The organism is Colwellia sp. BRX10-3 (genome assembly GCF_014077505.1).
Taxonomy (GTDB): domain Bacteria; phylum Pseudomonadota; class Gammaproteobacteria; order Enterobacterales; family Alteromonadaceae; genus Cognaticolwellia.
Map to the genome: position 1 here is coordinate 1 of NZ_JACGWA010000009.1, position 57,671 is coordinate 57,671.

General features: G+C 37.8%; 54 protein-coding genes (1 of these 54 running past the window's edge). 15 read left to right on the forward strand and 39 right to left on the reverse strand.

Annotated features, from left to right (window positions below; translation table 11 throughout):
* Positions 1 to 549: 549 nt before the first annotated feature.
* On the reverse strand, positions 550 to 1,392 hold the full coding sequence (pssA, locus tag H4J38_RS12760) for a CDP-diacylglycerol--serine O-phosphatidyltransferase (RefSeq protein WP_182132208.1): 843 nt from the start codon (positions 1,390 to 1,392) through the stop codon (positions 550 to 552).
* A 236-nt stretch (positions 1,393 to 1,628) separates the two neighbouring features.
* Between pssA and H4J38_RS12765 the strand changes: the two genes are divergently transcribed.
* On the forward strand, positions 1,629 to 2,072 hold the full coding sequence (locus H4J38_RS12765; RefSeq protein ID WP_182132209.1) for a DUF4124 domain-containing protein: 444 nt from the start codon (positions 1,629 to 1,631) through the stop codon (positions 2,070 to 2,072).
* 52 nt (positions 2,073 to 2,124) lie between these two features.
* On the opposite strand, the gene clpB is transcribed toward H4J38_RS12765, so the two are convergent.
* From clpB to rluD, 3 genes are all read right to left on the reverse strand, one after another.
* Positions 2,125 to 4,713 (reverse strand): ATP-dependent chaperone ClpB, encoded by a 2,589-nt coding sequence (gene clpB / locus H4J38_RS12770; protein ID WP_182132210.1) that lies wholly within the window; start codon positions 4,711 to 4,713, stop codon positions 2,125 to 2,127.
* Positions 4,714 to 4,859: 146 nt separating this feature from the next.
* On the reverse strand, positions 4,860 to 5,633 hold the full coding sequence (pgeF, locus tag H4J38_RS12775) for a peptidoglycan editing factor PgeF (protein ID WP_404842617.1): 774 nt from the start codon (positions 5,631 to 5,633) through the stop codon (positions 4,860 to 4,862).
* 43 nt (positions 5,634 to 5,676) lie between these two features.
* Positions 5,677 to 6,654 (reverse strand): 23S rRNA pseudouridine(1911/1915/1917) synthase RluD, encoded by a 978-nt coding sequence (gene rluD, locus H4J38_RS12780; protein ID WP_182132212.1) that lies wholly within the window; start codon positions 6,652 to 6,654, stop codon positions 5,677 to 5,679.
* A 152-nt stretch (positions 6,655 to 6,806) separates the two neighbouring features.
* Between rluD and H4J38_RS12785 the strand changes: the two genes are divergently transcribed.
* Entirely contained in the window at positions 6,807 to 7,571 is a 765-nt protein-coding gene (locus H4J38_RS12785) for an outer membrane protein assembly factor BamD (protein WP_182132213.1), read from the forward strand.
* Between the two features lie 107 nt (positions 7,572 to 7,678).
* On the opposite strand, the gene glnB is transcribed toward H4J38_RS12785, so the two are convergent.
* Positions 7,679 to 8,017 carry a nitrogen regulatory protein P-II gene (gene glnB / locus H4J38_RS12790; RefSeq protein WP_077287161.1) on the reverse strand — a complete coding sequence of 113 codons (339 nt, stop codon included), beginning with the start codon at positions 8,015 to 8,017 and terminating at the stop codon, positions 7,679 to 7,681.
* Between the two features lie 210 nt (positions 8,018 to 8,227).
* Here glnB and nadE point away from each other — a divergent pair, with 210 nt between their 5' ends.
* The 3 genes from nadE to H4J38_RS12805 all read left to right on the forward strand — a co-directional run bounded on the left by nadE (position 8,228) and on the right by H4J38_RS12805 (position 10,641).
* Positions 8,228 to 9,064: an ammonia-dependent NAD(+) synthetase gene (nadE, locus tag H4J38_RS12795; RefSeq protein ID WP_182132214.1), complete on the forward strand. Its 837-nt coding sequence runs from the start codon at positions 8,228 to 8,230 to the stop codon at positions 9,062 to 9,064.
* 85 nt (positions 9,065 to 9,149) lie between these two features.
* On the forward strand, positions 9,150 to 9,716 hold the full coding sequence (locus H4J38_RS12800) for a GspH/FimT family pseudopilin (RefSeq protein ID WP_182132215.1): 567 nt from the start codon (positions 9,150 to 9,152) through the stop codon (positions 9,714 to 9,716).
* Positions 9,717 to 10,062: 346 nt separating this feature from the next.
* Positions 10,063 to 10,641 (forward strand): GspH/FimT family pseudopilin, encoded by a 579-nt coding sequence (locus tag H4J38_RS12805; protein ID WP_220465547.1) that lies wholly within the window; start codon positions 10,063 to 10,065, stop codon positions 10,639 to 10,641.
* Positions 10,642 to 10,700: 59 nt separating this feature from the next.
* Here H4J38_RS12805 and H4J38_RS12810 read toward each other — a convergent pair whose 3' ends face one another.
* The 12 genes from H4J38_RS12810 to murJ form a co-directional block, all read right to left on the reverse strand.
* The gene (locus tag H4J38_RS12810; RefSeq protein ID WP_182132217.1) at positions 10,701 to 11,024 is read right to left on the reverse strand and encodes a TapY2 family type IVa secretion system protein; all 324 of its coding nucleotides are present in this window, start codon (positions 11,022 to 11,024) and stop codon (positions 10,701 to 10,703) included.
* Between the two features lies 1 nt (position 11,025).
* Complete coding sequence (locus H4J38_RS12815) at positions 11,026 to 11,433, reverse strand: type IV pilin protein (RefSeq protein WP_220465548.1); 408 nt, start codon at positions 11,431 to 11,433, stop codon at positions 11,026 to 11,028.
* The gene (locus H4J38_RS12820) at positions 11,433 to 14,984 is read right to left on the reverse strand and encodes a pilus assembly protein (protein WP_182132218.1); all 3,552 of its coding nucleotides are present in this window, start codon (positions 14,982 to 14,984) and stop codon (positions 11,433 to 11,435) included. The genes H4J38_RS12815 and H4J38_RS12820 overlap by 1 nt, the downstream gene beginning before the upstream one ends.
* Before the next feature lie 36 nt (positions 14,985 to 15,020).
* The gene (locus tag H4J38_RS12825; protein ID WP_182132219.1) at positions 15,021 to 15,557 is read right to left on the reverse strand and encodes a PilX N-terminal domain-containing pilus assembly protein; all 537 of its coding nucleotides are present in this window, start codon (positions 15,555 to 15,557) and stop codon (positions 15,021 to 15,023) included.
* Complete coding sequence (locus tag H4J38_RS12830) at positions 15,551 to 16,507, reverse strand: PilW family protein (RefSeq protein ID WP_182132220.1); 957 nt, start codon at positions 16,505 to 16,507, stop codon at positions 15,551 to 15,553. Before H4J38_RS12830 ends, H4J38_RS12825 begins: the two co-directional genes overlap by 7 nt.
* Position 16,508: 1 nt before the next feature.
* The gene (gene pilV / locus H4J38_RS12835) at positions 16,509 to 17,060 is read right to left on the reverse strand and encodes a type IV pilus modification protein PilV (RefSeq protein ID WP_182132221.1); all 552 of its coding nucleotides are present in this window, start codon (positions 17,058 to 17,060) and stop codon (positions 16,509 to 16,511) included.
* A 319-nt stretch (positions 17,061 to 17,379) separates the two neighbouring features.
* The gene (gene ispH, locus H4J38_RS12840; protein WP_182132222.1) at positions 17,380 to 18,309 is read right to left on the reverse strand and encodes a 4-hydroxy-3-methylbut-2-enyl diphosphate reductase; all 930 of its coding nucleotides are present in this window, start codon (positions 18,307 to 18,309) and stop codon (positions 17,380 to 17,382) included.
* A 57-nt stretch (positions 18,310 to 18,366) separates the two neighbouring features.
* Entirely contained in the window at positions 18,367 to 18,798 is a 432-nt protein-coding gene (gene fkpB / locus H4J38_RS12845; RefSeq protein ID WP_182132223.1) for an FKBP-type peptidyl-prolyl cis-trans isomerase, read from the reverse strand.
* 10 nt (positions 18,799 to 18,808) lie between these two features.
* Positions 18,809 to 19,321 carry a signal peptidase II gene (lspA, locus tag H4J38_RS12850; protein ID WP_182132224.1) on the reverse strand — a complete coding sequence of 171 codons (513 nt, stop codon included), beginning with the start codon at positions 19,319 to 19,321 and terminating at the stop codon, positions 18,809 to 18,811.
* A gap of 136 nt (positions 19,322 to 19,457) precedes the next feature.
* Positions 19,458 to 22,295: an isoleucine--tRNA ligase gene (gene ileS, locus H4J38_RS12855; protein ID WP_182132225.1), complete on the reverse strand. Its 2,838-nt coding sequence runs from the start codon at positions 22,293 to 22,295 to the stop codon at positions 19,458 to 19,460.
* A gap of 108 nt (positions 22,296 to 22,403) precedes the next feature.
* Entirely contained in the window at positions 22,404 to 23,351 is a 948-nt protein-coding gene (gene ribF, locus H4J38_RS12860; RefSeq protein ID WP_182132226.1) for a bifunctional riboflavin kinase/FAD synthetase, read from the reverse strand.
* Positions 23,352 to 23,485: 134 nt separating this feature from the next.
* Positions 23,486 to 25,066, reverse strand: a complete 1,581-nt coding sequence (gene murJ / locus H4J38_RS12865; RefSeq protein WP_182132227.1) for a murein biosynthesis integral membrane protein MurJ — start codon at positions 25,064 to 25,066, stop codon at positions 23,486 to 23,488.
* 482 nt (positions 25,067 to 25,548) lie between these two features.
* On the opposite strand from murJ, the gene rpsT reads away from it, so the two are divergent.
* The 4 genes from rpsT (at position 25,549) to H4J38_RS12885 (ending at position 28,708) form a co-directional block, all read left to right on the forward strand.
* A complete protein-coding gene (gene rpsT, locus H4J38_RS12870) occupies positions 25,549 to 25,809 on the forward strand; it encodes a 30S ribosomal protein S20 (protein ID WP_182132228.1) in 261 nt (86 codons plus the stop codon).
* Positions 25,810 to 25,953: 144 nt separating this feature from the next.
* Entirely contained in the window at positions 25,954 to 27,612 is a 1,659-nt protein-coding gene (locus tag H4J38_RS12875; protein ID WP_182132229.1) for a dipeptidyl-peptidase 3 family protein, read from the forward strand.
* A gap of 269 nt (positions 27,613 to 27,881) precedes the next feature.
* Positions 27,882 to 28,028, forward strand: coding sequence for a hypothetical protein (locus H4J38_RS12880; protein WP_182132230.1), 147 nt, complete (start codon positions 27,882 to 27,884; stop codon positions 28,026 to 28,028).
* 167 nt (positions 28,029 to 28,195) lie between these two features.
* On the forward strand, positions 28,196 to 28,708 hold the full coding sequence (locus H4J38_RS12885; RefSeq protein WP_220465549.1) for a TlpA disulfide reductase family protein: 513 nt from the start codon (positions 28,196 to 28,198) through the stop codon (positions 28,706 to 28,708).
* Positions 28,709 to 28,846: 138 nt separating this feature from the next.
* Here H4J38_RS12885 and H4J38_RS12890 read toward each other — a convergent pair whose 3' ends face one another.
* On the reverse strand, positions 28,847 to 29,905 hold the full coding sequence (locus H4J38_RS12890) for a lipopolysaccharide assembly protein LapB (RefSeq protein ID WP_182132231.1): 1,059 nt from the start codon (positions 29,903 to 29,905) through the stop codon (positions 28,847 to 28,849).
* Positions 29,906 to 30,320: 415 nt separating this feature from the next.
* Between H4J38_RS12890 and H4J38_RS12895 the strand changes: the two genes are divergently transcribed.
* Positions 30,321 to 32,471, forward strand: a complete 2,151-nt coding sequence (locus H4J38_RS12895) for a M3 family metallopeptidase (protein WP_182132232.1) — start codon at positions 30,321 to 30,323, stop codon at positions 32,469 to 32,471.
* A gap of 90 nt (positions 32,472 to 32,561) precedes the next feature.
* Here the strand turns inward: H4J38_RS12895 and H4J38_RS12900 are convergent, their stop codons facing one another.
* From H4J38_RS12900 to H4J38_RS12925, 6 genes are all read right to left on the reverse strand, one after another.
* Positions 32,562 to 32,999, reverse strand: a complete 438-nt coding sequence (locus H4J38_RS12900) for a DUF3010 family protein (protein WP_182132233.1) — start codon at positions 32,997 to 32,999, stop codon at positions 32,562 to 32,564.
* Between the two features lie 100 nt (positions 33,000 to 33,099).
* The gene (locus H4J38_RS12905) at positions 33,100 to 33,870 is read right to left on the reverse strand and encodes a tRNA-uridine aminocarboxypropyltransferase (protein ID WP_182132234.1); all 771 of its coding nucleotides are present in this window, start codon (positions 33,868 to 33,870) and stop codon (positions 33,100 to 33,102) included.
* A gap of 138 nt (positions 33,871 to 34,008) precedes the next feature.
* Positions 34,009 to 34,812 carry a DUF2884 family protein gene (locus tag H4J38_RS12910; RefSeq protein ID WP_182132235.1) on the reverse strand — a complete coding sequence of 268 codons (804 nt, stop codon included), beginning with the start codon at positions 34,810 to 34,812 and terminating at the stop codon, positions 34,009 to 34,011.
* A gap of 226 nt (positions 34,813 to 35,038) precedes the next feature.
* Positions 35,039 to 36,193 (reverse strand): cell division protein ZapE, encoded by a 1,155-nt coding sequence (gene zapE, locus H4J38_RS12915; RefSeq protein ID WP_182132236.1) that lies wholly within the window; start codon positions 36,191 to 36,193, stop codon positions 35,039 to 35,041.
* Positions 36,194 to 36,291: 98 nt separating this feature from the next.
* Positions 36,292 to 36,501 (reverse strand): cold-shock protein, encoded by a 210-nt coding sequence (locus H4J38_RS12920; protein WP_077287100.1) that lies wholly within the window; start codon positions 36,499 to 36,501, stop codon positions 36,292 to 36,294.
* 286 nt (positions 36,502 to 36,787) lie between these two features.
* Positions 36,788 to 37,306, reverse strand: coding sequence for an RNA methyltransferase (locus H4J38_RS12925; protein ID WP_182132237.1), 519 nt, complete (start codon positions 37,304 to 37,306; stop codon positions 36,788 to 36,790).
* 261 nt (positions 37,307 to 37,567) lie between these two features.
* Here H4J38_RS12925 and H4J38_RS12930 point away from each other — a divergent pair, with 261 nt between their 5' ends.
* The 3 genes from H4J38_RS12930 to H4J38_RS12940 all read left to right on the forward strand — a co-directional run bounded on the left by H4J38_RS12930 (position 37,568) and on the right by H4J38_RS12940 (position 39,963).
* A complete protein-coding gene (locus tag H4J38_RS12930) occupies positions 37,568 to 38,113 on the forward strand; it encodes a hypothetical protein (RefSeq protein WP_404842618.1) in 546 nt (181 codons plus the stop codon).
* Between the two features lie 189 nt (positions 38,114 to 38,302).
* Positions 38,303 to 38,968, forward strand: a complete 666-nt coding sequence (gene lepB, locus H4J38_RS12935) for a signal peptidase I (protein ID WP_182132239.1) — start codon at positions 38,303 to 38,305, stop codon at positions 38,966 to 38,968.
* Positions 38,969 to 39,192: 224 nt separating this feature from the next.
* On the forward strand, positions 39,193 to 39,963 hold the full coding sequence (locus H4J38_RS12940; RefSeq protein WP_182132240.1) for a peptidylprolyl isomerase: 771 nt from the start codon (positions 39,193 to 39,195) through the stop codon (positions 39,961 to 39,963).
* A gap of 92 nt (positions 39,964 to 40,055) precedes the next feature.
* Here the strand turns inward: H4J38_RS12940 and nudC are convergent, their stop codons facing one another.
* The 4 genes from nudC to H4J38_RS12960 form a co-directional block, all read right to left on the reverse strand.
* A complete protein-coding gene (nudC, locus tag H4J38_RS12945) occupies positions 40,056 to 41,075 on the reverse strand; it encodes an NAD(+) diphosphatase (RefSeq protein ID WP_182132241.1) in 1,020 nt (339 codons plus the stop codon).
* 399 nt (positions 41,076 to 41,474) lie between these two features.
* A complete protein-coding gene (arfB, locus tag H4J38_RS12950) occupies positions 41,475 to 41,888 on the reverse strand; it encodes an alternative ribosome rescue aminoacyl-tRNA hydrolase ArfB (protein ID WP_182132242.1) in 414 nt (137 codons plus the stop codon).
* Between the two features lie 285 nt (positions 41,889 to 42,173).
* Positions 42,174 to 42,530, reverse strand: coding sequence for a ribosome hibernation-promoting factor, HPF/YfiA family (gene hpf, locus H4J38_RS12955; RefSeq protein ID WP_182132243.1), 357 nt, complete (start codon positions 42,528 to 42,530; stop codon positions 42,174 to 42,176).
* Positions 42,531 to 42,674: 144 nt separating this feature from the next.
* Positions 42,675 to 43,184: a GNAT family N-acetyltransferase gene (locus tag H4J38_RS12960; RefSeq protein WP_182132244.1), complete on the reverse strand. Its 510-nt coding sequence runs from the start codon at positions 43,182 to 43,184 to the stop codon at positions 42,675 to 42,677.
* A gap of 266 nt (positions 43,185 to 43,450) precedes the next feature.
* Here H4J38_RS12960 and H4J38_RS12965 point away from each other — a divergent pair, with 266 nt between their 5' ends.
* The gene (locus H4J38_RS12965) at positions 43,451 to 44,554 is read left to right on the forward strand and encodes a 1-acyl-sn-glycerol-3-phosphate acyltransferase (RefSeq protein ID WP_182132245.1); all 1,104 of its coding nucleotides are present in this window, start codon (positions 43,451 to 43,453) and stop codon (positions 44,552 to 44,554) included.
* 137 nt (positions 44,555 to 44,691) lie between these two features.
* Here H4J38_RS12965 and H4J38_RS12970 read toward each other — a convergent pair whose 3' ends face one another.
* The 8 genes from H4J38_RS12970 to H4J38_RS13005 form a co-directional block, all read right to left on the reverse strand.
* Positions 44,692 to 46,200, reverse strand: a complete 1,509-nt coding sequence (locus H4J38_RS12970; RefSeq protein ID WP_220465550.1) for a hypothetical protein — start codon at positions 46,198 to 46,200, stop codon at positions 44,692 to 44,694.
* Between the two features lie 171 nt (positions 46,201 to 46,371).
* Positions 46,372 to 46,689 (reverse strand): AzlD domain-containing protein, encoded by a 318-nt coding sequence (locus H4J38_RS12975; protein ID WP_182132246.1) that lies wholly within the window; start codon positions 46,687 to 46,689, stop codon positions 46,372 to 46,374.
* The gene (locus H4J38_RS12980) at positions 46,686 to 47,444 is read right to left on the reverse strand and encodes an AzlC family ABC transporter permease (protein ID WP_182132247.1); all 759 of its coding nucleotides are present in this window, start codon (positions 47,442 to 47,444) and stop codon (positions 46,686 to 46,688) included. The genes H4J38_RS12975 and H4J38_RS12980 overlap by 4 nt, the downstream gene beginning before the upstream one ends.
* 157 nt (positions 47,445 to 47,601) lie before the next feature.
* Positions 47,602 to 48,366, reverse strand: coding sequence for a 3-deoxy-manno-octulosonate cytidylyltransferase (gene kdsB, locus H4J38_RS12985; RefSeq protein ID WP_182132248.1), 765 nt, complete (start codon positions 48,364 to 48,366; stop codon positions 47,602 to 47,604).
* A 57-nt stretch (positions 48,367 to 48,423) separates the two neighbouring features.
* The gene (locus H4J38_RS12990; protein ID WP_182132249.1) at positions 48,424 to 48,606 is read right to left on the reverse strand and encodes a Trm112 family protein; all 183 of its coding nucleotides are present in this window, start codon (positions 48,604 to 48,606) and stop codon (positions 48,424 to 48,426) included.
* Positions 48,607 to 48,731: 125 nt separating this feature from the next.
* Positions 48,732 to 49,790 (reverse strand): tetraacyldisaccharide 4'-kinase, encoded by a 1,059-nt coding sequence (gene lpxK / locus H4J38_RS12995; protein WP_182132250.1) that lies wholly within the window; start codon positions 49,788 to 49,790, stop codon positions 48,732 to 48,734.
* A 38-nt stretch (positions 49,791 to 49,828) separates the two neighbouring features.
* A complete protein-coding gene (gene msbA, locus H4J38_RS13000; RefSeq protein ID WP_182132251.1) occupies positions 49,829 to 51,592 on the reverse strand; it encodes a lipid A export permease/ATP-binding protein MsbA in 1,764 nt (587 codons plus the stop codon).
* A 167-nt stretch (positions 51,593 to 51,759) separates the two neighbouring features.
* Positions 51,760 to 54,252, reverse strand: a complete 2,493-nt coding sequence (locus H4J38_RS13005; RefSeq protein WP_182132252.1) for a DNA internalization-related competence protein ComEC/Rec2 — start codon at positions 54,250 to 54,252, stop codon at positions 51,760 to 51,762.
* A gap of 42 nt (positions 54,253 to 54,294) precedes the next feature.
* Here H4J38_RS13005 and H4J38_RS13010 point away from each other — a divergent pair, with 42 nt between their 5' ends.
* Positions 54,295 to 54,810: a DUF2062 domain-containing protein gene (locus H4J38_RS13010; protein ID WP_182132253.1), complete on the forward strand. Its 516-nt coding sequence runs from the start codon at positions 54,295 to 54,297 to the stop codon at positions 54,808 to 54,810.
* Between the two features lie 144 nt (positions 54,811 to 54,954).
* On the opposite strand, the gene lolE is transcribed toward H4J38_RS13010, so the two are convergent.
* The 3 genes in view from lolE to H4J38_RS13025 are tightly spaced (each overlapping or abutting the next) and all read right to left on the reverse strand, a layout consistent with a single transcriptional unit that may run on beyond the window.
* Positions 54,955 to 56,220, reverse strand: a complete 1,266-nt coding sequence (gene lolE, locus H4J38_RS13015; protein WP_182132254.1) for a lipoprotein-releasing ABC transporter permease subunit LolE — start codon at positions 56,218 to 56,220, stop codon at positions 54,955 to 54,957.
* Positions 56,221 to 57,027, reverse strand: a complete 807-nt coding sequence (gene lolD / locus H4J38_RS13020; RefSeq protein WP_259365516.1) for a lipoprotein-releasing ABC transporter ATP-binding protein LolD — start codon at positions 57,025 to 57,027, stop codon at positions 56,221 to 56,223.
* Positions 57,020 to 57,671, reverse strand: the 3' portion of a protein-coding gene (locus H4J38_RS13025; protein ID WP_182132255.1) for a lipoprotein-releasing ABC transporter permease subunit. It continues 569 nt past the right edge of the window; the window shows 652 of its 1,221 coding nt (coding positions 570-1,221); its start codon lies off the right edge, out of view; it ends in the stop codon at positions 57,020 to 57,022. The genes lolD and H4J38_RS13025 overlap by 8 nt, the downstream gene beginning before the upstream one ends.

Here is a 57,671-nt window from a genome sequence, read left to right on the forward strand (position 1 = left end):
GTAAAATCAACATCAATGTGAGTGTCCACACAAATTGCATGATAACTAATTGTTAAAGAACGTTAGTTGATACTCGAAGTAATTAACTAACCGAAACAAAATCTCATTCGCTTTGCTTCGTTGCTACAGGCCTTGCCTGAAGCGAGATGCGCATTCTACGCACCTGAGTTTTAATGTCAACGCTTTATTTCGTTTTTTTAAACTTTCTTTTCAGAAGATTCAAAACCCTACTTTAAAACCTTACGTTAACCAATTTGGCCTTAACCGCGTTAGATAACTTATTAAAACAGCTCGTTGGGGTTACCCCTTGGAACTGGAGCGCATTTTAGAGATTTTTGGCTTCACGTCAACACCTAAAATGCATTTAATTACGAATAAAGGTTTGTTTGCTTTTTAATTAAACAAGACGTTGCATTTTCGTTCTAATAAGACAAAAGAAGCGCTTAATAGCGCTTCTTATTATGAATGTTTTACACGTGCTTTATAGAACAAGTGCTAAAGCTAGTAAGAGAAAATTATTAGTACTAGTTTATATATGAGTAATTTACCCTATTTAGGGGTGTCAGATTTTGACTTTGTATCTGTCTGTTCGGTTTCTGAAGCTTTACTTTCAGGATAACGGTGGAAGTCTGCATCTTGATCGTCACCTACTACATGCTCTAATTTCAATTTTTTTACTGATCGGATAGTAGTAAATGGCCCAGAACAAGCATATAAACCAAAAATAATAAGTAGAATGTTTTCCGGACTAGAAGCAATGACAACAAAGGCTAACACTATCAATAATACAACAACAAAATTTACCTTACCTTTCCAATCGACTTCTTTAAAACTGTTGTATCTAAAGTTACTGACCATCAATAAACCAAGAACGATGGTAATAAGGCCAATAATATACCCATAATCCTGTCCGTTAATTTTATATTCACTACCCACCCAGACGATACTGGCAATTACAGCAGCGGCAGCCGGACTTGCTAAGCCTTGAAAGTATCGTTTATCAGCAACTCCAACTTGGGTATTAAAACGTGCAAGTCGCAAGGCAGCACAAGCAACATAAACGAATGCAGCTAACCAACCAAACTTACCAAAACTTGAAAGTGCCCAATTATATGCCACTATCCCTGGCGCTATACCAAACGACAACATATCAGCCATACTATCATATTCTGCGCCAAACTCACTTTGGGTATTAGTCATTCGAGCAACCCTGCCATCTAAGCCATCGAAAATCATGGCAATAAAGATAGCAACCGCAGCGCTAATAAAGTGGCCATTCATTGAAGATACAACGGCGTAAAATCCTGAAAAAAGCCCTGCAGTAGTCAATAAGTTAGGTAATAGATAAATACCACGCGTTGGCAACGGATCATCATTATTTGTGTTTGGCATAAATAAAACCGATATAAGTTAAAGTGAATAATTAAGTGATAATCTAGCATAAGTTTAATTATTAACGGTAGCTGTAGTACAAATGAATGATTAATAAAAAGATAAAAATTTGTAAACTGGTCTTTGTGTTGTTATAAAACACTATGGATATTAAATTTTAGTCGCCAATAAGTATTACTCACACTATTTATGTAATAATTAAGGCAGTTAGTATTAATTTATGGATAGGTACCGTTATGAACATTAAAGCATTATCACTATTTTTAGTCATATTGGTGTATTTCGATGTTTCTGCAGCTGAACAACTTACGGTTTATCGTTGGGTCGACAAAGAGAACGTAGTTCATTTTAGTCAACATCAGCCAGACCATGATGACTATATTGAAATTAGCATGGCAAACAATAAGAAATCTTCCACTATAATAGATAAAGCAAATGCGCCTGAGTCGTATAAGATAAGTAATAACAATTTTAGCGATGGTAATGCTAAAACTGATCTTGATAATGAACTTAATGATGGCAAATGTGTTACTGCACGTGAAAACATAAATACATTACAAAACTTTGATAACATTCAATACAAAGATGAAAAGGGTAATGTAAGGATATTGACTGCGTTAGATAAGCAACAACAATTAGAGATGAATAACAAACAGGCCGAAGTTTATTGTACTAATTAGTTCAATAAATTTTTCGACCTGCTTGCGAAGTCATATAGCTTAAAAGATAATATTAGTCCTCATGAGCTTTGACGATAAATTTCAATTCATTATCACCGAGTTCTACTAATATATGGTCACCGGCTGAGAATTCGTTAGCAAGTAATTTATGTGCTAATGGATTTTCTATTTCTTGTTGAATAGAACGTTTTAAAGGTCTAGCACCAAAAATTGGGTCAAACCCTGCCGCTGCAACAAAAGATAATGCCTCTTCTGATAATGTCATGGTTATATCTCTTTCTTCTAATCGCTTAGTTAAAGCCGAGATTTGAATACTAGCGATACTTTTAATTTGCTCAGCAAGTAATGGGTGAAACACTACCGTTTCATCAACCCTATTTATAAACTCAGGTTTAAAGTGATTGCCTAGTTCCGCTATCACTCGAGCTTTCATCTGCTGATATTGACTGTCATCACCATATTCTTGAATAATATCTGAGCCAATATTTGAGGTCATAATTATTACGGTATTTTTAAAGTCTACTGTGCGCCCTTGCCCGTCAGTTAAACGTCCGTCGTCTAAAACTTGCAGTAAAATATTAAAAACATCAGGGTGCGCTTTTTCAATTTCATCAAGTAAAATAACAGAATAAGGTTTACGCCTTACTGCCTCAGTTAAGTAACCACCTTCTTCATATCCAACATAGCCTGGAGGTGCTCCTACTAAACGCGCGACTGAGTGCTTCTCCATAAACTCTGACATGTCGACTCGTACCAGCGAGTTTTCACTATCAAATAGAAAATGCGCCAGTGCTTTAGTCAATTCTGTTTTACCAACACCAGTAGGCCCAAGAAATAGGAATGATCCTATGGGTTGATCTGGATCGGCCAAACCCGCTCTTGAGCGACGAATAGCATTAGATACTGAAACCACTGCCTCTGATTGTCCAATAACCCGTTTGTGAAGGTTATCTTCCATATGTAATAATTTATCACTCTCACCTTCGAGCATTTTTGCTACCGGAATTCCCGTTGCTCGGCTTAATACGTCTGCTATTTCAACATCAGTAACTTTGTTACGTAGTAAGGTCATTTCTTGCATTTCTGCTTGGCTAGCCAGATCTAGCTGTTTTTCAAGATCTGGAATGCGACTATATTGTAATTCGGCCATGGTATTAAGATCGCCAACACGTCGAGCCGCTTCGAGTTCAATACGTGCGTGCTCTAAATCAGTTTTAATAGCTTGTGTACCGTGCAATGCCGCTTTTTCAGTTTTCCATATTTCATCTAATTCGTCATAACTGGCTTGGCAGGTAGCGATATCATCTGAGATTAAATCCAAACGCTTTTTAGAGGCAGGATCTGAATCTTTCGACAAGGCGCGTTGTTCTAGTTTTAATTGAATTAAGCGGCGCTCTAATCTATCTAAATTTTCTGGCTTAGAGTCCATTTGCATTCGAATACTAGAAGCCGCTTCATCGATAAGATCAATGGCTTTATCTGGCAGTTGACGGTCACTAACATATCGATGCGACAATGTGGCCGCAGCAACAATAGCAGGATCGGTTATTTCAACATTATGATGGAGTTCGTAGCGTTCCTTCAGACCACGTAATATAGCAATGGTGTCTTCTACACTCGGCTCGTCTACCAATACCTTTTGAAAACGTCGCTCTAATGCGGCATCTTTTTCAATATATTGGCGATATTCATCTAACGTTGTTGCACCAACACAATGTAAGTCACCACGAGCAAGCGCAGGTTTTAACATATTACCTGCGTCCATAGCACCGTCGCTTTTACCCGCTCCAACCATAGTATGCAGTTCATCAATAAATAAAATAACTTGCCCTTCGAGTTGGCTTAACTCGCTCAGTACGGCTTTAAGGCGTTCTTCAAATTCTCCACGATATTTAGCGCCGGCAACAAGTGCGCCCATATCAAGTGATAAAACCCGTTTATTTCGAATACCTTCTGGTACTTCATGATCAACAATACGTTGGGCTAGGCCTTCAACAATCGCCGTTTTACCTACACCTGGTTGGCCAATTAATACCGGGTTATTTTTAGTGCGGCGTTGTAATACCTGAATGGTTCGCCTAATTTCATCATCGCGACCAATAACTGGGTCCAACTTGCCTTGCTCTGCTCGCTCGGTTAAATCAACTGTATATTTATCAAGTGCTTGACGTACTTCTTCAGCATTAGCATCATCAACATTTTTACCACCTCTAATATGTACTATTGCGTCTTGTACACGTTGTTCACTGGCACCTAAGCTCTTTAAAATTTGGCCTAGTTTGCCTTTATCTTGTAACGCCGCCAGAATAAATATTTCTGAGGAGATAAATTTATCGCCATGCTTTTGGGCAAATTTATCGCAAAGATTTAGAATATTCCCCATTGCAGAAGACAACTGTACTTCACCGCCCGTACCAGAAACTTGCGCTAGCTCTGCTATAGCAGCTTCAACTTGCGTTCTTAACGTTCGTACATTAATACCGGCACTTTTTAATAATGGAATAATACTGCTAGCGTTTTGGTTTAATAACGCCAGCATTAAATGAATTGGCTCGATAAATTGATGGTCTTTACCTAATGCGATGGATTGTGCATCAGATATTGCTACTTGAAAAGTCTGGGTAAATCGTTCTAAACGCATTAACGTTCTCCTAATGCCATATTACTGGGCTTACACTATAGTTACCTATGACATATAGACAGTCAGGAGCATTTTCAAGCAAAGAACAACGAAAAACTTTGATATAGGTCAATTGATAGGCTTTATAAAAATAGAGAGGATAACGATTAATTTAAACAGATTACGCTAGCCATGCGTCCGGTTTTTCCATCTCTTCGATAAGAATAATATTTATCGCTATGCTCAAAAGTACACTCCGCAAGTTCGGCCACACTTTTCACACCTAATACAGATAGTTGTAATTCGGCAATTAACTGCAAATTAGCAAGATACTTTAACGGTTCTATATCATCATTTACTCGCGCTATAGGTTGAAAAGCAGCATTGAACTTTGACGATATTTGGCAGAACACCTGTTTTACATCTTCACCAACTTCAAAAGCTGCTGGACCAATACAAGGTCCCAACCACGCAAAAATTTCATCTGCAGGGCTATGCATTGTTGAGATTGTTCGCTCAATTATATTTGCGGCTAGTGGTCGCCAACCAGCATGAATTGCAGCAATTTCGCTACCATTTTGGTTTGATAACAAAATAGGTAAACAATCGGCTGTCATTATGGCTAAAGCAATATGTCTATGACGTGTTATCGCTGCATCTGCAACAATAGGCGTATTATCATGTTTTTCAAGCACCACAACATTATTACCATGAACTTGTTCTAACCATTGAATTTTTGTCTTGTTAGGAAGGTATTTAAGTAGTGACTTTCTGTTTTGAGCAACCACATCAGCACAATCACCAACATGGTCACCTAAATTAAAAGCATTAAATTCTGGTGGGTTGTTTTTTGTACTGGCTATATTTACTAGTGAATACTCAGCATTGCTAGATTTTGGTGGGCTATTGGCTGGTAAACGGGTAGTAGTAATGGCCAACACATTGCTTGTTGGCCATTTAATATATACTAAATTATCAGGTAACTTAGTAATCACTATCGATGAGGTGAATTTTAGTATCTTTTCGCAACATATCAGCTAACGCTACCATATCTTCAGGTACATCCGCGTGCCAGGTCATTTGCTCACCTGTTATTGGGTGATACAAAGATAACATTGCCGCATGTAAAGCTTGGCGCTTAAATTGTCGTAGCATTTCACGTAACTCTTCCGATGCATTTTTTGGTGGACGAGGACGCCCGCCATAAACAGGATCACCCACCAGTGGATGAGTAATATGCGCCATATGAACACGAATTTGATGGGTTCGGCCAGTCTCCAAACGTAAACGTAAACGGGTATGTAACCTGAACTTTTCCATTACACGATAATGCGTTACTGAAGGGCGACCTGAATGAGTTACCGCCATATGAGTACGTTTAGTCGCGTGACGGCCAATTGGCTCATCAACCAAACCACCGGCGGTCATAATACCACTGGCAATAGCTTCGTATTCACGGGTAATTTCACGCGCTTGCAATGATTCAACTAGGTTTGTTTGAGCAGCAATCGTTTTTGCCACCACCATTAACCCGGTAGTATCTTTATCTAAACGATGAACAATACCAGCACGAGGCACAACATCTAGTTGTGGACAATGATGTAGCAAAGCATTTAGAACGGTTCCATCAGGGTTGCCGGCACCTGGGTGCACCACAAAACCTGCAGGTTTGTTGATAACTAAAATATCATCATCTTCATAAATTATGTTTAAAGGTAAATCTTGTGCCTGAAAGCGCACTTCTGACTCAACTTCAGTGTCAATGGCAATAAGTTCACCACCGAACATTTTTTCTCGGGCTTTGTCGATAACGACGCCATCAACCGTAACATGACCGGCTAAAATCCACTCTTTTAAACGTGAACGTGAATAATCAGGGAACATTTCGGCCAATGTCTGGTCGAAACGTTTACCTAAGCATGATTCGGGAACCGTGTCCCGGTGTTGAATTATCTCAGCCATTAAACTCTCTATTAATTAGCACTGTGCAAGGCAGGATTGCTAGGTTAGAATGCCAGTGCTTATTTTACCTCTTTGCTAAAGCAATTACATTAAGTAATTATAGTGAGGAAGATATTTATTTTAACTAAAACAAAGTAGTGATATCAAAGTCTATGGAAAAAGTGACAATAAAAATAATGTGCCTTGCATTAGTGTTAGCATTAGCTGGCTGTTCAGGTACAAGCGAAAAAGATATTAAAAAGGTGCCGGACAAATCAGCTCAAGCATTATTTGCTGACGCTAGAGGGTCACTTGATAATGGATTATATAAAAAAGCGATCCAAATTTTATCGGCGATAGATTCTCGATTTCCTTATGGGCCAATCTCTCATCAAGTGCAATTAGATTTAATCTATGCATATTACAAAAGTGGCAATGCAGCACAAGGATTGGCACTTACCGATAGATTTTTGCGACTCAACCCTGCACATACAAACTTAGACTATGTCTACTATATGCGTGCGCTAATAAACGTTGCTACCCAAGACAATTTATTTCAGAACTTAGCAGGCATAGATCGTTCAGACCGAGATCCTACTGCCGCGCGTGATGCCTTCAAAGATTTAAAAATCGTATTAGAGAAGTACCCTAACAGTAAATATGCTGCCGACTCTCGCCAACGTATGATTGGCATAAAATCACGCTTAGCAAAATATGAATTGTCTGTTGCGCGTTATTATTTAAAGCGTGAAGCATATGTTTCTTCTGCTAACCGAGGAAAGTATATTGTTGAATATTTCTCACCTAGCCCAGAAACTGAAGACGCATTAGAAATAATGATTGTTTGTTACGAAAAGTTAGGCTTAACTGACTTACAGATTAATGCTAAACAAGTATTAGCAGCAAATTACCCTAATAATCCGTTAGTGGCTAAGTAAACTGTTTAATCACTGAGTTAGATAATTCAGTGCAAATACTTTAGTACAACATTGATCAAAAATACCAGCATTTGCTGGTATTTTTTTTACTAAAGTCGCACTACAATTTAAATCGCTTCTTCGTCTTCTTCGCCGGTACGAATACGAATGACACGTTCAACATCAGTTATAAAAATCTTACCATCGCCAATTTTTCCTGTTTGTGCCGTTTCTAAAATTGTATTTACACAGCGTTCAACATTTTCTTTTTTCACCACAATTTCCAATTTCACTTTTGGCAAAAAATCCACCATATATTCTGCGCCGCGATAAAGCTCTGTATGCCCCTTTTGACGTCCAAAGCCTTTTACTTCAGATACTGTCATTCCTGTCACACCAATTTCGCCCAGTGCCTCACGTACATCATCCATTTTAAATGGTTTAATTATCGCTTCTATCTTTTTCATCTTTGCAGCCTATTGGTTGATTCACGCTTCAGCATATTACTGATAATTATTATTATCTACATCGCAGTTTAATATCAAGCAATTGTACACAGAATTAGCTTATAGCTATAGTGCAAAAATTCTAATCGAAGATAGACTTTGTTACACTAGGTCCTGCTGTAATAAATCAGCTTTGAAGTTATAAGTCACATATTACCCAAAGGAAATATCATGAACGCCCAGGCAATAATCAATGAAATGAAAGTATTACCTGAAATTGATGCTATGTTTGAAATTGAACGTCGAGTTAATTTTATCAAAAATAAGTTAATACAATCGGGGCTTAAGTCCCTTGTTTTAGGTATAAGTGGCGGCGTTGATTCCTCTACCTGTGGGCGTTTAGCCCAACTCGCCATCGACGCTTTAAATAGTGAAAGCGCTGAAAAAAAGCCTATTTATAAATTTATTGCCGTAAGACTTCCGTTTAATATTCAAGCAGACGAAGATGACGCACAACTCGCACTTGAGTTTATAAAACCTAGCCACAGCTTAACCACTAATATCTTCGCTGGCGCTGAAGGCATTCATAACGAAACCCTAAATGCATTGCAAAGAGCTGATATTTTAACCGCTACTGTTGAGCAAATAGATTTCTCTAAAGGTAATGTAAAAGCTCGTTCTCGCATGGTAATGCAATATCATATTGCAGGGATTATGGGGGGATTAGTACTAGGCACAGATCACTCGGCAGAAAATATTACCGGATTTTTTACTAAATGGGGTGACGGAGCCTGCGATTTAGCGCCTTTATTTGGTTTATCAAAACGCCAAGTAAAGCAACTCGCCAGTACTTTAGGAGCTCCAATTCAATTAATTGATAAAGCCCCAACTGCTGATTTAGAAGAATTAACGCCAAGCAAAAAAGATGAAGATGCATTAGGGTTGAGTTACGACCAATTAGATGATTTCTTAGAAGGTAAGAATAAGGATAAATTAGTTGAAGAAAAAATTATTGCTATCTATATGAAAACTCAACATAAGCGCTCTGCAATTCCAACAATATATTAAAATTAGCTAATTAAATTTGGAAAATTTCGATATTTTTGACTATAACTAGCACTGCAAAGTTTATTCAACTAAAGGAATGGTTGTTATGTCAAAGTATAATGGATTTACAATTATCGAAACAATGGTTGCGCTAGCTATATTGCTAAGTTTAATTTCCATTGGTGTTCCTAGTCTAAATAATTTCATTGTTTATACTCGTGTAGACAATGAAATATCAACCCTGCATCGTCTCATTTTAATTACACGAAATAGTGCCTTATCCAATAATACTAGCGTTACGCTATGCCCGTTAAATAGCCAAGGTAAATGCAAAAATTTATGGCACCAAGAGCTGAGTGTATTTACTGATAATAACAATAATAAAATATATGAACCTGAGTTAAATGAGCAGCTTGTCGCTAATAAACCGGCAATAAAAGCCGGAGATAAACTACAATACGGCAAAACACGTATTAGTTTAACTTATGCTTCAACAGGTCATTTAGCTGGGTGGGGGCAGAATGCTACTTTTAGCTATTGCCCCGAATACCATAATGATAAAAACCGAGGCATTGTAGTGGCGAGCTCAGGAAGAGCATATGCTAGCGCAGCGAATAAAACTAACAGTAAAGATACTAGGCGAACCGGCGCTAAAATAAAGTGCTATAACTAATTTATTATTGTTTAAATATTAATATTCAATTGCAATTGTTTTAATGTAACTTATTTAAATTTTATAGTTTTAACACACAGTTATTTTTAGCTTGTTATCTGTGTGGATATTCGTCAGTTTACAATTGCGCGAAAAGTTTTCATATAGCGATAACTTACTCACAAGCTAATAGCCCTGCAGTAATCAGTCACCTTCAAAGTTGACGTAAAGTGAATACCTATTTTCTCGTGAAAATACACTTATTTGTCTCTATCAATCATGCAAAATTTGCTAGCTGAGCTTAAGCAACAATGTTATAACTAAGGCATCAATCTTAACTGTAGCTGTAGTTATGTCTAAGTTATATATGAATAAACCTCAAAATAAAAAGCTAATTAAAGGCTTCACCATAGTCGAGTTACTTGTTGGTATTGCTATTATTGGTATATTAACAGCAATTGCTAGCCCTAGTTTAAGTCAGTTTATGGTGCAATCAAGAGTAGATAATGAAGTAAGTGAAATTCATCGTTTAATTTTAGCGGCCAGAAGTAGTGCCATTAATAGTGGTAGAAATGTTACCCTCTGCCCATTAAGTGGTACAACTTGCAGTGCTAACTGGCAAAATGAACTTAGTGTTTTTATCAATAGTGACAACACTCTAGCTAACAATAATAGTTTTGTCAGTGCAAACGAAGAATTAATTAAAGTTAAAGGAAAAATTAATACTGGTGATAAATTGCAGTTCAGCCAAAACCTTATTATTTTTGCACCAACGGGCCGCTTAATCTCTGGTGGCAATGGTAATTTTAGTTATTGTCCAAAAGGTAATAATGATTTATCACGTGGTGTTGAAATATCTCTATCAGGTCGGATTTATGCGACTTCTGACACAGATAATGATGGCAAAGATGAAAATAGAAATGGCACTGAAGTTAATTGTAGTTGATATATATGCCCAGTAAAGGCTACTGGGCAGAAACTAAGTTAATGATCAGAAGGGGATAATTAACGAGGTTGTTTATCAAATAATTGATTCGCTTGCGCAGAGTTAAATTTAGCATCTAACAAGACGCACTCAAAAGCCCGTTTAACTTGCTGTTTTTTCGAAGTAAAAGGTGTTGGTATTTTCCTATTCACTAATGTATCAATAAGTTTGTTAATACGATTTTCCTTCACCGTAGCAAAATAAATAACTTGTTTACCATCCGCTAATTCAACATGACACTTAGCATCAACCTTATGCTTTTTTTCCACTTTATTTGCTGCAGAAGCATTGAAGCTAGTGTTAATAAGCACGATTAAAGTAATAAAAAATATTTTGTTTTTCATATTATTTCTCCCAACAGGCACTTGCCGGTAATTTTTTTCCTGTTTCACTAACAGATAGCGTCTGACAACTACTGTCATTTGATTTTTGTGGTTCTAGTGCTGTTGCTGTTAACACAAAGCCGCCATTGGCAAGTTCTGCATCTATACTGTAATAAGAATTTTCAGTAATAAAAGGGTCTTTACCTAGTCCTAACTTTGTCATATCAGCCGTATAGGCCCTTGTGTCAACATAAAACTGCTCTTGCATATTAGCTATTCTTAACAACTCTCTCTGAGCCTCTGTACGGTTTGAACGCGAAACAAAATCAGTATATGAAGGAAAGGCTACAGCAGCTAAAATTCCTACGATAGCAACCGCGATCAATAGCTCTACTAATGTAAAGCCATTGAATACTTTGATTTTTGACATTATTGCTCCTCTTTAATGTACAGATATGTACGCATGGTTTGCAGGGTAAAAGGAGTATTAACTACCTTTCTGCCAACAATAATATTGCCAATAGTTTCACCACTATCATCAGGTACAACAATTAACGTTGGTGCACCTAAAAATTGTTCACTAATTATTATACTTCTTTTGGCATCATCAGGTGGGCCATCATCAGTGCCGTCGCCAGTGCCGTCATTTTTCTTCCAATTATAAACTGCAGTACCTAAAGCTAAATCGACTGCATATAATAATCCTGTTCCGTTAGGTTGTTCGCATCGAACAATGGTTGGATCTAAGTTAGGCGGAATAAATGTGGTAAAAAAAGCGACGCCATTAATAACAATGGCCTCTGCAGTACTTTTTTCACCTGAGCCTGCAAGGTTTATATACCAGCCCGATTTTTTGCTAACCGCAATTGCTAATGTATCTCGTTCTTTCGGTGTAAGCGTTTTACCAAAAGGATTATCTGTATAGTTATACAAATCACTTTTTAACAGAGCTGTAGGTGCTTTTGGCTCTACTGCACTATAAAAAGACTTTGTCTTAATATGTTCATCTTTAATCATAAAGAATGTATCACTAGTATCGGTACCTAATGGATTTGATCTGTCTCCACTACCAATAAGTACTGCGTCATAAGGTTTTTCTTGATGACTCACAATAGTGGTTGTTAGCCCGTCGATATCAGTTACGTTTGTTTCAATAGTTTCACTGATAAAGGTACGTACAATAGATGGCTCATTAAAAAAGCGTAAATCAGTCTCATTTGTTGTGCCGCCTAGTTCAGCTAATTTAAAGACGGTCCATGGATCTTCCGTGTCAATCGGATTAGCGCCTGGCATATCGACACGCCAGACATTACCGCCGGTATCGCCAGTGTAAAGCCGGTCAGTTAAGCCATCACCGTCACTGTCTAGTATGCCAATGCTTGATGGAATACTATCAGTGCCACTAAAAGTGGTGCTAGAATTTTCTGGTGCTAAACTCCATTTTAGTGTGCCGCTTTCAGCATCTACCATATAAATAGCACGACCTGTTACATCAGCAGTTCCAGGTGAATTTGAGTCTTTTGCGGCATCATAACCACCGCCGAAGAATAATACGGGTGCAGCAACTGCACTATCGCCAGAGCCTGTAATATTGACTTTAGAATAACCCAGTTTTGGTTGAGACCAAGATTGCCCTAACTCACCAAACCCTGTTGATAAAGCATCAATATGCCAGAGTTTACTGGGTGCACTTGGATCACTAATATCTAGTGCGTAATAAGATGTGCCACCGCGGCGTAAGCCAAAGAATATCCAAACTTTATCGGTACCATTGATGATACCGTCGCCATTTTTATCTTGTGTATACGAGGTAATATTACCATCTATCCCATAAATTTTTTCAGCTGCAGAGTAATTCTCTCTTAAAGGCTTAATGTTTTTAAAAAACTCTTTCGGCATAAAAGCCCAGTTTTCATCAACAGTGTCACCTTTGTCTTCAAACATATGAAGCACACCGGCATTTGTACCTATGACAATGCGAATGCTATCTCCATAATTAACCACTAATGGTTTAGAGTGGAGTGGATCAGCAAAGACATCAGGTCGCATTTTAGGCTTAGTGCCATCGGGTAATTTAACATTATCAACATTTTCACCCTTTGCCCAATCTAAATAAGTATTAACATCATCCTCATGAACATCTAATTCTGTTGCTAGCTCTGCGCTACCACCAAGCGATGTTTCAGCTTGGGTTTTGGTTAATAATGCCAGTGCACCGTTAGCACCTATATCACTATAAATGACTCTGTTGTTTTTTTTACGTAACATATCAGCAACGCCGCCTTCTGGTACTTCATTACCATCTTTAGCGTTATCTGGCGACCAAAAACTGGTTACCTCTGGCGAAAAGTGACCACTATTTGCATCAAGTGCTAACTTGTCATGTTTACCGATTTGATTACCACTGACCACCTTGTATTTTTTAAGATTACCTTGCCAGCGCGGTCCATTTTCAGGCTGAAACATAGCATAATAAACAGAGTTTAAGGTTTCAGTGCGATCAAAATTATTAGCAGCAACAGATGCTGACGTTAAGCTGTCATTACTTGGCTCTAAACTTTCTAATGCGTTTAATAAAGCAGATGTAAGCTGTGCACTATCTGAAGCAGGATAATAATCACCCCCACCTAATCTAGCTGTTTCTTTTAATAATGGCGCCGCATCAAGTGCACCTTCACTAAAGCCAATGGTATAGGTTGAGACCGTTTGCTTACCGGGTAAACTGGTATTAATATCATTTAAATTCATCCACTCAGCAACGCCAGCTAAATAATTACCAGCAAACTTACTACCGCTAAAAGTTACTGTTTCGCCTTCTTCAATGGTTGTAAGTGCTTCAATTTTACTGTCAGCACCATTATCAAAAGTTGGTGCACCGTCAGTAATTAATATGACAAAAGCTTTACTGCTACAATTTGAAAAAGGCGTAATGTATTTCCCTGAAGATTCAATTGAAAGATCCCTCGGAGGTACATTTGCCGTATATGCAAGAGCACCGTCCTCGAAATAAAGATCAACATCATCATCACCAAAATCTACATTTTTACCGGCAAAATACTGTTGGGCTTCGTAAAGCGATTCACACAGCGGCGTCCAGGTTCTTGAAGAGACTTTATTATTAACTATATCTAGAAATTCAGCCTCACTGGCATCTGTCATTTTTTGGATACCAAAAGCTACGCGCCCACCATTGGGGTGATTTGCATCATCACCATAATTGTAGTTAAACACTTGTAAACCAAAGTCGATAGAAGGAGCTGCTTTGACAACATTGGCAATACTCTTTTTTGCAATTTCCATGCGTGTTGTCAGTGTTTGTGCAATTGCCTCACCATGGTGCCAGCGTAAATAGTTATCAGTGTATAGTGTTACATATTGGCCCGACCAATCAACGTTCGAAACAAGAGGAGTCGCGGTATGGTAAATAGGGGCTGCTTTAGTCCCAACATAATTAATTGGGTAACCTTGGGGTAAGCTTTCAATATTTGTAGGGTCAGACTTTAAGACATCATCTTCACAATCAATAACTTCAATGTTAGCCCCGTTATTATCAGGAATTTCATTCCAACTGCCTGATGTGCCTTTAAAACTATATTCGCGTATATGGCCTGAATAAAAGCCAGTTTCAGCTAATATTTTTCTCGCTGTTTCACAGCTATTAATGCCATCTAAAAAACGACGTGACTCATTATTTTTATCGGGTACAGGTAGGCCTCCACCGCCATCAGAGCCGCCTTTTGTGAAATAAATAAAACGCTCATCTAATGAGTTATCGTTGCCAATAGCTGGATAAGGTTCAGTAGGGTCATAATCTTCATTTACAGAAAGCGCGGTTCCCATACTGCCAGAGTTATCAAAAATAATAAGTACTTGGGTTTTATTGCCAGCCTGCTTTACGGCATTGCTAACGTATAACTCGATATCTTCACTAAAAGATACGCTTGATATTAATAATAGGCTTGTGGCCAGAATTCTTTTCATTTTTAACTCCAGTATTTAGCGGAAACACCTGAAATATTAGCGTAAAAGTTGCTGAGCAACCCCTGTATTTACTTCAACTTCATTGGTGTTTTTTCGTCCGTACTTTCGGACCACTTGCACGCGTAGCACATTACAAGTGAATACTTGTGCTGATGAAGCAGATCTGGAGTGGGGGCAATCCGGTTCTAGCTCAAGGTCATTGTTGGCAATATTAATATTTGCCGTGGTATCAATACCGGTGTTTGTAATATCTAAACTACCAGTAACATTTCGAAAGTTTTCGTCTTTAAAGCGAACTACAGGCGATGCAAACCTGTTATTACCGACAGCTGCGTTCACTTGTCGAAAAATTACCTCATCGCTAGCACTTATTGCTTCTTGTGTAGCAACGACTTTTTCTTCACTAGCGCCTGACATTTTCATGTCTGAGGTGGAGTTTTGCATTAAAGCCGCGGCAACAGCGGTTAAGGCAATAAGAAATACCAGTGCTACGATCAGTACCACACCTCTTTGTCGGCTAAAAGAACGGCTATTGCTAATCAAATAGTATGGATAAATCGTTCTAGTTACCATGAGTCAACTCCTGCATTATATAAAGTTACCGTAGAGTTGAATAATAATCGACGATAATTGTCATTAAAAGTAACCGGCAAATCACCTAAATTATAAGTATTAGTATTAGTATATTTGTTATCTGGCAGAATGCTACGTGACAGTACATAAATACGTACAGATAAAACTCTATTGTTATTACCATTATCCCATTGAGTTAGAGTCATGTTATCTGCTGAAAGAAAAGTATTAACAATACCATAACCAGCAGTACCGGGAGCGTCGGTGTCTATGCCATACATAAAGCGAATCCTTTCAATACCATCAATAATAGGATCAAAAGTCATATTGGTTGTTAAGCGCCCTTGCATTAAAACAGGTACCGTGTTGTTGCCCTGTGCTTCTTCTCTAACATAGTAAATATGATGTTGATACTCCCAAAGCTGGCTATTCGACACCGTGGGTACCGCAGCACCTGTAAATATTTCTGCTTCATTTATATTTGAAATTATATAGTAGTTGTTGCTTGTGCTTGTTGCTAAAGGATCAGATATTGCCCGTTTTAATTGAATAATATCAGAATCTTTTTTTGCATCGTCAATACAGCCCATAATAGAGCTACTAGTTACCTTTTGGCCCCAAATCGTTCTAAAGTGCCCAATGGCATTAGGAAAAGTGCCATTATTTAAGCCTTCTCCTAAGCATTCATTACCAGGTGCTCCGGGTACTGCATTTAACATTGAAACATCTAAAGTGCCGGTATAATCCCCCCAAAAGTTTTGCCTTAATAAATCATCACTAAGTACACTTAAGGCAAACCGACCATTTTCCTGTAACTCGCCATAAGTTGCGGTTTCTTGAGTGGTGGTTTTCATGCCAACAAAAACGCTGAGTATGCCCGCAAAAAGTGCTAAACCAATAGCAAGGGAAATAAATATTTCTATTAAGGTATAACCACGTTGATTTTTCATATTAATTTATAAACGCCTTAACAATAACTTGTCGTCTTTTGGAACCAGCAGTACCACAACTATCTTTATTACCATCGGCTATTTCTGTGCGCCCTTCCCAGCTTACCACTACAGTTACCGCATTCAAAGCCTGACTAATACAACCTCTGACACCAGTTAAACCCGCGCGATTGTTACCGTCATTCACAACATCAGCGCCCATAAGCGACACTTCCCACTCATATTGATCATTGGTGACCATTTCTGTTGGCGTGCATAATCCAGCAAGTGTATTACAGCGTTTATCTGGCGGAGTATTGAGAGTTTCGCCGTAGTCTGTAGCAGCATAAGCTGCTAATGCATTCGGATTATTACTGCGCATGCGCTCGACAATATCTTGCGCAAGTGCAGATGCAACAGAGCGTTGCATGGCATCAAAGCTACCTTTTTTAGCTGAAGCTTGCATTGCTACTGCACCTAAAATACCAGTAACTAAAATAAAAACGGCAACCAACACTTCAATAAATGTCATGCCTTTGCTTAAATGTGAGGAACGGTAAAATGAATTATTCAATATTTAATCTCCCTTTAAATAAGAATAAGTGAAAAAAAGATGCTATTACTATAGCTGAAAAATTAAATAGATTGAAATAGGTATTTTGAGGCACAACAAAGGGAGAGTAGTGATTTGAAAAACCGCTACTTGAAATAAATCTATATGTGTTAAAAATCACATTGGTGAACTGCATTAACCCATACCTTAAATTATTATGACGAGTAATTTTCCTTATATTCAGCCTTTACTACTCGAAAATGCTAATTGGCAGCTATAATTGATTTCTTATGTTTACAAAACCAATACAGGCTATAACTGCAAATAATATCTCTTAAGACTAGCGTAATTCTATCGGCACCGCAAATACAGTATTTTCTGCTCTGCCTGGGTATTCAATAACCTCTTGACCACCAAGGGATTTAAGCGCTTCTATAACTTGCTGAACCAATATAGCTGGTGCTGAAGCACCTGCAGTTACACCTACTTTTTCAATACCTTCTAACCATAAAACATCAATATCAGCTGCCGTATCAATTAAATATGACGTGGTACCAATTTTTTCTGCTAACTCCCGCAGGCGGTTAGAGTTAGAGCTATTTTTAGCGCCAACAACAAGTAATAGGTCTACTTGTTCTGCGATTGCACGCACAGCATCTTGACGGTTTTGTGTTGCATAACAAATGTCGTCTTTACGTGGCCCTTGAATTAACGGAAATTTTTTTCTTAAAGCGTCGATAACATCACTTGTATCATCTACCGATAAGGTAGTTTGGCTACAATAATAAAGTTTTTCAGGATTTTTTATTTCAAGTGTTGCAACATCTTCAGTCGATTCAACTAAATAAATACCACCTTGGGTACTTTCATATTGACCCATAGTACCTTCAACTTCAGGATGACCTGCATGGCCGATAAGAATACATTCGATGTCTTTTCGGCTAGTGCGTGATACTTCCATATGAACTTTAGTCACCAAAGGACAAGTGGCGTCAAACACTTTTAATCCACGGTTTTTCGCTTCGTTACGAACAGCTTTTGACACACCATGAGCGCTAAATATTACCGTACTGTCGTCAGGAACTTCGTTTAGTTCATCAACAAATACTGCCCCACGATCTTTTAATCCATTAACAACAAACTTGTTATGTACCACTTCATGGCGCACGTAAATAGGTGCTTCAAATAAATCTAGAGCTCTATCAACGATACTTATTGCCCGGTCAACACCAGCACAAAAACCTCTAGGGTTAGCTAAAATAATTTCCATAATATTCTCATTATTGCTTAACTTACTAAACTGGTTAACCCAGTTAACTTAAGTAATCTAAATAACTTCAACAACATCGATAACAAAGGTGACTTCTTGCCCAGCTAACGGATGATTAAAGTCAATAGTGACTGAACTGCCTGAAACATCTTTAATCATGCCAGGTAACTCACCGCCCGGTTGACTAAAAGTTATAATGTTACCTACTTTAGCCGGTGCTTCTTCACTAAATTTACTGATATCCATGTAGTGGATATTTTCAGGTAATGGCTCTCCGAAGGCATCAACCGCGGCTAGGGTAAACTCTTTACTGTCACCAGCTGACATGCCGAGCAGTTGCGCTTCAAATGCAGGAGATATACTAGTATCACCCATAATAATTTTCGCTGGTTTTTTATTAACCTTGGTACTATCTGCAGCAGAGCCATCAGAAAGCTTCATAGTAATGTGGGCAATAATTGCTGAAGAAGCTGTTACTAAATTTGTCATAAAGTTCTCTTTAAGAATTAATATCTTGTATTTTAGTGCTCGACTCACCATTTTTAAATGAATCAAAAATCATCAAGGCGGCACCAATGAATATCGTCGAGTCTGCAATGTTAAAAGCGGGAAAGTGATAGCCAAAGCCATAAAAATCAATAAAATCGATAACATAACCAAACAACACGCGATCAATAAGATTACCCACAGCACCACTAAGTATTAAAGCAAATGCTACCGATAACAAGGCTTGTTGCTTGGGTGTTTTTGCTAGCCAAACAATAAAAACAATACTCGCAATAGCGGCGATTGCCGTAAAAAACCAACGTTGCCAGCCACCTTGGTCAGCAAGGAAACTAAAAGCTGCACCGAGGTTATGCACATAAGTTAAGTTGAAAAAAGGCAGAATATCGATTGATTGATATAAATCCATATTACTGACCACTAGCTGTTTAGTTACTTGATCAGCCACTAAAAGAATTAAGGTTAACCATATCCAACGTAAACCTGTTTCTGTAAATAATTTTTTCATAACCTAATAAATTCTCTTCTATCGATTGCACTCAAGACACGATACTTCACGCTACTATTAACTAGAAAACGTGCAGACTTTTTTCAAGCGCTGCACGTTTTAGATTTATTAACATTAATATTGCTTTAGCTTTAGCTTAAGCGAATTGACGAACTTCACCTTCACCGTCTACATTACTAATACAACGTCCACATAACTCTGGGTGCTGCTCGTTTTGACCAATATCTTCAGTGACATGCCAACAACGATCACATTTAGCACCCTCAGCTGGTGCAACGGTTAACCATAAACCTTCAACTTCAGTGGCTAACGTATCTGCTGGCGCACTTTCAACAATTTCAACCACAGCTTTTGAGGTAATTAATACAAAGCGTAGCTCTTCACCTAGTTGTTGTAACTTTCCTGCAAGTTCAGCTGTAGTATATAATGTGACAGCTGCTTCAAGCGCTTTACCTACTTGCTTTTCTTTGCGAGCATTTTCAAGCGCTTTATTTACTTCTGTGCGCACTAATAAAAGCTCGTTCCAGTAATCATTATTGAAAACACTGGTAGTTGAAGCTTTTGGTAAGCCATCAAACCAGACACCGGTGAATACGAACTCTTCACGAGTATCACCTGATGCTGTTGGCAGTGCTTGCCAAATTTCTTGTGCGGTAAAAGATAAAATTGGTGCCATCCAACGTGTCATTGCTTCAGCAATTAAATACATCGCTGTTTGACATGAACGACGAGCAACACTGTCTTCTTTCGCGGTGTACTGACGATCTTTAATAATATCTAAGTAAAAGCCACCAAGTTCTGTCGTACAGAAGTTCATTAACTTGTGCACAACCACGTGAAATTCATATTCGTCATAAGCAGCAATAATGTCTGCTTGTAACTGCGCAGCTTTATCAACCGCCCACCGATCAAGTGCAACCATATCATCAAAAGCAATTGAATCTGTTTTTGGGTCAAAGCCATTTAAGTTTGATAATAAAAATCGTGAAGTATTTCGAATACGACGATAAGCATCAGCTTGGCGTTTAAATATTTCATCGCCTGCGGTGATCTCTTGGGTATAATTTACCGAGGCTGTCCATAAACGTAAAATATCTGCGCCTAAGGTATTAGTAATTTCTTTTGGCGTAATAACATTACCTAAAGATTTAGACATTTTATGGCCTTTAGCATCAACCACAAAGCCATGCGTTAGCACTTGTTTATAAGGTGCTTTACCATTCATCGCTACAGAAGAGATCATTGAAGACATAAACCAACCGCGATGCTGATCCGAACCTTCTAAATACAAGTCAGCAATACCGTCAAATTCTTCACGAGCATTCACAACGGAATAATGCGTAGTACCAGAGTCAAACCAAACGTCGAGCGTGTCAGGGACTTTTACGTATTCTTGTGCATCATTACCAATCAGCTCTGATGCCTCTAAATCAAACCATGCTTGAATGCCTTTTTCTTCAACACGTTTTGCGACGGTTTCAATTAACTCGATACTGCGAGGATGCAAGGCGCCGGTATCTTTATGAATGAACAATGCCATTGGCACGCCCCATGTACGCTGACGTGAAATACACCAATCAGGACGACCTTCAACCATAGATTCAATACGACGTTGACCCCAATCAGGGATCCACTGAGTTTTTTCAATCTCGCTTAATGAGTCTTGTCGTAAACCTTTATTATCCATACTGATAAACCACTGCGGTGTAGCTCGGAAAATCAACGGAGTTTTATGACGCCAGCAATGCGGGTAAGAATGCTCTAGTGCATGATGATGCACTAATGTGCCATGTTCTTTTAAGGTTTCAACTACATTCGCATTGGCTTTAAAAACATGCTGACCAGCAAATAGTGGTGTATCTTCTAAATAAACACCATTAGCGCCGACCGGATTTGCCACTTCTAAACCATATAATTTACCAACAACAAAATCTTCTACACCATGCCCTGGCGCAGTATGAACACAACCCGTACCAGAGTCAGTAGTAACATGCTCACCTAAAATAATCGGTACGGTAAAGTCATAAAATGGGTGTTTAAGTTGCACAAGGTCTAAATCACTACCTTTACAAAAACCTAATGCGTGGTATTTATCAATACCAAAGCGGTCCATACACGAAGTTACTAGATCAGAGGCTAAGATAAAGCGTTCTTTGCCTTGCTCTGTTTCACATTGCACTAAGCTATATTCTACTTCAGCATTAACTGAAACTGCACGGTTAGCAGGTAGTGTCCAAGGTGTAGTAGTCCAGATAACAACTGAAACTGAACCTTCACCTGCGTGATCTTCTGGATGATTAAACTTATCCGCAATACTTTGATCAACGGCAGTAAATTTCACATCAATCGCCGGTGATTGCTTATCTTGATATTCCACTTCAGCTTCTGCTAAAGATGAACCACAATCTGTACACCAATGCACGGGTTTGAACCCTTGGTGCAAATGGCCATTTTCAGCAATTTTACCCAATGAACGAATAATATTAGCTTCGGTATCAAAATCCATCGTACGATAAGGCTTATCCCAATCGGCAAAAACACCTAAACGCTTGAAATCTTCACGTTGAGCATTAACTTGCTTGGCTGCGTATTCACGACACTTTTCACGAAAGACACTGGCAGACACTTTATGGCCAGGTTTACCAACCTTTTTCTCTACCATCAATTCAATCGGTAAACCATGACAATCCCAACCCGGCACGTATGGCGCATTGAAATCTGATAAGGTTTTTGACTTAACAATAATGTCTTTCAAAATTTTATTAACAGAGTGACCTAAATGAATATCGCCATTTGCATACGGTGGTCCGTCGTGCAAAATAAATGATTTTTTGCCTTTTTTAGCGGCTCGAATTTGACCGTATAAGTCTTTCTCTGCCCATTCTTTTAGCATATTCGGTTCACGATTTGCCATATTACCTTTCATCGCAAAAGAAGTTGCGGGCAAATTTAGGGTTTGCTTGTAATCACTCATTAAAATAAATATCCGTTGTCTTAGTCACTGAAGCTTTGCTCAGTGTGGTGTTATATTTTTGTGCTTAATTTATCGCTAGTTTATCGCTAATTAATAGCGGCGATGTCGTTAAGTTATCGCTAAATTCTGCACAAAAGTGCGAGCTTGTTCTGTATCAATACCAATTTGCTCAATAAGTGCAGATAACGAACTAAATTTCTGTTCGCTACGTAGTTTTTTCAACATAACTACTTCAATGATTGCACCGTATAAATTGTTATCAAAATTGAATATATGTACTTCTAATTGTTGCCGAATACCGGCAACTGTTGGTCTTGAACCTATGTTTGCAACACCATAGTGTTCACCAAACTGGCTGTTAACCTGCACCACGTAAACCCCTGAAACAGGAGAAACACGGCGTTTTAATCTTATATTTGCGGTAGGAAAACCCATTTCACGGCCACGTTTATCGCCATGAAAAACCTTGCCAATAATTGAATATGGTCGCCCGAGCATGGTTTTCGCGCCGTCTAAATCATCTTTCTCTAATAACTGCCTAATTGCTGTACTGCTGACTCGACAACCCGCTAACTTATGGCTTGCGGTATCAGTTACCGAAAAGTCATACTTTTTTCCAGCCGCTTTAAGCATGGAAAAATCACCTTGGCGATTTTTACCAAAATGAAAATCATCGCCAACAATTAAGTGTTTTATCGCTAAGCGTTTTACTAATAGTTCTTTAATAAACGTCTCAGCGCTTAGACTAGCAAATTTCCTATTAAAATTGATACAAATTAATCTATCTATACCTAAGTTTTTTAATAATGCATATTTGTCACGTAATCGACATAATCGTGCTGGCGCGGTTTCTGGCGAAAATAGCTCTTGTGGCTGAGGTTCAAATACCAATACCGCTGCTTCGCAATCTAATTCTTTTGCTTTTGCAACTAACGCTAGAATCACTTGTTTATGCCCTAAGTGAACACCGTCAAAATTTCCGATCGTTAACACGCAACCTTGACGATTTTTAACGTCACTAATACGCATATTATGAATGCCACGTGTTAATTGCATGAAATTAAAAAACCTTACTGCTAATAGTGCTTTACTACGAGCTAAATCATTAAAGAATAAAAACCGATGAATTATATATTAGTCAGCAATAAGAATCAGCCTTTAGCGATAGATATTTCAAGATAAATCTGGTCTTAATTAAGCCTATTTTGTGCAACCTTAATATCTGAAAGTCGAATACCTAATAAAAGTAAGCAAATTAAATAACTCGATATGCCACAAAAAATACAAATAACCAGTTGCTGCACTTGTTTGATAAAGCCATAAGACAGCCAAACATCAAAGTCAGGGGATATTTGATAAACAATGAAGGCCATTACCCCAGCAGAGATCACAAGACGAGTGATAAACCACCAAGTTTTGCTCGACAACTGAAAAACATTAGCGGATTTTAGTCCATGATAGAGCATCATAGCATTAAGTGTGGCTGATAAAGTTGTTGCGATAGCTAAGCCAACATAACCAAAAAATGGTGCCAGCATCATATTAAAGACCATATTGGCCACCATCGCCTTTATAGCAATTTTCACTGGTGTTTTAGTATCTTGGCGAGCATAAAACCCGGGTGCTAATACTTTAATAAACATAAAGCTCAGTAAGCCCGAAAGGTAAGCAAATAATGCGTAAGACACTTGTAAAACTTCATGCTGAGTAAATTCTCCTCGCATAAATAGCACCATAATAATTGGCTGCGCTAGCACCATTAAACCTGCTAAAGCCGGCCAACCAAATAGAGAGACAATTCTAAGTCCCCAATCTATCGTGTCACTAAATTCTTGCGTGTCTTTTTTGGTATGTAATTTAGCTAAGCTAGGTAATATTACTGTCGCAATACCAATACCAAATAGACCAAGTGGAAATTCCAATAGACGGTCAGCGTAATATAACCAACTAATAGAACCCGTAATCAACATACTGGCGATAATGGTATCAAGGAGTAAATTTATTTGCGTTACCGACACACCAAAAAGCGCAGGAATAATCAGTTTACGTATTTTAGTGACGCCAGGAGAGTTCCATGACCATGTAGGTTTAACCAGAGCACCCGCACGATATAAAAAGGGTAATTGGAAAGAAAATTGAATAAAACCACCTAAAAACACCCCCCAAGCAAGAGCAAAAGCAGGGTTGTCCATCACTGGCGCTAAGTAGATAGCACAAGCAATTATTCCTACGTTTAATAAAACCGGAGTGAACGCTGAAACAGCAAAGCGACCATAGGTATTTAATATCGCGCCTGAAAGTGCCGTAAAGCTGACAAACCACAAATAGGGAAAAGTAATTTTTAATAACGTGCTAGCAAGATCAAATTTTTCGCTAGCGGGTCCATCATTTAACCAGTCTAAAAACCAACCAAAGCCAAACAATGCCACAATTAATGGCGACGCTATCATGCCAAATAAGGTAACTATGGTAATAATAACGCCAAGTGTGCCTGAAACTTGGGCAATTAATTTACGGGTTTCATTGGTGGTATGTTCTTCATCAAGTGTGTGGTATTCACTTAATACCGGCACAAAGGCTTGCGCAAATGCACCTTCGGCAAAAAGACGGCGCAAAAAATTAGGTATTTTATTAGCGAAGAAGAATACGTCAGCAGATGCCCCTGCTCCCATAATATTGGCGATAACAACATCTCGCACTAAGCCAAGCACACGTGAAATTAATGTCATAGCACTGACAATAAGTCCCGACTTAATTAATTTTTTACTCAAGCAGTTAACCTCAATGTAATTTTTATTTTATTTTATTTTATTAAGCGTTTTCGACACATTCATGTCCGCTGGATCAGCGGATACAAATATTAATGAATGATTTAACCAGCAAAAATTAAGCTTAATATACAATATTTTCCTATTATGCGGCTTTTACAAATTGATAGACAATACTTTAATACTTTAACAATTGAGTTTTGTTAATAATATAATAACGCACCATCTATGGTCTAAAAGTGAATTTTTTGAGAAAAAAGTAATATAAATAGCAAATATATCGAAAATTAATCAAATCTAGGTACAACAGCACTTCCAACTTTTAACTAAAAACTTTAGAATGCGCCATTGGTTTTATTTATACAAACGGGTAATTATCCGATCGGTCAAATTAAAGCGGTAAATTATTTGACAAACCAGTTAAAAACAGGCATATTTCGTCGCCTTAAATTTAGGCAATATTTATTCAATTTTAGGAGTTCACCTTGGCTAACTCAAAGTCTGCTAAGAAGCGCGCATTACAATCTGAAAAGCGCCGTCAACACAATGCAAGCCGTCGCTCAATGATGCGTACTTTACTTAAAAAAGTAATTTCTGCTATCGAAGCCGGTGACAAAGAAAAAGCATCTACAGAATTTGCTGCTGCTGCACCGATTTTAGATCGTTATGCAAGCAAAGGTCTTATTCATAAAAATAAAGCCGCTCGTAGCAAGAGCCGTATAAACGCTGCTATAAAAGCGCTTTAATTTTTTGTAAAGAATTAAAAAACCGGCTTATGCCGGTTTTTTTATATCTGAAATTCCTTAAGTTGAAGATTTTATTATTCTTTGAGCTTGCGCTTATCAGTGATTTTGTTAGTCTCTAGCCGGTATTTATAAAGAGAGACTTACATGAAAATTTCAAAAATCACTTATATGCTCATCATAGCTGGCACTCTAACGGCTTGTGGTGGCAACAACACCGAAGCAACCACGTCTGCAAGTGTTAACTTATTACCCGAATATCAAAACCGCTTAGATATATACAAAACAGTAACCTTAAGTGCCGATCTATCGCACTTATCAACTAACCAGAAAAAAATGCTGTCTCTACTCATCGAAGCCTCAGACATTATCGACGATCTTTTCTGGCAACAAGCTTTTGGTCAAGACAAAATCAGCTTTTTAGCTTCTATAAGTGATGAAAAAGTTAGAGAGTTTGCCCGTATTAATTATGGTCCTTGGGATCGACTAAATGGCGACAAAGCTTTTCTAACCAATACAGCAGCTAAAAACCATGGCGCTCAGTTCTATCCTGGCGATATGAGTAAAGCCGAGTTTGAAAAAGCAACATTTGATGACAAAAATGGTTTGTATTCACTGGTAATAAGAAACAAAGATGGTGAATTAAGCACTATTGCTTTTTCAGAAGCCTATAGTGATGAAATTAATCGCATTGCGGTAATTTTAGAAAAAGCTTCAACCTTTGCTGATGACAAAGAGTTCGCTAATTATCTTAATATGCGCGCTAAGGCAATACGTAATGACGACTTCCAAGCTTCTGACTTTGCTTGGATGGATATGAAAAACAATCCTATTGATATTGTCATAGGCCCGATTGAAACTTATGAAGATCAACTTTTTGGTTACCGTGCTGCATTTGAATCTTACGTACTGATCAAAGATATGTCGTGGAGCGAAAAGCTCGCCAAATACGCCGCATTTTTACCTGAATTACAACGTGGCTTGCCCGTAAGTAAAAAATATAAAGCTGAAGTCCCAGGCTCAGATGCTGACTTAAACGCTTATGATGTTATTTATTATGCTGGCCATGCAAATGCGGGTGGTAAAACTATCGCGATTAATTTACCCAATGACGAACAGGTACAACTAGAAAAAGGGACTCGTCGCCTGCAGCTAAAAAATGCTATGCGAGCAAAGTTCGATGCTATTATGACCCCAATTGCCGAAACACTGATTGTGCCAGAACAACGTAAAAATGTAACCTTTACGGCATTTTTCGCTAATACTATGTTTCATGAAGTTGCACACGGTTTAGGCATTAAAAACACCATTAATGACAAAGGTAGTGTTCGCCAGTCATTAAAAGAGCACGCTTCAGCCTTAGAAGAAGGCAAAGCAGACATTCTAGGGCTTTACATGATACGCCAATTACTAGCTAAAAACGTTATCACCGAAGGCACGCTAGAAGACTATTACACAACCTTCTTAACCGGCATATTCCGCTCAGTTCGCTTTGGTGCAAGTTCGGCTCACGGTAAAGCTAATATGGTGCGTTTTAATTACTTTGCAGAACAAAATGCATTCTCACGAAATGAACAAGGTTTATATAGCGTTAATGTCGATAGAATGACTGCCGCCATTGACTCTTTATCTGAACTTATTTTGACGCTACAAGGAAACGGTGATTACGATGGCGTTGATAAATTAGTCGCAAAAAGTGGAGTTATTAACAGTAATTTAGCGACAGATTTAGCAAGTTTAGAAACAGCAAAGATCCCTGTCGACATCACCTTTAAACAAGGTAAAAAAGTACTTGGCTTAAATTAGTCAAAAACTACTATGGCTAAATAGTACGCATATCGAATCCATCAAGGCTAAACATCTGTTTAGCCTTGATTTTTTTCCATTTTTTAAAATAATGTATACCAATACTGGCTGTCCCTAAGATACCTATTCAAAAACTGATCACAACTTAAATATATATTTCTTAACTGGTGACCCCGCGTTTTAAAAATAGTAATTTAAAGTAATTGTAAAGGTGCCGGTTAAAAATATTTGGTTTTGTGATGATTGTGGTTAGCTAAGCTAGCTGCGTGATGACTGATAAATTATCAACCAGTAGTGAGCAAAACGATTACCGGTTAAAGGCAGGTAATAACGGGTTAATCCAACTAGCAACTGGCATTGTTGGGCTATTAGAAAATAACACCTTAAATTGGCCGTTTACTTCTCATCAGGAGTAAGGTCTGAATATTCGAAAAATTATACTCCTCGTGGCAACCACTAGGCGGTTGAAGCTCAATTAAAATCAATTAAAATCAATTAAATCAAAATAAATAAACTTTATTGAAACGATAACCTAGTTTGCGAGGTCAATTTAGTTAAGCAATCACTTATATGAGTATCTCAATTGATTTATCTACAAACTTTTAGCAAAAAATTAATTACTGTCGCTTTGGTCACATTCAGCTTGTTTTCGATAAATGCCAATGCAGAAGAGTCTGCCGTTGCGCCACAAGCACCCGTTTGGCAACTTAAAACTCAATCTGGAGACACTATCTCTTCAGCACAATTCGATGGACAAGCAACAATTTTACATTTTTGGGCGACTTGGTGTCCTTATTGTAAAGTGCTACAACCAAAACTAGTCGAGCTTGAAAAGAAATATCAACAGCAAGGTGTTAAGCTCGTTGCTATTAGCTTTAATGAAGATGACGGCGCATTACCACAAGATGAGTTAACCGCTAGAGGCTATAGCTTTCCTACTGCCGTTAACGGCGATGAAGTTGCTATGATTTATGGCGTAAAAGGCACACCAACCACATATTTTATCAATAAGAACAACCAAGTTATATTCAAATATACTAGCTCTGACACTTCAGACCCGCGCCTTGAACTGGCGGTTAAAGAGATAGTTAAATAACAAGTTAACTCTAGATATTGATACACAAATAAAAAGTAATTTATATACCTTTGACTTATTAAGTGATCTGATTTTTCATAAGCAAAGGTCGATAAATACAAAGGCATTTTTCAATAATGTTAGATAGTCGAGTAATGGCTAAGTAGCTGCACTTAACTGATATAATTGCTTTTTATACTTACGCTTTTGCTGTGGCTCATGTAACCACATTAGTGATTGTTCCAATGTTGAAATTGCTTGTTGTTTCTTATCTTGTAAAAGATAAACTTCATGTAGCTCAAAATAGGCTTGCTTCACGTAAGGTGCTAACTTAATTACCTTACGGTAAAAGCGCTCAGCATCACTATAGTCATTGTTATATCTCGCTAACTGGGCTTTTTCCAACCAATGATACGGGTTAGGATCATAAATATTTTCAATACGAAACTTAATGTCTTCTGCTTGTTTTAACCTACCCTGCTGCTGCAATAAATTAACATAGTTATCTAAAACGCTAATGTTTACATCGGTACTTGCCATTGCAGCTAAATACAAGCTCTCAGCACTTTCTACATCACCTTTTTTCTTATGTAATAAAGCCAGTAAGTTTATCGATGAAACATTATTTTGGTCCAGTGAATAAGCATGCTTTGCATAAGCAAACGCGCTATCAAAGTCTTTCTTAATATAAAGCTCAGCGCCTTTATTTACATAATACATCGCTAAAAATTTATTAGAATTTACTAATTTAGAACGAATATTTCCTTCTTGTGGAAGGTAATCAATAACTATAGCGGGACGGTGAATATAAAAGTAATCAGCTTCAGCGACAAAACTAGGATCATACAACAAAGACTGCACATGGCTTGAAGACAAAATAACGTTACCGTGCTTTTCGTAAATAGGTAATGAGTGCATTTTTCGGTAGTCCATCTCAACACCAACAAGTCGAGAAAATGCTGTGGTTAATATTGCCAAACTCATACAATTGCCACTATTTTTGGACATTGCTTCAGTAGCTGTATAAGTTTTACCGTAATAGGTAAATTTAGATAAGTTACTTTCTAAAAAGCGTTTAACCGCTTCATGTGGCAAATACCCTTTAACAATTTGTTGCCGATAAAAGTTTAAAAATTCTTCTTGCTGCTGCTCTGTTAGCGTATATAAATCTGCTTCAGAAACTACAGGATTATTAGGTGTAAATAAACTCGCATTCAAATCGACTCTTGTTGGTTGTACTTTCTCATACTGACTACTCGTACACCCTATACATGCACCGAGAGTCAATACCAACAATCACTTTAGATATTTCATTTTCAAATCCTTATGTGTTAAATACAAAATAATCCCACCATATACGAAAAACATCGTAATCCACTTTATAAATTTATCAACACTTTGTCGAGTGTTTTACAACCAGTTAGTTGCACAGTTTACTTAAGGATAATTGAAACCTTGTTCATAGGTCAGCATTAGAGGATTTGGACGCCTATAACGAACCACTCATCGAATTTCTAAGTCATGCTCTTGTACCTATGTCTTGTGCGACATAGAATCAGTACAACTTCATTGTGATATATCACTTTGAATTAACCTTATCAGCCCTTGGGCATAAACTAATAAAGGTCATTTAATGAAAACTCGTTATCTCGCACCACTGGCAATTGCTATCGCATTAGCCGGTTGTCAGCCAAACACAACCGCACCTGATGTTGTAAAAGTAGAGCAAGTAGAAAATAGTAATGCTAACAATCCATTTTTTTCTGAATACAGCACACCTCATGGCATTCCACCTTTTGATAAAATTCAAAAAAGTGACTATTTACCAGCGTTTTATCATGGTATTGCGCAAAACAAGCTTGAAATAGAGGCTATAACAAGCGTTAAATCTCGCCCAACATTTGAAAACACTATTGTGGCAATGGAAAAATCTGGTGACTTTTTAGATAAGGTCAGTAGTACTTTCTATGGGTTAACTGGCTCAATGTCAGATGAAGAAATGCGCGCTATTGCAAAAGAAATCTCGCCTAAACTTTCAGCCTTAGGTGATGATATTGCCCTGAACGATGCTTTATTCATGCGTGTTAAAGAAGTTTTTGATAATCAGGCGACATTTAATTTACGCACAGATCAAAAGCGTTTATTAGAAAAAACCTACAAAAGCTTTGTAAGAGGCGGTGCTAACCTTAACGATGTTGATAAGTTAAAATTACGTGAATTAAATGAAAAACTTAGTGGTTTAAGTCTAAAGTTTGGTGAGAATCTTCTCGCTGAAACTAATGGCTTTGAAATGGTAATTGACAATAAAGCTGACCTTGACGGTTTACCGGCTGACATTATTGCAGCAGCAAGCGATACCGCAACATCTCGCGGTCACGACGGCAAATGGGTATTCACTACGCATCGTCCAAGTAAAAATCCATTTTTGACCTACTCTAACAATCGTGAGCTACGTGAAACTATCTACAAAGGATATACCTTGCGCGGTAATAACGACAATGCCAATAACAACCAAGCAATTGCTAGCGAAATGGCAAGCCTTCGTTTTCAAAAGGCTCAGTTGCTAGGTTATAAAACTCATGCTCACTTTGTGCTTGAAAATGCCACAGCAAAAACCCCTGAAAATGTTTTTGAATTATTAAATAAAGTTTGGCCTGCCGCATTAGAACGCGCGAAGGAAGAAACGGCTGATATTCAAAAAATGATCGATGCACAAGGTGGTGACTTCAAAGTAGCCGCATGGGATTGGTGGTACTACTCTGAAAAAATTCGTAAACAACGCTTTGATATTGATGCTTCAGAAACCAAACCATATTTTTCATTAGAAGCGACGCTACAAGGGGTTTTCTTTACAGCAGAAAAACTTTGGGGTGTTACCTTTAAAGAGCGTGATGACTTACCTAAATATCACCCAGAGGTACGTACATTTGAAGTACATGATCGTGACGGTAGTTATGTGGGTGTTTACATGACAGACCATTACGTGCGTGAAAGCAAACGTGGTGGTGCTTGGATGAGCAGTTTCCGTAAGCAATACCGTATGAATGGTGAAGAAGTTACACCTATTATCTACAACGTGTTGAACTACCCTCGCCCTATTGGCGATAAGCCGACGTTATTAACCTTTAGTCAAGCATCAACCTTATTCCATGAATTTGGTCATGCTATTCAAGGTTTATTATCTGATGGCTATTACCGTTCTCAAACTGGTACAGCTTTACCAAGAGATTATGTTGAATACCCTTCACAAGTAATGGAAAACTGGATGACAGAGCCAGAAGTCTTAGCAAATTTTGCTAAGCACTATCAAACAGGTGAAGTTATTCCTCAAGCACTGGTTGAAAAAATTCAAGCTTCAGGCAAGTTCAACCAAGGTTTTGGTACTACAGAGTATTTAGCCGCAGCATTGCTTGATATGAGCTGGCATTCATTAGAAACAGCTGAGCTACAAGACGCCAACGCTTTTGAAAAAAATGTTTTAAAAGAAATCGGATTGATTGAGCAAATCGCGCCAAGATATAAAACAGGTTATTACTCGCACATATTTGCTGGTGGTTATTCTGCAGGCTATTACGGCTATATATGGTCAAACATCTACGATGCTGATACTTGGTTAGCTTTTAAAGAGAATGGCATATTTGATCAAAAAACTGCTGAATTATACCGTAAACATGTATTAGAAAGTGGTGGCACAGACGACCCAACAGTTATGTATCGCCGTTTTAGAGGCCAAGACCCAAAAGTAGAACCATTACTTGAACGTCGTGGTTTAACGAGTAAGTAACAATATTTGTATACATGCTCCTAAATGTAAAAGGGTCGCTATGAAGCGACCCTTTTTATAACTATTAACTAAGCGTTAACGCGCTTGGTATTATTGCAAATACATACTGCCTTCAAAAAAAGCAAAAACAGTTTCAAATGCATTTTCTTGATACTGCTTTAAACCGGTATCACGAAAATCAATATCTACTTGGCTGCGTGTTAACGCCTTTTTGATAAAACTACCCGCTAATATTTCTACCGGTAAATCTTTAATAAGTTGAATAGCGGCTTCTAATTTAAAACCAACTGGACCGCCAGAAAATTTGCCTTTTAAAGCGCGCCCTTTAATAACAACTTTTTCAACTTTGTAGTCTTCCATCAGTTTTGCAAAAGCAAACTGAAACTCTTGTACTTGCTCAGCATCAGCTGCATCAACAAGACTAATTTTTTGTACGCGCGTATTTGGTATGTCGTACAACCCATTTTCCCGCGACATGATACAAATAATTGCATCGTTACCTTTTAATTCAACACCACATATCTTCATAAATTAACCTCGTTGCTATAATGTGCGTTATTATAAAATAGTTTTGCTTTAGCTGCAGTGTTTTCATGCATTTAAAGTTCAGCTTTCGTAGTTAATAATACTAACTGGTAATATCTTTTGCCAAAGTAATGCCATTACGTTTGGCAAACTCTGTGTAATCTGCGACCGCATTTGGATTTGCTTTATTTACTTGGCAAACTCCGCGCTGGTATTGATAACTAAAAACATCAAACCAGAGATCAAGTAAATCAGCATTGACTTGCTCACCAGCTAAAGACAAAATCTGCGCAGCAACTTCAGCTGTCGCCAACTCTGTATTATTGGCCGCTAAGCGAATTTGATAACGAGAGCTAAGCTCAGTCGAATCTTCCGGTGTTTTTGGTGTAAATGACACAACCGGCAAATGTTGTAAATAAGGACTGCGGCGAAACATTTTTTTAGCTTCTCGCCAGCTACCATCAAGCATAATAAATAACGGTCTTTTCCCTGAGCGGACAGTAATTTCATTATCAAAAATTTCACGTTCTTCACCCGCATATGCTTTTGGAAAAACGACCATAGGTTGCCAAATAGGATCGTTTAACAAAGTGATAATATCGGGATTTACTTGGGTTCTAGACCAAAGAAAGGCAAAGCTATCTGTGATCAAATCTGCTATCAACTTACCGGTATTACTCGGTTTTAATACTTCAGTATCGTACATCAACATCAAAAACCCGGCTTGGGAGCTAACCTTAGGTGCCAAATCGCAAATACAAAATGGCATTGCTAAACGGCACAATTCACAACGAATAACTCGCTGACCTCTCGATTTATAGGTAGTCGTACTTAGGCTTTTACGATATTGGTGAAGTTGCTGTACAGCGTGCATAAAGAGTATGTCAGGACTATTGAGGGCGCTACTTTAACGTGCAGCTGTTGTATTGGCAATAAAAAAGCGCAACCGAAATTCGGCTGCGCTTTATATATTATCTACCCGCAAGCTATTAAGCTATGGGAACACAATGAGTTAAATCTCGTTATGGTTTGTTTTTGCGCTAGCAGTGATAAAATCATAATTCGAAATTTCATCAATACTCTCTTTTAATTGCTCTTCCATTTCATCAATCACAATTATTGACTGACATAAAGCTTCACCACGTTTTTCTATACCTTCGCTACGAGTTTCCATTTCGTTGCCAATGAGTTCGCCAAAATCATCCATTTTAGTTTCAAAAGCATCCATATCGCCACCTGAAAATAGCATTTCTTGACCAACCGCAATCATTAAAGTACCTAGAGAATTTTTAATGGTACTTTCTACTGCAGATTCAATTCGTTGCTCAAAATCTTCACCAAAGAAATCTTTGCCAGAAAAACCATCTTCGTCAATATAAAAACTATTTTGTTTGCTAAACTCAGCGTCAACTTCACCACGAATACTGGTTAATTGTGTCGTTAAGTCAGCGCTAACGTTATTCCCTTCCCCTAACAACTCGTTAAAGGCTAAGTTTACGCCATCAATGGCTAAATCAATTGCATCTAAAGCGATGCTTTTTACTTCGGGTACAACATCACGAATATGAGTTGAATAATCACGTAATAATGATTTCTGATGAGATGATAAAGCAATTTCTTCGCCTTTTATTATCAGAGTATCATTGTTGGTTATAGTATAAAGTGACGATTTATTTTTAGAAAAAATGATTTCTTTAGCATTGATATTAATGCCGCCATTTAAGTCAACATTACATGACTCACTAGAAAAAGAGTTATCGTGTGCATAACTCGCTGAACTTGCAATAATTAGTGCTGTAGCAATCAATGTTTTCATATTAATCTTCCTTTATAAATTTAGCGTTTCTAGAGCGATTTAAATATCGACAAACCACCTGTTAACCTTATTGTTTACAAATCTAATGCCAAAATTAAAACTTGTTTTATATCAATAGATAAGACGAAACCTTTCATTTACAAGAAAATAAATAAGACTATAATTTAGTGAGATTATTAAGTTTATGGTTAATTTAACAATTGATACTTTAGGAAGATAAATGCGGCTACAGGTAATTTAATCGCTGCATTTCAAACAATCGTGATCGGCAACGGGCAAACTCAAAGTTAAGTTGAGTACCCTGATAAAGCTCAGCGATATCAACATTGGCAGTAATAATTAAGCGAATACTTCTATCGTAAAATTCATCAACAAGTGCAATAAAACGTCGTGCTTCGTCATCAAGCCCTCTAAGCTGTCCCATTACCACGCCATTTCGTTGGTAGCCGTCTTCAACACCTGAAAATACCGCAGGAATTAATTCACCACTAAATTGCGGCACATTACTTATCAGCACTGCGGTATAGTTATCTGCTAACTTAATATAATCTCTTTGGCTTCTTGGGCTTGAGCAAAGCGTCATAAAATCAAACCAAATAATATTATCACTGCAAGCTAAAAAATTAACAGCTCTGCTGTGGATAGTAATGCTGTCTTTATAACGAATATTACCAGTAGCTAGCCGGGTAAAGTGATGTGATAAGAAGTTACTTTGTGTTTCACAGCCAATATGAAAGTCTCGATATTTAAGCTCTGGAATATCAGTCATTAATAATCGATGATCATGCGGTCCGTCAATAGAGATAATCTGGCAATACTGATGAATAATATCAATGGTCGGTAAAAATCTTACACGTTGTAAGCCATTTTTATAAAGCTGCTCAGGTGGACAGTTTGAGGTTGCTATTAAGATAATGCCATTCGATAACATCGCACGAAGTAAACCCGCTAATAACATGGCGTCACCAATATCATTAACAAAAAATTCGTCAAAACAAAGTACATCGACTTCGTCTGCCCAAGTTTCTGCAATTAAAATTAGAGGATTATCTTTACCACTAAAATCGTTCAACATTTGATGCACACTTTCCATAAAATGATGAAAGTGAATCCGTCTTTTACGAGTTAAGTTAAGTTGTTGATAAAATAAATCCATCAGCATGGTTTTCCCGCGCCCTACTCTGCCATGAAAATAGATCCCTTGAATGGGTTCGTGCTTGGTGAATAGATTTTTTATAGTGGAAACTAGTGATGTTTGATCTTGTGCGCGTATAATTTTTTGCGACAATTCGTCTAAAGCAAGGGCAGCTTTGCACTGCTCAGTATCTTGTTTAAGTTTATTCTGAGTAACGAGCTGTTTATATTGATGAATTACTGACATTGTATTTATTTACAGGCACAAAAAAGGGCAGACTAATGTCTCCCCTTTTTTTAACACATTTAATATTTTAGCTAGCGTAACCAGCTAATAAATATTAATTAAAGTGCTACGATGTTCTCAGCTTGAGGACCTTTTTGACCTTGAGTAACAGTAAACTGTACTTTTTGGCCTTCAGCAAGAGTTTTGAAACCGTCGCCAGAGATTGCTGAGAAATGTGCGAAAACGTCTGGACCAGACTCTTGCTCGATGAAACCGAAGCCTTTAGACTCGTTAAACCATTTTACTGTACCAGTAGTTGTATTAGACATTGTATTATCCTATTTATTCGTAATTGATGCCTCAAAAATAAGGCGGTGTTGCAGGAAGTGTTGCTATTACTTATTAAACAGGACGAGCTACTTACTAATATAACTTCGAAACTTTGTACATAAATATAGGTCTTACTTTCTAGCTGGGACGTATTCTATCTACTTTATAATAATAGTCAACCCATTTTGGATAAAAGTATAAATTTTACTAATAAAAAACACTTTTACTGGATTGTTAAATCATATTTTTCAATATGTAAAACTAAACACCAACTTAGTTAAAGCTTCAGCAAGCTTTAACTTTTACCGTATTATTGGTATCTCGACTACGTTTAATTAAATCATCACCTACTGCTGTGTGTTTGGATTTAGCTAATCTGTCGTAAAGCAAAACATTAACACTCGCGGCTAAATTCATACAACCTATGGTTGGCACATAGACGACTGCATCAGCTTTATTAATAACATCTTGTGCTATGGTGCCATCTTCTGGACCAAAAATATAAAGGGCATTTTCCGGGTGTTCAAATTCGGGTAATGGTATAGCGCCCTCAACTAAATCAACACAAACAATATGTTGTTCTGGTATTAAATTAATCGTTAACGATTCAACGGCATTTAAAGGAATTTTTTGTGATGCATCTTTAGTATCAGTGTGAAATTTTGCTGCTCTTGCATATCGTACACCGGTATAGCGCACTTCATTAGCTTGATAACAACCAGCTGCACGCATTACTGCACCAACATTTGCTGGACTTTTTGGATCAGTTAATCCAATCACAACATGTTCTGTTTTTAACGTCATCTACACTGCACTCAAAATTTCACACCATTATTTGCGCAATTTTGCGCTGCAAGCGCTAAGAGTACAAGGAAATTTTCAATGATATTGATGCTTTAGTTTTTGCATAATACTATTTTTCAATTATCTATTAGCAAGTTATCTGATAGCATCATCTATTAAGGTTTTAAATCTCAATCAATTTAGGTGAACTTAATGAAAGCAAAAATAAATATTTTAAAGCTAATACTTTCTAGCAGTCTTTTTTACTTTGCCAATTCTGCAATGGCGAGTGAAGCACCATTAGTCTCTATCGAAACACATGATAGCTTCTTTAACAGTATCAAAGTTCACTGCGGTAAAGCCTATCAAGGTCAAGTAACCATAGATAATGCTATCGGTGATAGCTTTGCAAATAAAGATCTGATTATGCATATCAGGGCTTGTTCAGATGAAAAGCTCGAAATACCTTTCCATGTAGGTGATGACGCCTCACGCACTTGGATCATCACTAAAACAGGATCGGGTTTGTCATTAAAACATGATCATCGCCACCGAGATGGTAGCCATGACGAAAGTACTATGTATGGTGGCCACACTAATGACGCTGGTTGGGCAGAAATGCAGTCTTTTCCGGCTGATCAATATTCAAAACAATTATTTGTTGATACCGGTATCCCACAATCAGCGGGTAACACTTGGCAAATGTATATCTACCCTGAAAAGTTCACCTACAGACTTATTCGTCAGGGTCGTGAGTTTCGTGTTGATTTTGATCTAACAGCACCTATAACACCGCCTGTTGCACCTTGGGGTTATAGTGATGAATAAGTGGTAGAGCTTATTAAACCGAGCAATAATCATTAACAACACATGTAAACACTAAAGTATGCAGACATAAATAATTACATTTCCTATCTATAATATTTGCATCATAGCGGAACTTTAAAATAACGATTTAGTCGAAAGCTGAGTCGTTATTTATATTTGTTAATTTTATTTGCTAATTAGAGGAATGTCATGAGAAAAAATATTTTTCGCGTATTAAAAGAAAATAAATCTTTATTGTTATTCATAAGCTTAATGCTGGTTTTTCGAAGTGCGGTGGCTGACTGGAATGATGTTCCTACTGGCTCGATGAAGCCTACTATTGTCGAAGGCGATCGAATTTTAATTAATAAAATGGCCTATGACTTAAGATTACCCTTTAGCCAATACTCGCTAGTAAAGTTAGCCGATCCGTTACCTAATGATATTGTGATTTTTGAATCAGCAGCGGCTGACAAACGCTTAGTAAAACGTGTTATAGGCGTTCCAGGCGACACAGTATCGCTACACAAAAATAAATTACACATCAATCAAGACTCTGCTGACTACAAAGTTATTGCCGAACACGATGGTTTTGCCTTAAGTGAAGAGAAGATTGCCGGTGATAGTCATTTAATACGTACTCAAGTTAAACCGGGACATTCTAAAAATTATCAGCTAGAGAGTTTTCAAGCCGTCACTATTCCCAAAGGCTATTACCTTGTTATGGGCGATAATCGTGACAATAGCGCTGACTCACGAGTTATAGGATTAGTACCACGTAATGAAATTATTGGCAGGTCAAATACTGTAGCCTTTTCATTAAATTATGAAAATTATTTAATACCGCGCAGTGAACGATTTTTTAAGTCGATATAGTAAAGTTATGATTGAGAAACTCATCAGAGTAGAACAAGTATACTTAAATCCTAGCGATAGTTAACAATATTCGGGCGCTAATATCGATTAAGCGCCCTAATTTAATCTTTCACCGATATTTACCAACCAATACAAAGTTAAGCCATGCTTTATCTTGTTGTTTCCTTTAAAGCCCATTATTATTCCTGTACTTCTTACCCTATTAAGCCACAAGAAATTAATCTATGACTTTCTCTACGTTTTCAAAAATATCAATTGCAGCACTTATGATTGCTAGTACTTCCTCGTCTGCAACTATAGTGGAATTTACCACTTCACAGGGTAATTTCAAAGTTAACCTGCACGATGAAACAACGCCAGTAACCGTGGCTAATTTCCTAAAATACATTAATGATGGTGACTACAATAATACTGTTGTGCATCGTGTTGAGCCTGAATTTGTTATGCAAGCGGGTGGTTTTGAATTTTCTGGAGACTTTCCACTTAGATCTATTACAACTGATAGTGCCATTAAAAATGAACCCGTTTATTCTAATGTTCGTGGCACTATCGCTATGGCAAAAGTTGCTAATAACGAAAATAGCGCCACCAGCCAATGGTTCGTTAATTTATCAGATAATAGTGCAGGCTCTGCCTCATTAGATACGCAGAATGGTGGTTTTGCGGTTTTTGGTGAAATAATTGAAGGTATGGAAAATATTGATACCATCGCTGCTATACCTCGTTGCAACACGATTCCAATGCCAGATTTTACTGCAGCTCAATGCTCAGATGCTAACTTTGTTCCTGGTACGGAAAACTTTGTCACTATCGAAACGGTGATAATTTTTGATGCAACCGTCAATACTGCTGGTAACTTAGCTGCGATTAAAAACACCTCTAAAACAACAGCTCCTGAACCGACACCACCTAAATCAGCTAGTGGCGGAGGCTCTATCGCTTGGTTTAGTTTGTTTTTTACCGGCGCAATTGCATTAAGAAGACGTTTTAAATAATCAGCGTTGCTATTACTTAAAAAAAGCTCAAAAGTAATAACGGCAATAATACATGGACCTAAATGCTATTTTAAATAGCAACTGGGTCCATATTACTCACTGATAAGATCGGCAGTAGCGCTTAATTGCCTCTCGCACCATAAATCAATTAACAATCGCGATATCGACTCTTTTCTAGGTAGCTTCGGGCCGTCAACTTCATCGCCCCATTCATTAAACTCTGCTAATTGTTGTGCAGTAAACCAACCGGCACTGCGCAACTCCGCTTCTTCTAAACATAAATTCATACTCTGTGCTTGAGTAATAAACCCTATCATTAAAGAGTTTGGAAATGGCCAAGGTTGCGAGTCTATATAACAAACATTAGAAACTTCAATTCCTGCTTCTTCAAATACTTCTCTGGTTACAGCTTCTTCTAATGATTCACCAGGATCAACAAATCCAGCAAGGGTTGAAAAAACTTGCTCTGGCGTTCTGTGGTGTTCAGCAAGCAAACAAACAGCAGGACCTGATTGCGGTTGATATTCGACCAACATAATAACAGCAGGGTCAGTACGAGGAAAATGCTGTTTTTGACAACTTTCATTAACACATATTCGACGATGACCTCCATCCATAGCTTGGGTTTTCCCACCACAACAACCACAAAACAAGGCACTTTGTTGCCAATGTATTAATGCTTTAGCATAACTTAAGACAGCTGCTTGTTGGTGATTAAGTAGTGAAATCGAGCGTCTAAAATCAATAAATTTTATATCTTCAATCGCTAGATTTACTAACCATTGCTTGATCTCAATTTCATTCATTGGTGACAGGTTGCACACGAAATGTGCTTCTTCGTTGTGATTATTGTTGGTACCTAAAAAGGTTACAGGGCTATTGTCTAAAACGTCAGTAAACAATTTTTTATTAAAGATATTGTCATTTAAACCGACAGTACTCTTTTGAGAGAAAATGCATATTTCTTGCTCAAAATAAAGAAACTTACCACGCCAAAAAAAATAGAAATGGCTATCTTCAGATGTTCGTTTATCTTGCAGCCATAGTCCATTTTTTCTTAACGTAGACGCGCGATCAAGTGGCATTTGACAAAACGTTAAACTATTATCCATATTAATTTCCTATAAACTTATGCTGTTGATCAAATAACAATATTGTTTACAAAGTAACGACTCATTAAAAGTTAACTTTATTGTGCATTAATTTGCTTGCGACCTTTCGACTTATTTTTTGTCACTTGGCGTTTTTTCGTTGCTTTGTTGGTGTCATCGCTTTGTAGGAATTTGAAAAACAATAATCGATAGGATCAAAAATTTTAACTTTAATTACACATCATATTTATTATAATTTTGTATTTAAAAATACTACACATCAATAAAAATAGAGCCTTCATCACTAATAAAATTACATTTTATTTCATACCCTTATCTTTAAGTGATTGTGTGTAAAGCATTAATATCGAATATCAAGCATGTTGAGCTTACAATTTCATTCATACTTTGATGCATCTACTAATGGTCTACTTTGCCACGTAATACTTTATTAGAACTTGTCTTCTTCTTTGAATCTAATCGCCTGAGGTTCGAGCCTTTTGTCGGCTTAGTAGGTCGCCTAGCTTTTTTTACAACCATTGCAGAGTTGATTAACTCTTTTAGACGCTTCAAAGCATCGTCTTTATTCATTGATTGTGTTCTAAATGATTGCGCTTTAATAATGATAATTCCATCGCTTGAGATGCGACCATCTGATAACTTTAATAATCTCGCTTTGTAGATGGCTGGTAATGAAGATCGCTTAATATCGAAACGTAAATGTATCGCCGTTTCTACTTTATTGACTCGTTGGCCGCCATTACCAGTGGCCCTTATTCCCGTTAGCTCAACTTCCCAATCAGCGAGAATTACTGTACTCGAAATTTCTAACATGATTTACCTTGGTGATATATATATCGATGAATAGTTTATTAAATTTTGGCCGTCGTTAGCTTGAAAGCGGATAGTATCAAAGTCCATTTTCCCGTCATAAAAAGTAACATTGTTGGAAACTTCTAGCATGAAACCTCTAATGACCTGTTGTAAAAGCAGCTATTTTAAAGGTATTTTTCTGTTATACCAAACTTAATGGTGGCTAAATCGAGCTTCAAATATAACGTAAGCATTAAAAAAGGAGGCTATTGCCTCCTATAATAAAAAGATTAATTTACCGCCGTATTAATTAAGGTTCATTTCTTGAACTATTTCATGGGCAATTTCAGGTGCCGTTGTTTCGGGTTTGCTATGTAAATTAGCTTTTAATAAACCTTTTCGGTGTTTTAATGCCGCATCTAGTTTTTTAGCGGCTGTCGCAATTGCAGGATACATAACACTATCGTTCGCAGATACGGAAATACGACCACCCTCATATGTCGTACGGATCTCTACATTATGTTTGTGATGTTCGTGGGATAAAATAATATCTAATGATATTAAGGTTGGAAAGTGTGTCTCTATTTTTAAAAACTTCTCGTTAATATGTTCTTTGATTGAATCGGTAACGTCTACATGATGACCTGAAAGATTTATTTTCATAGGTATTCCTTTTTATTGGTTACTCATTAATAATACTTGGGCCTAAATGTTAAAAACGCAAGTTAATTGCAGTAAATTTTACAATTAATTTAATTAAAGCCTTCTAGTCAGCTTATGCTCAACTGGTGAGCTATATTACAAAATTTACGACGAGTTAAGATCAAACAACATAACTGTTTTATTGTTTTCCGCTAAGATTATGTTTTTATTAAAACTAAAGCCTAGCCTTTGCAATAAGGTTTTAGACGCTTCGTTATCTGGATTACAAATTGCTTGCAGATGTTTAAGTGCTAGCCGATTATTTGCATAGTTAATTACCCCTAGTGCCGATTCATAACCATATCCTTGTCGACAATACTGAGTTAAAAATGCGAAACCAATTTCTGGATGGTCAATGCCATCTCTTTTGATTAAACCCGATACACCAATGGCTTGTTCATCATCTTTTTTAACACAACAGTACAAGCTAAAACCCAGATCTTGCTGCATAGTTAATGGGCCATTGCTGATATAATTTAGTGCATCTTGCAGGTTTCGTACGGCTTTATCCCCAATATTTTTAATAAATGACTCTTCGTTTAATAATGCTAAAATCATCTCTGCATCACTATGATTAAGTAGTCGTAATTTCAATCTAGTAGTATCTAAAATCAAATTACCTCCAAATGTTAATGCTCACTAATTGACTTAAAATATAACGTCAAAAACACCAAAATAGAGTTTAAGCATAATATTTTTAACTAGGCTTTTGAAGTAAGTATTCTAAAATAATCCATACATATATATCGTCGGTAATATAAACGTTTGTTTACTGGATTAAATCGACAAAACTATTAAACAAAAAGCGCATTTATTAATATGATTCGGTTATAATCCCTCTTCAGTTATTATTTGTGTTCGGTCATATAAGAGATTTTTGAATGTTTGATGATATACGCCCTTATCGTGATGATGAGGTAGTTGCCGTAATCGAAAAGTTAATTAATGAAAAAGGCTTACAAGCTTCGATTGCCAGTTTAAAAATGCCACGCTTATATCAAGCCCTGCCTAAACTTGCCTGTACAATTGTAAAATGGTCTTTGAAATTTCGCGTACAAAAATTTCACAATATTGAACAAATTCAAATTGAAGTCGCAAAGTACTTACATCATTTAATCAAAAAAAGCACTGCCGGTTTCAGCTATAGCGGCATGAATAATTTTGACAACACTAAGCCTGCACTCTTTATTAGTAATCACCGTGATATTGTTTTAGACGTAGCCTTGGTGAACTTAGCTTTATACAAAAGTGGTATCAATACCGTAGAAGCGGCAGTAGGCGATAATTTGCTGCATCAGCCTTGGGTGGCTGATTTAATGCGCATTAACAAAAGTTTTATTGTTAAACGCAGTGAAGAAAATAAACGCGCGATGCTTAAGGCGTCAAAGCAATTGTCTGCCTATATTCATGATACGGTAGCTAACCGTCAGCAAAACATTTGGATAGCACAACGTGAAGGCCGAGCAAAAGACGGGATAGACAAAACTAATTCAGCGTTAATTTCTATGCTATTACTCAACAAAGATAAGCAAACCCCAATAGCGGATTACCTAGCAGAAATTAACATAGTACCGGTATCAATTTCCTATGAATTTGACCCTTGTGATACCGACAAAGCAATCGAACTTGCTGAAAAAGAAGCCACCGGCAGTTATCAAAAACAAGAAGGTGAAGATTTAAAAAGTATTACACAGGGGTTAATTGGGCAAAAAGGCCGAGTACATATTGAGTTTTGTCAGCCAATACAAGGTGAGTACGCCGACAGTAAAGCTATCGCCGCCGCCATCGATAAAGCAATTATCAGTAACTATAAATTATACGACAGTAACCTAGTAGCGCACGCAAAGCTTAATCAACAACAAACTGACAATACTGTGCTTGAACAACTTAACAAACGCATGGAAAACCTTACAATAGAGCAGCAACACTGGTTATTAACTATGTATGCTAACCCTGTTGCTGCCAAGCAACACCTGCAACCATAAACAACATCTCATTCAACTAAGACCGATCTAAAAGTCGTCATTTTTAAGCTAAAAAAAGCCGTATTAATTAAATACGGCTTTTTGGTTTTTATCTGACACCTATACAAGAACGGGACAAAATCAATTAAATTTTATTACTATTTTTCTTGATAAAACGCTGACATCGCTTTGTACAATGAATACAAATCAACTTTTGAGCCAACGGCATAAGGCGAATGTATAGATAAAATCGGAATACCAAAATCAATAACCTCCATATTATCATTGGATAAATCACTGCCAATCGTACCGCCAGAAGCTTTACCTTTATAAGTCGATGTTTGCCATTTAATATCAGCATTATCTAAGTAATTGCGCGTCCACGCCATATACTCAGAGTTAGCATTAAAACCACCGCCATAAAGCTTTAAGTTAACACCATTGCCCAAACGAGGGGCATTACCTAGTTCCCATACATTTGACCACGTTGGATTAACACCCGGATTTACATCCGCAGATATAACTTTGGTATTGCGTAAAACTTTACGTAATTGATAGTCGTTATAACTATCGCCCTTTTGGTTGTGCAGTAAGCCACTAATTAAATCGACTAAATAGGTAGAACTCGCACCTGTGTTGTTGATGTTACCCACTTCTTCGTTATCAACTAAATAAGCAATAGAAGTATATTCTGGTGTTTTTTGTTCAGTTAAGGCTTTAACAGCGGCTATTGAAGACGCTTTATCATCTTGCCCGTATGCGGCAATCATGCTGCGGTCAAAACCAACATCGCGAGGTTTGGTGGCAGGTACTAAAGCAAGCTCAGCTGAAACTAAATCTTCAACTGAAATATCATATTCTGACTTTAAATAGTCACTCACCTGATCTTTGATTTTTTTATCTAATTCTGGCTTGGCAGCGACGATAATATCGAGTTCTTCTTTGCCAATAACATCGCGACTGGTGCGCTTCCGATTAGGAGAGTCAACATGTGGAGCAAGATCTGTTACCAAAAAGATAGGATCATTTTCATCAAAGCCGACTGAAATATTTACCGTAGTACCATCTTTTTTATCCACTCTGCCCACTAAGGCTAAAGGAATATTAACCCATTGATAGGTTTTAATGCCGCCATGAATATAAGTTTGAAACATAGCAAACTTTTCTTTTTCGAACAATGGTCGACCTTTAAGCTCAAGACGCGGGGCATCAATGTGTGCGCCAACAATACGCGTACCTTGTTCTAGCGGCTTTTTACCGATAACCATCAGGGTAATGGTACGATCACGATTAACATCGTAAAAGCGCGCACCTGGCTTTAATTTACTTTTTTCGGTTAACTTTTTAAAACCTTGTTTTTTAACCCGTTTAACGGTCTCTGTAACAAAGGTTAATTCCGTGGGTACCTTATAAATATAATCTTTATATTCAGTCGCATAGCGCTCAACCGCTTTCAGTTCTTTAGCACTTAAGTTTAACCAGCTAGATGGAGATTCTACCTTAGTATTAGCTTCTGCTGCTTGAACAAAGCTAGTTTTTGAAAACGTCAGCGCACTGACAATAGCGATAGTAGTTAATGATTTAGTTAGATTCATAGCAATATAAATAATGATAATCTCAGATAAAAGGCGTGCACCATCATAAAAGCTAACAATATCAACTGACAAGCTTTATTCGATAAGTAGTGCTTTTAAAGCTATAAATGCCATGAAAACAATCATTACCTGCAGAATATGACGACGTTTAAAAAACTAAGCTCTGATCAGAATAAGAAAAAAAATTTATCGATATTCAATTTCGGATAATAAAGCATCCAAAATTGAGCTTAATTTGATACTTTACACTGTTAGAAGGTATCGACTTAAAACAAAAGTAATTAACCCAATAAACATGGTCAAGTAGATACTTTTACTTTTTGCCGCAGCGATTACCGCAAACGTTGCGGCAATTAAATAAGGGTTATTCAGCGACACATTTAACTCGCCCTGTTGAATAAAAATAATAGGCACCCAAATAGCGGTTAATACCGCCGGTGCGCTAAAACTTAACAGCTTTGCCATTTTGGCCCCCAAGCATACAGGTAAACGTGGGTGAATAAATAGATAGCGCGTGGTAAACGTAATCAGTGCCATCAAGAAAATAGTCAGTAATGTCATGTGCTGTCCTTAACTGACGGGCTTAATGTATTATTGTCATCATCTTTAGTATTTTTATGTTGAAAGCGGTCAGTAAGATAACCACAGTACATTGCAATTAATGCCGCGGCCACTAAATCCAATTCAAACTGCATTAGCTTAAATAGCACAGATAATAGCGCGGCAACAATTACAGTAACCAAAATAGGTAAGTTAATTATGGTTGGAATAACTAAAGCAATAAAAGTTACAGCAATAGCAAAGTCTAAACCTAAATGGGTTAAATCGGGTAAATAACTGCCGGCAATAACGCCTGTCACATTCCATAACAACCAAAACACGTAAAAGCTTCCGCCCGCCACTACGGCATATATTAATCTCAACTGCCCAACAAAAGACTTGCTATGACTCGACAAGGCAAATAATTCATCCGTCAATAAAAAACCCAGCCCATATCGCCACTTTGTTGGTAAAATTTTTAATTTATCGCGCAGTGCCAAACCATACAAAAAGTGTCGCGAGCTAATAATAAAAGTGGTAAACAAAATAGTGGCCAATGAGGCATTATTCGCAATTAATTCAATAGCAACCAACTGAGCAGAACCAGCAAATACGACGAGTGGCATTAAAATAGCTTCGAGGGCAGAAAAATCACGCTGAATAGCTAAAGATCCGCACAGAATCCCCCAAGGCAAAACTGCTAGATTGAGGGGTAACATGTCTAAAAAGCCTTTTTTCGCCATTAACAAACGAGCTTTTTTCTTGGTGAGAGCCATTAATTATAAACCTTAGATATGTGTCTGACTAAACCGTAAACTTTACTTTTACTTTCAATTAACTGAGCGGTAAACACCTCAATTAATTGAAAGCATAGCAAAGTGAAGAAGCAAAAAAGAGGCTTAATTGCCTCTTTTTATACTCATTTTTTTGGCGTTATAAACTTTTTGCGTAAGCGCGCGCTTTTTCTAAATCTTCTGGGGTGTCAACGCCTTCAACTTCTAGAGGTGTTTTCGCGACGGCTACATGAATTTTCTCACCTTGCCAAAGCACCCGTAGTTGCTCTAATGACTCTACTTGCTCTAGCTGGCTAGCTGGCCATTGTACATAATCTTTAATAAAACCGGCACGATAAGCATAGATACCAATATGGCGCAGGTAGAAGTCACCAATAGCATCAATGTTGTCATTATTTAGGAAGCGTTCACGATCGTAAGGAATAGTCGCACGACTAAAATACAAGGCATAGCCATTTTTATCACATAACACTTTAACCGCATTAGGGTTTAATGCTTCTTCAACATTATCAATTTTCATCGCTAAAGTTGCCATACGCGCTTGGTTTTGGCTTGATAGGTTATCAGCAACTTGGGCTATATTTTCAACCGGAATAAAAGGTTCATCCCCTTGTACATTAACAATGACTTGTTGATCAGAAAAATGATAAGTTTGCATTACCTCTGCAAGACGTTCAGTTCCCGACTGATGATCAGCACGGGTTTTACACACCTCGCCACCAAAGCTTTTGACCACACGGGCAACTTCATCGTTATCAGTCGCCACAATAACTTGCTCAGCGCCACTGGCTAAAGCTTTTTCCACAACCCATTGGATCATTGGCTTACCAGCAATATCAGCGAGTACCTTACCCGGTAAACGTGATGACTCAAATCGTGCAGGGATCACTACCACAAACGACATAAAAACCTCATTAAACTTGTTTTTCTAGGAACGCTATGACTAATATCAATGAAAAAGTTATGCGTCATCTGCGGTAATGCGACGCGCTTCACTTTCAAGCAATACCGGAATATCTTTTTCTATTGCATAAGCTAAACGGTCAAACTTACAAATTAACTCTTGTTGCTCTTTATTGTAATCTAACTTTCCTTTGCATACTGGGCACGCTAGGATTTCCATTAATTTAGTATCAAACGCCATTATTTTCTCTCTTAAAGGTAATATCGCTTGATAACTATTTATGAAGCGATAACTTTGTTAATGCTTGTCAGTTAGGCTATTAATGCTAACCAACAGATTTCGTTATTAATTATTGTTCATGCTTACTAATGATGAATATTAACAAGTGCTGTAATTTTAGTCATTACCCTTGCTATCGACTCGCCATCAGTATTAGTTGAAAACTCGGCATCCACCGGTAAATACCAGTAATTATCTTGGGCAAAATCTGCGCATTTAACCGCATCTTTTTCTGTCATCAATAGCGGTATATCACTAGGGAATTGTTGTAAATCATGCGCTGAAAAAGCTTGATGATCAACAAAACCTTTAACCTTTACTAAGTTAAAACCCACTAGCTCAAGGGTATTAAAAAATCGCTGTGGATCGCCGATACCAGCTAACGCATTAATGCGTTTATTGTTAGCTAGGCTTTGTGTTAAAAAGGTATCCAGCTCTATATTTGCTCCGCTTTTAACATTAATTACTTGGCTTGCCTTTAGCTGCATGGTTAGTACTGGTAATGCGCAAGCATTAGCTTGTTTTGGCCATGAACTCAAGCCATTAACAATAACACAATTTGCTCGGGTTATTCTGCTCCTTGTCTCTCGCAATGGTCCTGCTGGTAATAATAAACCGTTACCAAATAAACGTTTACCATCAACCACTACAAATTCGAAATCTCGTGCCAAACGATAATGCTGCAGACCATCGTCAGCAATAATAAGTTCACAGCCTAGTTCGATTAAGCGCTGACAAGCTTGTATTCTATCAGCACCAATAACTATGGGAACAGCGCTGCGCTGAAATATTAATAACGGTTCATCGCCTGCTTGTTCCGAGGTACTTTCATCAGTTACTTGATATGGGTAATGTGGCGCTTTTGAGCCATAACCTCGACTTACCACGCCAACTTTTATACCTTGCTCTGTTAGCTTTTCAACCAAATATAAGGTTACTGGCGTTTTACCATTACCACCAATGCCGATATTACCCACCACAACAACAGGTACCGACATTTTGATCTGCTTAAATAATCCAACTTGATAAGCTAAACGACGGAAAAAACTCAGTACTGCAAAAAGAACGGTTAATGGCAACAACAATGGCACTATTAGCCATTTTGCTGGATGGCCCTGAAACCATACTTTTTCAATTAAGCGCATAATTTATCGCCGCGGTAACGTGTTAAATACATAGTGAACTAGGAACCAAATTGAAATTTATGTAGCTGAGCATAAGCGCCGTCTTTAGCTAATAATGTTTGATGGTCACCTTGCTCTTTTATTTGACCTTGCTCCATAACAATAATTTTATCAGCGCTTTCTATCGTTGATAAACGATGAGCAATAACGATACAGGTACGATTTTGTTGCAGTATGCTTAAGGCGTCTTGAATATGACGCTCAGATTCAGTGTCTAAAGCACTCGTTGCTTCATCTAGAATCAAGAAAGGTGCATCACATAATAATGCCCGTGCTATAGCCACACGTTGGCGTTGACCACCTGATAACATCGCACCATTGTCGCCAATATTAGTGTCTAAACCTTCGGGTAAAGCTTCAACAAATTCCATTACATGCGCTTTACGTGCAGCATCTTCAATTTCTTCGCGTGTTGCTTTGGGTTTACCGTAAGCTATATTATTAGCGATTGAATCATTAAATAACACAACCTGTTGAGAAACATAGGCAAATTGTTTACGTAAATCTTTTAGTTTGTAATCTTTAATATCTTTACCATCGATTAAAACCCTGCCTGTTGTGGCATTATAAAATCGTAATAATAACGAACTTGCGGTTGATTTTCCGCTACCCGAACGCCCCACTAATGCAACTGTTTCGCCAACATTCGCCGTAAAACTTAAATCCGTAAGTGCCTGTTTTTCTTTATCATCATTATAAAAGAAATTAACGTGTTCAAACGCTAGCGTACCTTTCGCCCGTTCTATCGCGATAGTGCCAGTATCGTGCTCTGTTTTTTGATCAAGCACGCCAAAAATACTGACACAAGCGGCCATGCCTTTTTGAAATTCACTGTTTACGGTGGTAAGGAGTTTTAAAGGGCGAAGTAGCGTAACCATACACATTAATACGGTCATAAAAACACCGGCAGAAATATTGGCTCGCATCGAATCTAGGTTGGCAACATACAAAACAAACGCTAAAGCGAACGAGGCAATAATTTGAATAATCGGCACACTGGCAGCTTGAGTTGCCACCATTTTCATGCGTTGTTGGCGATTGTGTTTATTAATTTTCGAAAAACGGTCAAATTCTCGTTGTTGGCCATCAAAGGTTAATACTACTTTGTGGCCATTAAAAGTTTGCTCTGCCGCCGTTGTAACCTCGCCCATGGCATTTTGTATACCTTTACTTATGGTACGAAAACGCCCTGAAACCACAGTAACTATGCCCGCAATAACCGGCGTGATCAGTAAAAATATCGAGGCTAACTGCCAGCTGTTATAAAACATAACAATCAGTAAGCCCACGACAAAAGCCCCTTGCTGGACTAACGTTAATAAGGCTTTAGAAACGGCACTAAGCACTTGTTCGGTATCAAAGGTTAATTTTGAAATCAAGCTGCCAGTTGACTCTTTATCATGGTAAGCAACCGGCATAGACATTACGTGTTCAAACAACTCTTGACGAATATTAGCCACAACATTATTACCCAACCAAGCTAAGGTATAATTACCGGCAAAATGACAAATGCCGCGCAGAATAAACATCACCACTATCACATAAGGCGCCCATTTCATAAATTCTGGGTCTTGCCCATCAAGGCCTTTATCAATTAACGGTTGCAGTTGAGAAAATACAAAACTGTCGATGGCGGCATAACCTAACATGCCTAAAATCGATACAACGGCTGCCGCTTTATACGCTTTGGCATAGGCCAATAGGCGCTTAAAGTTTTGTCGAGTGGTATCTTCTGTAGTCGGATGTAGTGGTTTTGTCGACATTCATACTCTCAATGCGTTATCAAAAAATCTTATCCCTAAGGGATTATTTTAATTGGTATAATTAAATTGCCTCACTATTTTAGCGTTATTTTGCCAATCAACCAACTGATAAACTTTTATAGGTGATATAAATCCTCTAATTACTGCAAAAAACTATGAACCGCTGATTAATTTGCGAACCAATATGGCCGAATATCCTCTCGATAACTGATGATTTCAATATTGCCCTTAATCTTATTTTCGATATTATTATCTTCGAGATCATTTTGACTGAATTTAAAGGTTACCATCCCCACCTCAGCTGTATTAAAGGTAGAAATATCAAAGGCGCTATATCGAGTCTGTATTTCATTTGAAGGCATATGCCAACGATTTAAGTAACCAGCACTAAATACCACATAACGCGGATTAACCGCAGTGAGAAACCCTCGACTTGAAGATGATTTGGAGCCATGATGCGGGGCAATTAATAAATCACTGCGAAGTTTATTACTCATACCAGCAGCCGTTAACAATCGCCGTTCTTGTTTTATCGATATGTCGCCCGGTAATAAAACACGGTGGATTCCGTCACTGATGGTTACTACACAAGAGTCATCATTTTTATCTCCATCGGCTTTTATTGGTGACAGCACTTCAAAAATTAACCCTTGCCAACTGAAACGCTGCCCCGAGATACAATGCCTGTCAGGATTTAGTTTAATATCATTAGCAATAACACGTTCTATGGCCATTTTCTCTCGCAAATGCCGCAAGCCACCAGCATGATCATTGTCGTTATGGCTAATAATGACACCATCAATAGATTGATAACCCTGATGCTTTAAATAAGGTAACAGCGCTGCATCAGCCATATTAAAACCACTTGGATAACTTGCACCTGTGTCGTAAATAAAAACATGGTTATTTTTTTCAATAACAATGGCAAGGCCATGACCAACGTCGAGCACTGATAATTGCCACTCTTTATTCTGGTGAACACTAAAAACATCGATAGCTATTGCAACCATAAATAAACTTAGCGTCGCAATAAACTTACCTTTACTGAGTCGAAAAAATAACGCCAGTGCTATAAAAGCAAAAAATAGTAACATGGCTTGTATCTGCTGAGATGAAACAGCAACCATAGCCCACTCTGCATTGGCTAAATAAGTTAGCCAGTGCCAAACAAACGACAAAAATAGTAAGGCTAAATCAGCAAAAAATTGCGATAACCAAACATTAAATGGCGAGGCTATTACGGCAAGAAGTGTTAAGGGGATAACCGTAAGACTCATCAAAGGTACGGCAAAAATATTGGCAAAAAACGCGGCTAACGGCAGTTGATAGTTTAATGAGGCTGCTATGGGCAACATCGCCAGCGTTAGCGCAAACTGCATAACAACTAATGTTTTAATCCAGAGCCATGATCGCACTTTAAAATTACGCCATTGTTTTATCAGGGTTGTTTCAGGCACTTTTACGACTCTTAATAGCGACGATAGCGATAGCACTTCTATCGGCTCTGCAGGGGCGGTTTTGCGCATAGAAAAGCGTGAAAATGTCGAAAAAATGATAACTAATGCTGAAATTGACAGCCAAAAACTAGCACTGATCAAACTTAACGGCCAAATCAATAAAATAATAACTATGGCGAGTAAAAACCAACGGAGCAATGTAACTTTTATGGTCAAAAACTTAAGCGACCAAAACAATAACAGCATCACCAAAGCACGTAAGGTTGGAATAGAAAACCCGGCCAAATAGGCGTAATACCATGCCATAAGACAGCTACACAACACGGCAAGGTAACTTAAATTTATTTGCATTAGTTTCAGTTGCCAAGGCTTCGACAACAATGAACTCAAAGGCAATAACCGGATAATTGCACGTATAAAAATCAAACTGGCGAAGGCGACTATACCTATATGTAATCCAGAAATAGCAATAAGATGCTGAGTAGCGGTTGCTGATAGCACCTGCCAATGTTCAGGCGTTAACTTACCCCGTTCTCCGAAGCCCAAAGCTAAAATTAGCGCGCCAAGAGGTTTATCATCTAAAACAACCGTTAGCTTCTGATATAAATTTTGACGCCAGCTTATTTGCTCATGTAATAAAACATTCTGCTTTTTAAGCTTTATTTCTGTTTTAGATTTTTTATCTGGCTTAACGTACCCTGTGGCAACTATTTGCTGTTGTCTAAGCCACACTTGATAATTAAAACCACCGACATTAGCCATGCCATGCGCGGATTTTAACTTTACAGCTAATTGCCATTTTTGTCCTTGCAGCAAAGGTTTTTCTGGCGTTTTCCACGTTAAGCGCACTGTAAAGCTGTTATTAACTTGTAGACCTTGCCAATGACTGACACGAAAGTTAAAACGACTATTGCCTGACTTTGTATGAACAATATTGCTGACTTCACCTTGAATTAGATGAACTTTTTTATGTAGTTGTTCAAGGGCGATATTATTATTTTCTAAAGTATGCTGATATTGGCTGCCAGCAATTAATATCCAAGCGATAGCAAATACAGCAATAGCTATTAATCGAAACTTATTAATAACAATAAGTAATACTGAAATTAACAATATAGTTAGCAGTAAAGAAAACTCTGGCACTATAGGTATGAATAGTGACAAAATAGCACTGAAAAAAAATGTTAGTAGCCACCATTCCATAGTGATCAATGTCCATTTAGCCATGTAAAGTTAAGTAAAGTTATGCCGAAAAAACTATTTCAACGCGTGATGCCTGATCATCAAAAAATAAAAAACAACAAACATTTGAAAATTTTCGGTGCGTTATTGCACAATGCTAACTTGTGGCACCTTAACCGCCGTTCAGTTAGCAAAGCATTTGCTGTAGGCTTATTTTTTGCCTTTATGCCAGTGCCATTTCAAATGGTTTTAGCGGCAGGCTTTGCAATTATAGTACATGCAAATCTACCTTTATCGATTGCCCTTTGTTGGATCACTAACCCTTTGACTATGCCGGCAATTTTTTATTTTTGTTATGTCGTTGGTACATGGGTTGTCGGTGTGCCAGCAAGAAAATTTGCCTTCGAGGCGAGTTGGCAGTGGTTAGTTGAAAGTGTTTCAACTATTGGCCCTGCTTTTATTGTAGGCTGTGGGGTACTTGGAGTTATATTTTCTATTCTAGGTTATTTAACGATAAATACCATTTGGCGATTTTCAGTGACAAAAGAATGGAAAAAACGTCAAGCTAGAAGAAGTTAAAACCTTTTTGGCATTTAGCCAACAAATCAAAATAATAAATACTAGTAATTAAAAAATCAGACGACAAGTCTGATTTTTTAATTGTTGTATCGAACTAGTTTTATCGATTAAGCAACTGATTATCCTTAACACCCACCATAACATTTACGCTTGACCTAGCACTTGTGCAGGTTCAACTTTTGTTGCTCTCCACGCGGGGTAAATAGTCGCTAACAAACTCATCGTCAAGGCAGTAATAACGGTATTAATAACATCTTGCTGACGTAACAATGTAGGTAAAAAATCAATAAAATAAACATCCGAAGATAAAAACTCCACCGATAACGTCATTTCAATAGCACGAATTATATCCGTTAAATTCAACGAAATTAAAATCCCTAAACTAGCCCCAAGAACACAACCAACTATACCATTCATTAAACCTTGAAACATAAAACTAGTCATAATGGTACTTGATTTTGCGCCCATGGTTTTTAATATCGCAATATCTGATTTTTTCTCATTTACGGCCATAATTAACGTCGACACTATGTTAAAACTCGCCACGGCAATTACTAACACTAACACAATAAACATCACTAAACGCACCAACTGAATATCATTAAATAAATGACCATGGCTGCGAGTCCAGTCCAACATATAAACATAAAAGTCAAAATTAAACGCCACGTCGCGAACAATTTGTGGCGCAGAAAAAACATCGTCAACTTTTAAACGAATACCCTGTACTTCATCCGGTTGATAGCCTACTAGTTCGCTCGCTTTCGTTAAGTTAATAAAAACTTGCGTGCCATCAATAGTACCGCCAAATTTAAAGATACCGACAATAGTTGCCTGCTGGGTCATGGGCACAGGAAACTGCTTGTTAGCACTAGCTTGACTATTGTTTGAGTTAACTGGTGGCAGTAATAACTGAACCTTATCACCCACTTGTGCCGAAAGCTTACGCGCAATACCAGCGCCAATCACAACACCGTTTTCAAGTGTCAAATCTTGCCAATTGCCTGCAACCATATAACGAGAAATGGCTGAAACTTGCTGCTCTAACATCACATCAACGCCACGTATTTCAACACCTTTAAGTGCGGCAGACTTTTGCATCATGCCCTGAGTTTTTATAAACGGTGCTGCAGCAATCACATTGGGATGTTGTTGAATAAAGGCAACATTTTCTGGCCATTTGTTGATAGGCTTATTTACAGCAAGCACCTCAGCATGCGGCACAATTGATAATAAATGCGTAGCCAAAGCGCGTTCGAAACCATTCATTGCTGACAGCACCACAATCAACACCATAACGCCTATGGCGATACCGATAGTTGACGATGCAGATATAAATGACGAAAACCCTTTGCTATGACGACTTCGAACATATCGTAAGCCAATAAAAACACTTAACGGTTTTAACACCTAAGTTTCTCCATCTATTGGTTTAAGATTTCCGTTAGCAAGGTCAAGCGGCTTTAGGTGGCCGTGATCTAATTTTAGTTGTCGATCCATTTTGGCCGCCAAAGTTAAATCATGAGTCACGATAACAAAACTAGTATTTACAGTGCGATTTAACTCCTGTAATAACTGATAAATTTGTTCAGCGGTGTCAAAATCTAAATTACCGGTTGGTTCATCGGCCAACACAAGCGATGGTTTAGTTACTAACGCCCGAGCAATTGCAACACGCTGACGCTCGCCACCTGAGAGTTCAGACGGTCGATGATGACTGCGATGCGCTAAACCAACCTGCTCAAGCATAGCTTTAGCTTGGGCCATGGCGGCTTTTGGTTTATCGCCACGAATCAACAATGGCATAGCCACGTTTTCTTTTGCGGTAAACTCCATCATTAAATGATGAAATTGATAAATAAAACCGATATGTTGATTGCGAAATTTTGCTCGTTGCTTTTCAGATAACTGATGAATATTGACACCATTAATAAACACTTCACCAGCACTTGGCGTATCTAAGGCGCCTGCTAAATGCAAAAAGGTACTTTTACCACAGCCAGAACTGCCTACAATAGCCACTAACTCCCCCGCTTTAACTGCTAAATCAAGCTTCGATAACACCTGTGTTGTTACAGGTCCTTGTTGATAAGATTTACTTAGCTGACGACACTCTAAACCTAATGCAAGTTCAGCTGTAACTTTGGATTCACCGCCGTCTGCGTTTATATTTTTATTCAAGTCACTGTCCATTTTATTTTTCAATTGGCTATTCATTTCTAAGTACCTCTGCCGGCTGAGTCTGCGCTGCGCGATAGGCAGGGTAAAGCGTCGCTACAAAGCTCATTGCTAGTGCAGAAACGACAATGACTAGAATATTTACCGGATCAAGTGCAATGGGTAATTGTTGCCCTGCCCCTAATAAATTAACCCCGAGCAAACCAAATATAGCGTTTAAATTCAGCGTTATGACTACCCCGAGTGTAACGCCCAAAATAACGCCCAAAATACCATTGGTTAACCCTTGGGTAATAAATATTTTAACAATACCGCTTCGGTCTAAACCCAGTGTTTGTAAAATACTGATTTCACCTTGTTTATCAATTACTACCATCACTAACGCTGAAACAATATTAAAAGCTGCAACAGCAACAATTAAACTCAGCATTAGCCACATCATATTTTTTTCCATACTAACAGCGGCAAACAATGCCCCTTGGCTCTCTTGCCAACTAACAAATTGAAAGTTTGGATATTTAGCAGATAACTGAGAAATTACTTGCTGCGCGTTAAACGCATCATCTAAATACAACCTTAATTGATTAACACCATCACCTTTGTTTCGATGTAATTTTGCGCCATCTTTAATTTCAATAAAAACCATGGCCTCGTCAACTTGAGAGCCAACATTAAAAATACCT

What these genes read in the sequence shown, in the direction of transcription:
- H4J38_RS12815 (WP_220465548.1), bottom strand. Translation starts at nt 11,433, where the DNA reads ATGTCAAAAATCAAAGTATTCAATGGCTTTACATTAGTAGAGCTATTG.
- H4J38_RS12805 (WP_220465547.1), top strand. Translation starts at nt 10,063, where the DNA reads ATGAATAAACCTCAAAATAAAAAGCTAATTAAAGGCTTCACCATAGTC.
- hpf (WP_182132243.1), bottom strand. Translation starts at nt 42,530, where the DNA reads ATGAAAATAAATCTTTCAGGTCATCATGTAGACGTTACCGATTCAATC.
- H4J38_RS12975 (WP_182132246.1), bottom strand. Translation starts at nt 46,689, where the DNA reads ATGACATTACTGACTATTTTCTTGATGGCACTGATTACGTTTACCACG.
- H4J38_RS13005 (WP_182132252.1), bottom strand. Translation starts at nt 54,252, where the DNA reads ATGGAATGGTGGCTACTAACATTTTTTTTCAGTGCTATTTTGTCACTA.
- arfB (WP_182132242.1), bottom strand. Translation starts at nt 41,888, where the DNA reads ATGTTAGAAATTTCGAGTACAGTAATTCTCGCTGATTGGGAAGTTGAG.
- H4J38_RS13010 (WP_182132253.1), top strand. Translation starts at nt 54,295, where the DNA reads ATGCCGAAAAAACTATTTCAACGCGTGATGCCTGATCATCAAAAAATA.
- rluD (WP_182132212.1), bottom strand. Translation starts at nt 6,654, where the DNA reads ATGGCTGAGATAATTCAACACCGGGACACGGTTCCCGAATCATGCTTA.
- lpxK (WP_182132250.1), bottom strand. Translation starts at nt 49,790, where the DNA reads ATGCGCTTAATTGAAAAAGTATGGTTTCAGGGCCATCCAGCAAAATGG.
- ispH (WP_182132222.1), bottom strand. Translation starts at nt 18,309, where the DNA reads ATGGAAATTATTTTAGCTAACCCTAGAGGTTTTTGTGCTGGTGTTGAC.
- H4J38_RS12810 (WP_182132217.1), bottom strand. Translation starts at nt 11,024, where the DNA reads ATGAAAAACAAAATATTTTTTATTACTTTAATCGTGCTTATTAACACT.
- H4J38_RS12825 (WP_182132219.1), bottom strand. Translation starts at nt 15,557, where the DNA reads ATGGTAACTAGAACGATTTATCCATACTATTTGATTAGCAATAGCCGT.
- ribF (WP_182132226.1), bottom strand. Translation starts at nt 23,351, where the DNA reads ATGCAATTAACACGTGGCATTCATAATATGCGTATTAGTGACGTTAAA.
- zapE (WP_182132236.1), bottom strand. Translation starts at nt 36,193, where the DNA reads ATGTCAGTAATTCATCAATATAAACAGCTCGTTACTCAGAATAAACTT.
- H4J38_RS12820 (WP_182132218.1), bottom strand. Translation starts at nt 14,984, where the DNA reads ATGAAAAGAATTCTGGCCACAAGCCTATTATTAATATCAAGCGTATCT.
- lolD (WP_259365516.1), bottom strand. Translation starts at nt 57,027, where the DNA reads ATGAATAGCCAATTGAAAAATAAAATGGACAGTGACTTGAATAAAAAT.
- H4J38_RS12920 (WP_077287100.1), bottom strand. Translation starts at nt 36,501, where the DNA reads ATGTCTAATACAACTACTGGTACAGTAAAATGGTTTAACGAGTCTAAA.
- kdsB (WP_182132248.1), bottom strand. Translation starts at nt 48,366, where the DNA reads ATGTCGTTTGTGGTAGTGATCCCTGCACGATTTGAGTCATCACGTTTA.
- H4J38_RS12880 (WP_182132230.1), top strand. Translation starts at nt 27,882, where the DNA reads ATGACTGATAAATTATCAACCAGTAGTGAGCAAAACGATTACCGGTTA.
- H4J38_RS12830 (WP_182132220.1), bottom strand. Translation starts at nt 16,507, where the DNA reads ATGAAAAATCAACGTGGTTATACCTTAATAGAAATATTTATTTCCCTT.
- clpB (WP_182132210.1), bottom strand. Translation starts at nt 4,713, where the DNA reads ATGCGTTTAGAACGATTTACCCAGACTTTTCAAGTAGCAATATCTGAT.
- H4J38_RS12800 (WP_182132215.1), top strand. Translation starts at nt 9,150, where the DNA reads ATGTCAAAGTATAATGGATTTACAATTATCGAAACAATGGTTGCGCTA.
- H4J38_RS12990 (WP_182132249.1), bottom strand. Translation starts at nt 48,606, where the DNA reads ATGGCGTTTGATACTAAATTAATGGAAATCCTAGCGTGCCCAGTATGC.
- H4J38_RS12930 (WP_404842618.1), top strand. Translation starts at nt 37,568, where the DNA reads ATGGCGAGTGAAGCACCATTAGTCTCTATCGAAACACATGATAGCTTC.
- H4J38_RS12900 (WP_182132233.1), bottom strand. Translation starts at nt 32,999, where the DNA reads ATGAAGATATGTGGTGTTGAATTAAAAGGTAACGATGCAATTATTTGT.
- lepB (WP_182132239.1), top strand. Translation starts at nt 38,303, where the DNA reads ATGAGAAAAAATATTTTTCGCGTATTAAAAGAAAATAAATCTTTATTG.
- H4J38_RS12765 (WP_182132209.1), top strand. Translation starts at nt 1,629, where the DNA reads ATGAACATTAAAGCATTATCACTATTTTTAGTCATATTGGTGTATTTC.
- H4J38_RS12910 (WP_182132235.1), bottom strand. Translation starts at nt 34,812, where the DNA reads ATGAAAACATTGATTGCTACAGCACTAATTATTGCAAGTTCAGCGAGT.
- fkpB (WP_182132223.1), bottom strand. Translation starts at nt 18,798, where the DNA reads ATGACAAATTTAGTAACAGCTTCTTCAGCAATTATTGCCCACATTACT.
- H4J38_RS12925 (WP_182132237.1), bottom strand. Translation starts at nt 37,306, where the DNA reads ATGACGTTAAAAACAGAACATGTTGTGATTGGATTAACTGATCCAAAA.
- H4J38_RS12875 (WP_182132229.1), top strand. Translation starts at nt 25,954, where the DNA reads ATGAAAATTTCAAAAATCACTTATATGCTCATCATAGCTGGCACTCTA.
- H4J38_RS12980 (WP_182132247.1), bottom strand. Translation starts at nt 47,444, where the DNA reads ATGGCTCTCACCAAGAAAAAAGCTCGTTTGTTAATGGCGAAAAAAGGC.
- ileS (WP_182132225.1), bottom strand. Translation starts at nt 22,295, where the DNA reads ATGAGTGATTACAAGCAAACCCTAAATTTGCCCGCAACTTCTTTTGCG.
- H4J38_RS12895 (WP_182132232.1), top strand. Translation starts at nt 30,321, where the DNA reads ATGAAAACTCGTTATCTCGCACCACTGGCAATTGCTATCGCATTAGCC.
- msbA (WP_182132251.1), bottom strand. Translation starts at nt 51,592, where the DNA reads ATGTCGACAAAACCACTACATCCGACTACAGAAGATACCACTCGACAA.
- H4J38_RS12905 (WP_182132234.1), bottom strand. Translation starts at nt 33,870, where the DNA reads ATGCACGCTGTACAGCAACTTCACCAATATCGTAAAAGCCTAAGTACG.
- H4J38_RS12785 (WP_182132213.1), top strand. Translation starts at nt 6,807, where the DNA reads ATGGAAAAAGTGACAATAAAAATAATGTGCCTTGCATTAGTGTTAGCA.
- H4J38_RS12965 (WP_182132245.1), top strand. Translation starts at nt 43,451, where the DNA reads ATGTTTGATGATATACGCCCTTATCGTGATGATGAGGTAGTTGCCGTA.
- pssA (WP_182132208.1), bottom strand. Translation starts at nt 1,392, where the DNA reads ATGCCAAACACAAATAATGATGATCCGTTGCCAACGCGTGGTATTTAT.
- nudC (WP_182132241.1), bottom strand. Translation starts at nt 41,075, where the DNA reads ATGGATAATAGTTTAACGTTTTGTCAAATGCCACTTGATCGCGCGTCT.
- H4J38_RS12940 (WP_182132240.1), top strand. Translation starts at nt 39,193, where the DNA reads ATGACTTTCTCTACGTTTTCAAAAATATCAATTGCAGCACTTATGATT.
- glnB (WP_077287161.1), bottom strand. Translation starts at nt 8,017, where the DNA reads ATGAAAAAGATAGAAGCGATAATTAAACCATTTAAAATGGATGATGTA.
- lspA (WP_182132224.1), bottom strand. Translation starts at nt 19,321, where the DNA reads ATGAAAAAATTATTTACAGAAACAGGTTTACGTTGGATATGGTTAACC.
- nadE (WP_182132214.1), top strand. Translation starts at nt 8,228, where the DNA reads ATGAACGCCCAGGCAATAATCAATGAAATGAAAGTATTACCTGAAATT.